This window comes from Streptomyces sp. NPDC054975 (assembly GCF_053609105.1).
Genome location: NZ_JBSGWV010000034.1, coordinates 1 through 56,980, shown reverse-complemented (window position 1 = coordinate 56,980; position 56,980 = coordinate 1). Strand labels below are relative to the sequence as shown.

Sequence of the window (56,980 nt, the reverse complement as noted above, 5' to 3'; positions counted from 1 at the left end):
GGCGACGACGGAGAATCCGTACTTCTCGATCATCTCCCCGCTGCTCTCCCGCTCCCTCCTCCTCACGCTCGAACCGCTCACCGACGACGACCTGCGTGATCTGCTGAAGCGGGCCCTCACCGAGGACCGGGGGCTCGGCGGCGCGGTCACGCTGCCCGAGGACGCCGAGGCCCATCTGCTGCGGATCGCCGGCGGCGACGCGCGGCGGGCGCTCACGGCCCTGGAGGCTGCGGCGGGCGCCGCCATCGCCAAGGGCGAGCCGGAGATCAGCCTCTCGACGGTCGAGGAGACCGTCGACCGCGCGGCGGTGAAGTACGACCGGGACGGCGACCAGCACTACGACGTGGCCAGCGCGCTCATCAAGTCCATCCGCGGCTCGGACGTGGACGCGGCGCTGCACTATCTGGCCCGCATGATCGAGGCGGGGGAGGACCCCCGGTTCATCGCCCGCCGTCTGATGATCTCCGCCAGCGAGGACATCGGCCTGGCCGATCCGACCGCCCTGCCGATCGCCGTCGCGGCCGCCCAGGCCGTCGCGATGATCGGCTTCCCCGAGGCCGCGCTGACCCTGAGCCACGCCACGATCGCCCTGGCCCTGGCCCCCAAGTCGAACGCGGCGACCACCGCGATCTCCGCGGCCCAGGCGGACGTACGCAACGGCCTGGCGGGCCCGGTCCCGGCGCACCTGCGCGACGGCCACTACAAGGGCGCGGCCAAGCTCGGCCACGCCCAGGGGTACGTCTACCCGCACGACGTCCCGGGCGGCATCGCGGCCCAGCAGTACGCCCCCGACGCCGTCCACGGCAGGCGCTACTACGAACCGACGCGCTACGGCGCGGAGGCGCGGTATGCCGACGTGGTGGAGAAGGTACGGGAGCGGCTGCGCGGCGACGGCTGACGACTGGAGCCAGGCGCGTGCACCGGCCCCCGCTCGACCCGGTACACTCATGTGCAGTGCTGCGTCCCGTGTCCGGCTTCGGCCGGCGCCACCAGAACGGGACATGCAGCCGGAGCCCCGCCCCAGGCGGGATCTCCAGGAGCGTCGCGCACCTTCGAAGGTGTCGCGGGCAACCCATCACCTCCCCGGATCCCCGGGACAAGGCGATGGGTCGTTCGCGTGCTGCACGTATGTGCCCAGACCAGGGAGCGGCTGCCCGACAGGTCCTTGACGACCGTTCGGGTTTCCCCGGCTGCGGATGCGACCTCCTCTAACCCTGGTGAAGCCGTATTCGTACAGATAGAGAGGTTGGTTCATGCCGAACCAGTCCCGTCCCAAGGTCAAGAAGTCGCGTGCCCTCGGCATCGCGCTGACCCCGAAGGCCGTCAAGTACTTCGAGGCCCGCCCCTACCCGCCGGGCGAGCACGGCCGTGGCCGCAAGCAGAACTCGGACTACAAGGTCCGTCTGCTCGAGAAGCAGCGTCTGCGCGCGCAGTACGACATCAGCGAGCGCCAGATGGCGCGCGCCTACGACCGCGCCAAGAAGGCCGAAGGCAAGACGGGCGAGGCGCTGGTCGTCGAGCTCGAGCGTCGCCTCGACGCCCTGGTCCTGCGTTCGGGCATCGCCCGCACCATCTACCAGGCCCGCCAGATGGTCGTGCACGGTCACATCCAGGTCAACGGTGGCAAGGTCGACAAGCCGTCGTTCCGTGTCCGTCCCGACGACGTCGTGATGGTCCGCGAGCGCTCCCGCGAGAAGCCGCTGTTCCAGGTGGCCCGTGAGGGTGGCTTCGCCGCCGACGGTGAGACCCCGCGCTACCTGCAGGTCAACCTGAAGGCCCTGGCCTTCCGCCTCGACCGCGACCCGAACCGCAAGGAAATCCCGGTCATCTGCGACGAGCAGCTGGTCGTCGAGTACTACGCCCGCTGATCAAGGCGTCGTAGTACCACCCCCGCGGTGTTCAGCCCGCCGCTTCCCCGCTCTTACCAGTGGGGGAGCCGGCGGGCTTCCGCGTTCTCCGGGGCCTTCGTACGGAACGGGCGCGGCGCCCGGGAGCCCGTCACGCCGGCGGCCGGATCCCGACGCTCGCTGAGCGCCCGGTCCACCGTCGCGTCCAGCGAGAGCGCCTGTCCCTCCTGTACCGACGCCCCGTAACGCTCCGCGCCCAGCAGCTCTCCCGCCTCACTCGCGCAGAGCGACCGCGGCCTGTTGAAGTACCCGGAGCCGAACAACTGCACGCCCACCGTGTCCCACACCGGCAGCGCGGCACCCTGCAGGACGGCCGCCTCCGAGGGATCGCCCTCGCTCGCCGTCACCAGCGCGAGCAGCTCGATCGCCAGGACCAGGCCGACCAGGTCGTGGAAGGTGTGGTTGATCGTCACGCACTCGGTCAGCAGCGCCCGCGCCTCGCCGTGATCGCCCCTGCCCCACGCCGCGTACGCCAGCACGTAGAGCGCGTACGCCTTGGTCCAGCGCTCGCCGCGCTCCTCGCAGATCTCGCGCACGTCCTCGCAGAGCGCGATCGCGCCCTCCAGGTCGCCGAGGAAGACCCGGGCCATCGCCAGCTCGACCTGGGCCATCAGCACGTTGCTGTTCAGCTCGCCGAGCTCCCGGTACGCCTCCAGGGCCCGGCCGATCACCTCCGCCGCGCGCGGCATGTCGTCCGAGAGCAGCGCGAGGCAGCCCATCCGATGCGTCGCGTACGCCTCCGCCAGGGCGTTGCCGGTCGCGCGGGCCCGCTCGCGGCACTCGTGCAGCGCCGCCACCCCCGCCGTGCCGTCGCCCTGCAGGATCGCCACATAACCAAGGACCCACAGCGCCTTCAGCCGGGCGGAGGCATGCTCGCCGCGGTCGGGGTGTTCCGCGTCGCCGGCGAGCGCCCGGTCCAGCCAGTGCCGCCCCTCGGCCAGCCGCCCGCAGCCCACCCAGGCGAACCAGAGCGTCCCCGCCAACTGCTGTGCCAGGTGCGCCTCGTCCGGATCCTCCAGACAGAGTTCGAGTGCCGCCCGCAGATTGGGCAGCGCAGCGTCCAGACCGGCCGCGACCTCGGCCTGCCGGGGGCTGAACCACTCCAGCTCGCACCAGGTGGCCAGGCCCATGTACCAGTCGCGATGGCGGCGGCGCATGCGCTCGGTGTCCCCGAGCGCCGCAAGCCATTCCGCCCCGTACGCGGTGACGGTGTCCAACATCCGAAATCGCGGTCCGGCGGGCGTGAGCTCCCGTACGACCAGCGACTGGGAGAGCAGCCCGCCGAGCACGTCCAGGATCCGCTCCGCCGGAAGCTCCCGCCCCGCGCAGACGTACTCCACCGCCTCCAGGTCGAACGGCCCGGCGAAGACCGAAAGGCGTGCCCAGAGCAGCCGCTCCTCCGGGGTGCACAGCTCATGGCTCCAACCGATCGCCGTCCGCAGCGTCTGGTGCCGGGGGAGCGCGCCCCGCGCGCCGTCGGCGAGCAGCCGGAACCGGTCGTCGAGCCGGTGCAGCACCTGCTCCACGGTGAGCAGCGGCAACCGGGCGGCCGCCAGTTCCAGGGCCAGGGGAATCCCGTCGAGCCGTCGGCACAGCTCACGTACGGCGGCCGCGTCGAAGTCCGACCCGGTCCTGTCCTCGGCGCCGCCCGTCGCGCCGGGCACCCCGGCCGCCGACGCCCTCGCCAGGAACAGCCGCTCCGCGTCCTCCTGGCCCATCGGCGCCAACGTGAAGACCGTCTCCCCGTCCACCCGCAGCGGGCGGCGGCCCACCGCGAGGACGGTGAGGCCGGGGCAGCGCTGCAGGAGCTGCCGCAGCAGCGGGGCGCACTCCTCGACGAGGTGCTCGAACCCGTCCACGACGAGCAGGACCCGGCGCTCCGCGAGATGGTCGATCAGCGTCTCGTCGGGGGTGCGCAGCGTGTGGTCGGTCAGCCCCAGCGCCTCGACCAGCGCGTACGCCACGAGATCGGGGTCGCGCAGCACCGAGAGGTCGGCGAGCCACGTGCCGTCGGCGTAGCGTTTCTCCGCCGCGGACGCGACTCTCAGAGCGAGCCGGGTCTTGCCCACACCGCCCATCCCGACGACCGTGACCAGCCGGGATTCGCCCAGGAGCCGGGCGAGTTCGTCCTGCTCGCCGGACCGTCCGAGGAACCGGTTCAGCTCGGCAGGGAGATTGCTCCTTCGCATGGGACACGGAGCGTACCGACCCGCATGCTCTCCGTACAATCGGTCCAGGCGAATCCCCTGCCAGGAGCCGCCTCGCGACGGCAAATGCGGTACGGGGAAAGAGCCCGGGCGCGATAGGGTCGGAGAACGACTTTTCGCAAGGGCCCAACGACAACAGAGAGCGGTGCGGAGTGACCGGTGGAGAGGTTGCCGGGATTCTGGTGGCCGTGTTCTGGGCGATTCTCGTCTCCTTCCTCGCCGTGGTTCTGGTGAGACTGGCGCAGACGCTCAAGGCGACCACCAAGCTCGTGGCGGACGTGACCGAACAGACCGTCCCGCTGCTCAGCGACGCCTCCGCCACCGTGCGAGCGGCACAGACCCAGCTCGACCGGGTCGACGCCATCGCCTCGGACGTCCAGGAGGTCACCTCCAACGCCTCCGCGCTCTCCACCACCGTCGCCTCGACCTTCGGTGGCCCGCTCGTCAAGGTCGCGGCCTTCGGCTACGGAGTGCGCAAGGCCCTCGGCCGCGGCCGGGACGAGGCGCCGTCGGCGCCCGCGCCCACGCGCCGAACCGTAGTCGGTCGCACCGTGCCGTCCGCGCGGCGCCGGAAGCAGAAGGGCTGAGCCGCCGATGTTCCGCCGTACGTTCTGGTTCACCGCAGGCGCCGCAGCCGGCGTGTGGGCCACCACCAAGGTCAACCGGAAGCTCAAGCAGCTGACCCCGGAGAGCCTCGCCGCGCAGGCGGCGAACAAGGCGATCGAGACCGGCCACCGGCTCAAGGACTTCGCGCTCGACGTCCGGGCCGGCATGGTCCAGCGCGAGGCCGAACTCGGCGAGGCACTCGGCCTGGAGGCCTCCGTGGACGCCCCCGCCGACCGCGAGCTCCCGGCGCCGCGCCACAGGGCCGTGCTCGACCCGACCCACCTGACCACCAAGCCCACGTATTCGTACCGCACGATTTCGTACAACCGGAATGAGGACCACTGATGGAGTCGGCTGAAATCCGCCGCCGCTGGCTGAGCTTCTTCGAGGAGCGCGGGCACACCGTCGTGCCTTCGGCGTCGCTCATCGCGGACGACCCGACTCTGCTTCTGGTCCCCGCCGGCATGGTTCCCTTCAAGCCGTACTTCCTCGGCGAGGTGAAGCCGCCCTTCCCGCGCGCCTCCAGCGTGCAGAAGTGCGTGCGGACGCCCGACATCGAAGAGGTCGGCAAGACCACCCGCCACGGCACGTTCTTCCAGATGTGCGGCAACTTCTCCTTCGGCGACTACTTCAAGGAAGGCGCCATCAAGCTCGCCTGGGAGCTGCTGACCACCTCGGTGGAGCACGGCGGCTACGGGCTCGAGCCGGAGAAGCTCTGGATCACCGTCTACCAGGAGGACGACGAGGCCGAGCAGATCTGGCGCGACGTCGTCGGCGTCCCCGCCGAGCGCATCCAGCGCCTCGGCAAGAAGGACAACTACTGGTCGATGGGCGTCCCCGGCCCCTGCGGCCCGTGCTCCGAGATCAACTACGACCGCGGCCCCGAGTTCGGCGTCGAGGGCGGCCCGGCCGTCAACGACGAGCGGTACGTGGAGATCTGGAACCTGGTCTTCATGCAGTACGAGCGCGGCGAGGGCTCCGGCAAGGAGGACTTCCCGATCCTCGGCGAGCTGCCGTCGAAGAACATCGACACCGGCCTCGGCCTCGAGCGCCTCGCGATGATCCTGCAGGGCGTACAGAACATGTACGAGACCGACACCCTCAAGGTCGTCATCGACAAGGCCACCGAGCTCACCGGTGTCGACTACGGCAAGGCCCACGAGAGCGACGTCTCGCTGCGTGTGGTGGCCGACCACATGCGGACGTCCGTGATGCTCATCGGTGACGGCGTCACCCCGGGCAACGAGGGCCGCGGCTATGTGCTGCGCCGCATCATGCGCCGCGCCATCCGCAACATGCGCCTGCTCGGCGCCACGGGCGTGGTCGTCCAGGACCTCGTCGACGTGGTCATCGACACCATGGGCGAGCAGTACCCGGAGCTGGTCACCGACCGCAAGCGGATCGAGACCGTCGCCCTGGCCGAGGAGGCCCGCTTCCTCAAGACGCTCAACGCCGGCTCGAACGTCCTCGACGGCGCCGTCACCGAGACCAAGGCCGCCGGCTCCACCGTCCTGCCCGGCGACAAGGCGTTCCTGCTCCACGACACCTGGGGCTTCCCGATCGACCTCACCCTGGAGATCGCCGCCGAGCAGGGGCTCTCCGTGGACGAGGCCGGCTTCCGCCGCCTCATGCAGGAGCAGCGGGACAAGGCCAAGGCCGACGCCAAGGCCAAGAAGACCGGCCACGCCGACGTCGCCGCCTACCGCGAGATCGCCGACGGCAGCGGCGCCACCGAGTTCACCGGCTACACCAACACCGAGGGCGAGACCACGGTCGTCGGTCTGCTGGTCAACGGCGTCCCGTCGCCGGCCGCCTCCGAGGGCGACGAGGTCGAGGTCGTCCTGGACCGCACCCCCTTCTACGCCGAGGGCGGCGGCCAGCTCGCCGACCAGGGCCGGATCAAGCTGCACAGCGGCGCCGTCATCGACGTCCGCGACGTCCAGCAGCCGGTCCCCGGCGTCTCCGTGCACAAGGGTTCCGTCCAGGTCGGCGAGGTGACGGTCGGCGCCACCGCCTACGCCGCCATCGACGTCCGCCGCCGCCGGTCCATCGCCCGTGCCCACTCCGCCACGCACCTGACGCACCAGGCCCTGCGTGACGCCCTCGGCCCGACGGCCGCCCAGGCCGGTTCGGAGAACTCGCCCGGCCGCTTCCGCTTCGACTTCGGTTCGCCCAACGCGGTGCCCGGCACGGTCCTCACGGACGTCGAGCAGAAGATCAACGAGGTCCTCGCCCGCGAACTCGACGTGCACGCCGAGGTCATGCCGATCGACGAGGCCAAGCGTCAGGGCGCCATCGCCGAGTTCGGCGAGAAGTACGGCGAGAAGGTCCGTGTCGTCACCATCGGCGACTTCTCCAAGGAGCTGTGCGGCGGTACGCACGTCCACAACACCGCCCAGCTGGGTCTGGTGAAGCTGCTCGGCGAGTCGTCGATCGGCAGTGGCGTGCGCCGGGTCGAGGCCCTCGTCGGTGTCGACGCCTACAACTTCCTCGCCCGGGAGCACACGGTCGTCGCCCAGCTCCAGGAGCTGGTCAAGGGCCGTCCCGAGGAGCTGCCGGAGAAGATCTCCGCCATGCTCGGCAAGCTGAAGGACGCCGAGAAGGAGATCGAGAAGTTCCGCGCCGAGAAGGTGCTGCAGGCCGCCGCCGGTCTGGTCGAGAGCGCCCAGGACATCCGCGGCGTCGCCCTCGTCACCGGCCAGGTGGCCGACGGCACCTCCGCCGACGACCTGCGCAAGCTCGTCCTCGACGTGCGCGGCCGCATCTCCTCGGACCGGCCGGCCGTCGTGGCCCTGTTCACCACGGCCAACGGCCGCCCGCTGACGGTCATCGCCACCAACGAAGCCGCCCGCGAGCGCGGTCTCAAGGCCGGTGACCTCGTCCGTACGGCCGCCAAGGCCCTCGGCGGCGGCGGTGGCGGCAAGCCGGACGTCGCCCAGGGCGGCGGCCAGAACCCCGAGGCCGTCGGCGAGGCCATCGACGCCGTCGAGCGCGTCGTCGTGGAGACCGCGTGACGATGCGCCGCGGTCGTCGCCTCGCGATCGACGTCGGGGACGCCCGGATCGGGGTCGCCTCGTGCGACCCCGACGGGGTCCTCGCCACCCCGGTGGAGACCGTGCCGGGACGTGACGTCCCGGCCGCCCACCGGCGGCTGCGACAGATCGTCGAGGAGTACGAACCGATCGAGGTCGTGGTCGGCCTCCCTCGCTCCCTCTCCGGAGGCGAGGGTCCGGCCGCGGCCAAGGTCCGGCGCTTCGCCGGGGAGCTGGCCAAGGGCATCGCGCCGGTGCCGGTCCGACTGGTCGACGAGCGGATGACGACGGTGACGGCGACGCAGGGGCTGCGGGCCTCGGGGGTGAAGTCCAAGAAGGGGCGGTCCGTCATCGACCAGGCCGCCGCTGTGATCATCCTTCAGGCAGCTCTTGAGTCCGAACGGGTATCGGGTAATCCGCCCGGCGAGGGCGTCGAAGTGGTCATCTGATCGCGATACGGTAACGTTCCGCGCGATGCGGCGTGTTCGAACAGCTGCCGCACTACGTAGAGGCGGACTGTCCGGAAGCCTCGCGGCTGGTTGGGGATCGATGACTGAGTATGGCCGGGGCTCCGGCTCCGAACCGTGGCATCCCACGGACCCGTTGTACGGGGACCAGGGATGGGGAGGTCAGCAGCCGTACGCGCAGCAGGACCAGCAGTACGGCCAGCAGGACCCGTACGGCCAGGACCTCTACGGCCAGGGTCAGTCGCAGGGCTACGACCCCCAGTACCAGCAGCAGGCGCAGTACCAGCAGCACCCGCAGCAGTACGTCGATCCGGCCGCGTACGGCGGGTACCAGCAGGAACAGCAGGCACCGCACCACGGTCAGGGCTACGACACGCCCGGGTATCCCGGACAGCAGTACGACCCCAGCTGGGAGACCGGCCAGGCGGCCATGCCGTACGGCACGACCCCGGCGGATCCCTACGGTGGCCAGGACCCGGACCTCTACGGCACCCCCGAGGCGTACCCGCCGCCGCAGCCCCCGGGCCGGCGGCAGGCTCCGCCGGAGCCCGTCACCGACTGGGAGGCGGAGCCCCGGGAAGAGGAGCGGCACCCCTTCTTCACGGGTGAGGACGACGGCGACGACGCGTACGACGACGAGCCGGCCGACCGGCGCTCGTCGCGTGGCGGCGGCCGCGACCGGCGAGGCGGCAAGGGCAAGAAGAAGAGCAGGAACGGCGTGGCGTGCCTCGTCGTGGCTCTCGTCCTCGCGGGCGGTGTGGGCGGCATCGGCTACTTCGGCTACCAGTTCTGGCAGGGCCAGTTCGGCGCGGCACCCGACTACGCGGGCGAGGGCAGCGGCGAGGTCCAGGTCGAGATCCCGAAGGGCGCCGGCGGCTACGAGATCGCCAACATCCTGAAGAAGGCGGGGGTCATCAAGAGCGTCGACGCCTTCGTCTCGGCACAGGAGAAGAACCCGAAGGGCAATGCCATCCAGGCAGGCGCCTACACGCTGAAGATGAAGATGTCGGCGGAGAGCGCCGTCGACCTGATGCTGAGCCCCGAGAGCCAGTCCGGGCTCGTCATCCCCGAGGGCATGCGGAACGTCTGGGTCTACGAGCAGATCGACAAGAAGCTCGGCCTCGAGAAGGGCAAGACGCAGGGCATCGCGAAGGCGAAGGCGAACGACCTCGGCCTGCCGGACTGGGCGAAGAACCACCAGGGCGTGAAGGACCCGCTGGAGGGCTTCCTCTACCCGGCGAAGTACCCCATGGTCAAGGGGAACAAGCCCGAGGACGTGCTGAAGAAGATGGTCGCGCGTTCGAACGCGGAGTACGCCAAGTACGAGCTGGAGGCCAAGGCGAAGGAGCTCGGCGTCGACAGCCCCTGGCAGCTGATCACGATCGCCAGCCTCGTCCAGGCGGAGGGCACCTCGCACGACGACTTCCGCAAGATGGCCGAGGTCGTCTACAACCGCCTCAAGACCAACAACCCGCAGACCTACGGCAAGCTCGAGTTCGACTCGACGTACAACTACATCAAGAACCAGAGCAAGATCGACCTCACGCTCGAAGAGCTGCGGAAGTACGACAACGTCTACAACACGTACTTCTACAAGGGCCTGCCGCCGGGACCGATCGGCAACCCGGGTGCCGAGGCGCTCAAGGGCGTCACCAACCCGACCAGCGACGGTTGGTACTACTTCATCTCGCTCGACGGCAAGACCTCGCAGTTCACCAAGACGAACGCCGACCACCAGAAGCTGGTCGAGGAGTTCAACAAGTCGAGGAAGAACTGATGCGGACCACTCGCCGGGCGGCGGTTCTCGGCTCGCCCATCGCCCACTCGCTCTCCCCGGTCCTGCACCGGGCGGCCTATGCCGCGCTCGGCCTCGACACCTGGACGTACGACCGGTTCGAGGTCGACGAGGCCGGGCTGCCCGCGTTCGTCGCGGAGCTCGACGCGTCCTGGGCCGGTCTTTCGCTGACCATGCCGCTGAAGCGGGCGATCATTCCGCTGCTCGACGAGATCAGTGACACGGCCGCCTCGGTCGAGGCCGTGAACACGGTCGTGTTCACCGACGACGGCCGCAGGGTCGGCGACAACACCGACATCCCCGGCCTGATCGCCGCCCTGCGGGAGCGGGGTGTCGAGAAGGTCGAGTCGGCCGCGATCCTCGGCGCCGGTGCCACCGCCTCCTCCGCGCTCGCCGCGCTCGCGCGGATCTGCGCGGGTCCGGTCACCGCCTACGTACGGAGCGAGGCGCGGGCCGAGGAGATGCGGGGCTGGGGCGAGCGGCTCGGCGTCGACGTGCGGACCGCCGACTGGGCGCAGGCGAACCGGGCGTTCTCCGCCCCACTCGTCATCGCCACCACCCCGGCCGGCAGCACCGACGCGCTCGCCGCCGAGGTCCCGGACGCCCCCGGCACCCTCTTCGACGTGCTGTACCACCCGTGGCCGACACCCCTCGCCGCGGCCTGGTCCGCGCGCGGCGGCGCCGTGCTCGGCGGCCTCGACCTCCTGGTCCACCAGGCCGTACTCCAGGTCGAGCAGATGACGGGCGTCGCCGAGGCGCCGCTGGCCGCGATGCGTGCGGCGGGCGAGAAGGCCCTCGCTGACGCGTGAGTGGTACGGAGACACTGGCCGCGGGCTTCGGCGGCGAGCTGGTCAGGCTGCTGTGGCACCTGCTGCCCGACTGGCTGAAAATCGCCCTCGCCGCCCTGGGGCTGACCTGCCTCGTGGTGGCGGGCGCGCGTCGGCTGTGGCGCGTCGTCCGCGCCTCCCGACCGGCGAGCTGACCCCTCGGCCGACCCGATCTGACATTGTCCGCGTCCGATACCTGGACCGACGGCCAGGTTCCGCCCCCGGACGTGGGAGGATCGGTAGCGGCGGGCCAGGGCCGCGCACCCGGTCGCGCCGCAAGCAGTTCCAGGCGCGAGCATGAGGAGCATCGTTGAGCAGGTTGCGTTGGCTGACCGCTGGGGAGTCCCACGGACCCGCGCTGGTCGCGACGCTGGAGGGGCTTCCCGCCGGCGTTCCGGTCACCACTGAGCTGGTGGCGGACCATCTTGCGCGGCGGCGCCTCGGCTATGGGCGTGGCGCGCGGATGAAGTTCGAGCAGGACGAGGTGACGTTCCTCGGCGGAGTCCGGCACGGTCTCTCGCTCGGCTCGCCCATCGCCGTGATGGTGGGCAACACGGAGTGGCCGAAGTGGGAGAAGGTCATGTCGGCCGACCCCGTCGACCCCTCCGAGCTCAAGGAGACCGGTCGTAACGCGCCGCTGACCCGGCCGCGTCCCGGTCACGCCGACCTCGCCGGCATGCAGAAGTACGGCTTCGACGAGGCCCGGCCGATCCTGGAGCGCGCCAGCGCCCGTGAGACCGCCGCCAGGGTCGCCCTCGGTGCCGTCGCCCGCTCCTTCCTCAAGGAGGCCGCGGGCATCGAGATCGTCTCGCACGTGATCGAGCTGGCGGCCGCCAAGGCCCCGTACGGCGTCTACCCGACCCCCGCCGACGTCGAGAAGCTCGACGCCGACCCGGTGCGCTGCCTCGACGCGGACGCGTCGAAGGCGATGGTCGCCGAGATCGACCAGGCCCACAAGGACGGCGACACCCTGGGTGGTGTGGTCGAGGTCCTGGCCTACGGCGTCCCGGTCGGGCTCGGTTCGCACGTGCACTGGGACCGGCGTCTCGACGCCCGGCTCGCCGCCGCGCTCATGGGCATCCAGGCGATCAAGGGCGTCGAGGTCGGCGACGGCTTCGAGCTCGCCCGCGTACCGGGTTCGCAGGCCCACGACGAAATCGTGCGGACCGAGGAGGGCATCCGGCGCACCTCCGGCCGCTCCGGCGGTACGGAAGGCGGCCTGACCACCGGCGAGCTGCTGCGTGTCCGCGCCGCGATGAAGCCGATCGCGACCGTGCCGCGCGCGCTCGCCACGGTCGACGTCGCCACCGGCGAGGCCGCCCAGGCCCACCACCAGCGCTCCGACGTCTGCGCCGTCCCGGCCGCCGGCATCGTCGCCGAGGCCATGGTCGCGCTCGTCCTCGCGGACGCCGTCGTCGAGAAGTTCGGCGGCGACAGCGTCCCGGAGACCCGCCGCAACGTCCAGTCGTACCTCGACAACATCCAGATCCGGTGACCGGACCCCTGGTCGTCCTCGTCGGGCCGATGGGCTCCGGCAAGTCCACGGTGGGCGCGCTCCTGGCCGAGCTGGTCGGCGCGCCCTACCGGGACACCGACGCCGACATCGTCGCCGCCGAGGGCCGCGAGATCGCGGACATCTTCATCGAGGACGGCGAAGAGCACTTCCGCGCCCTCGAACGGGAAGCCGTACGGGCCGCGGTCGCCGAGCACGAGGGTGTCCTCGCGCTCGGCGGCGGCGCGATCCTCGACCCGGGCACCCGCGAGCTGCTCGGCGGACTGCCCGTCGTCTATCTCTCGATGGACGTCGAAGAGGCCGTCCGACGCGTCGGCCTCAACACCGCGCGGCCGCTGCTCGCCGTCAACCCGCGCCGCCAGTGGCGCGAGATGATGGAAGCGCGCCGCCACCTCTACACCGAAGTCGCCCGGGTGGTCGTGGCCACCGAGGGCCGCACGCCCGAAGAGGTCGCGGACGCGGTCCTCGACGCTCTGGAGTTGAAGAAGGACGTATGACGGACCAGGAAGTGACCCGAATCCAGGTAGGCGGTTCGGCGGGCACGGATCCGTACGAGGTGCTGGTCGGGCGGCAGTTGCTGGGTGAGCTGCCGGCCCTGATCGGGACCAAGGCCAAGCGCGTCGCCGTGATCCACCCCGAGGCGCTGGCCGAGACGGGCGAGGCCCTGCGGGCCGACCTCGCCGACCAGGGCTTCGAGGCCGTCGCCATCCAGGTGCCGAACGCCGAGGAGGCCAAGACCGCCGAGGTCGCCGCGTACTGCTGGAAGGCGCTGGGACAGACCGGCTTCACCCGCACCGACGTCATCGTCGGGGTGGGCGGTGGCGCGACCACCGACCTGGCCGGTTTCGTGGCGGCGACCTGGCTGCGGGGCGTGCGCTGGATCGCCGTGCCGACGACCGTGCTCGCCATGGTCGACGCGGCCGTCGGCGGCAAGACGGGGATCAACACCGCCGAGGGCAAGAACCTGGTCGGTGCCTTCCACCCGCCGGCCGGGGTGCTGTGCGACCTCGCGGCCCTCGACTCGCTCCCCGTCCACGACTACGTCAGCGGGCTGGCGGAGATCATCAAGGCCGGCTTCATCGTCGACCCGGTGATCCTCGACCTCATCGAGGAGGACCCGCAGGCCGCGCGCACGCCGACCGGCCCGCACACCGCCGAGCTGCTCGTGCGCTCGATCCGGGTCAAGGCCGAGGTCGTCTCCGGTGATCTGAAGGAGTCGGGCCGCAGGGAGATCCTGAACTACGGTCACACCCTGGCCCACGCCATCGAGAAGAACGAGCGGTACAAGTGGCGGCACGGGGCCGCCGTCTCCGTCGGCATGGTGTTCGCGGCCGAACTGGGCCGGCTCGCGGGCCGGCTGGACGACGCGACCGCCGACCGGCACCGCACGGTCCTGGAGTCGGTCGGTCTGCCCCTCACCTACCGGGGCGACCAGTGGCCGAAGCTGCTGGAGACCATGAAGGTCGACAAGAAGTCCCGGGGCGACCTGCTCCGCTTCATCGTCCTGGACGGTCTCGGCAAGCCCACCGTCCTCGAAGGCCCCGACCCCGCCGTTCTCGTCGCCGCCTACGGCGAGGTGTCCGCGTGAGCGATCTGCGCCACGTCCTCGTCCTGAACGGCCCGAACCTCGGCCGCCTGGGCTCCCGCGAGCCCGACATCTACGGCGCCACGTCGTACAAGGGGCTGGTGGAGTCCTGCCGCTCCCTGGGCGAGGAGCTCGGCTTCGACGTCGAGGTCCGGGAGACCAACGACGAGGGCGAGATGATCCGCTGGCTCCACGAGGCCGCGGACGGTTCGGTGCCGGTCGTGATGAACCCAGGGGCCTTCACCCACTACTCGTACGGAATGCGCGACGCGGCCGCCCAGCGGACCGCGCCGCTGATCGAGGTGCACATCTCGAACCCGTACACCCGGGAGGAATTCCGGCACACCTCGGTCGTCGCCGCCGTGGCGACCGGGACCGTCGCCGGTTTCGGCATCGGCTCCTACCGGCTCGCCCTGCGGGCGCTGGCGGAGGAAGTCACCGGCTGACGACATCCGGACACGGCGCCCGGTCAGGGCACCTTCGACCGCCCCCGGCCGTTCCCCCTGCGGGGGCCGGGGGCGGTAACGTACCCGGAAGTATCGGCCGTACGAGACGGAGTGGCACCGGATGCAGCACGCGATGGGGGCTCCGTTGCCGCCGCCCGAACCCTCGGGCTGGACGCCCGCCACCGGCCGACCCCCCGTGCCCCCGGTGCCGCCCACGGCACAGGGCGGCCACCAGGCACCGCACCCGCACCCGCACCCCGTTCCGCCGGGCGCGCCCCCGGCCGCCCCGCCGGCCCCGGGCGCGGCCGCACCGTACTCCTCGCCGCCCGCCCCGGGCTGGGGCGCTCCGGGCATGGCCGGGCACCCGGGACAGCCCGCGTCGCCGTCGCACGACACCACCGGACACGTACCGCTGCCGCCCGTCGCCGTCCCCGCTCCGCCGCACGCCGAGCCCGGCACCGGCGCGGCGACCCTGGCCGTGCTGCTCATCGGCCCCGCAGGCGCGGGCAAGACGACCGTCGCCCGCCACTGGGCCGCGCGCCGCCGCGTGCCCACCGCCCACATCAGCCTCGACGACGTCCGCGAATGGGTCTGCTCCGGCTTCGCCGACCCCCAGTCGGGATGGAACGAGCACTCCGAGGCGCAGTATCGTCTCGCCCGCCGCACCTGCGGCTTCGCCGCCCGCAACTTCCTGGCCAACGGGATCTCCTGCATCCTCGACGACGCCGTCTTCCCCGACCGGCCCGTCGTCGGCCTCGGCGGCTGGAAGAGGCACGTCGGCCCGGGGCTGCTTCCGGTCGTCCTGCTGCCCGGCCTTGAGATCGTCCTGGAGCGCAACGCCGAGCGCAGCGGCAACCGGCGGCTCTCCGACGAGGAGGTCGCGTCCATACACGGCCGGATGGCCGGCTGGTACGGCTCCGGCCTGCCGATCATCGACAACTCGACGTACGACGTCGAGACCACCGCCCGCGTCCTCGACGAGGTGCTGGCCCGTTCGCTGGCGAGCCCGCCCTCCTGGTGACGGCTCGAAGCGGCCGCCGGTGGCCCGGTCGGCCGCGCTGAGCGGGCCGGGACGCCCGGCCCCTCGTAGGCTCGGAACATGTCACAGGTGTTTGCGGACCGCCGGGTACGGCTGCGCGACCGGTGCGCGGCGGCCGGCAGCCAGGCGGCCCTGGTCTCCCGCCCTGCCAACGTCCGCTATCTCGCGGGCGGTTCGCCGACCGGCGCCGTCCTCCTGCTCGGCCCGGACGAGGACGTGCTGCTCTGCCCCACCGCGCCCGGCACCGATCCGGCCGACGGGCGGCTCGACGAGCAGCTCCGCCAGGCGGTGCTGCCCGTGGCCGGCGGGGATCCCGCGGTCGCGGCCGTCGACTTCGCCCGCAAGGCCGGCGCGGAGGCCCTTGCCGTGGAGGAGCACCATCTGACCGTGGCCCGCCACCGTGCGATGGGCTCCGTCGCCCCGCAGCTCCAGCTCGCCGATCTCGGCGGAGCCGTCGAGCAGCTGAGGATCGTCAAGGACGAGGACGAGATCGCCTGTCTGCGGATCGCCGCCGAGATCGCCGACCAGGCGCTCGGGGAGCTCCTCGAATCCATCCTGGTGGGCCGGACCGAGCGGCACCTCGCGCTGGAGCTGGAGCGGCGGCTCGTCGACCACGGCGCGGACGGCGCCGCGTTCCCGACCTCCGTCGCCACCGGCCCGAACTCCGGCCGCGGGGGCCACAAACCCTCGGATCGCCGCGTCGAGGAGGGAGATTTCCTCTCCGTCTGCCTCGGCGCCACCTACCGCGGCTACCGTTGCGAGATCGGCCGTACCTTCGTCATCGGCACGACCCCCGCGGACTGGCAGATCGAGCTGTACGACGTCGTCTTCGCCGCTCAGCGGGCCGGCCGGGAGTCCCTCGTCCCCGGCGCCGCGTACCGCGACGTGGACCGCGCGGCCCGCCAGATCCTGGACGCCGCGGGCCACGGCGAGGCCGTTCCGTCGGTCATCGGGCACGGTGTCGGCCTCGAAATCGACGAGGACCCGCAGCTCGCACCCGCGGCCATGGGTAAACTGGACGCTTGTGTGCCGGTCACCGTCGAACCGGGGGTCCACCTCCCGGGCCGGGGCGGGGTCCGGATCGATGACACGCTCGTCGTGCGCCAGGAGGCGGACGGCGGACCCGAGCTACTCACCATTACGACCAAGGAGCTGCTCGCGCTGTAAGGCGCGTACGCCTCTCTGGTCCCACGTCAGTCCAGGAGATTCCGCAACCGTGGCTTCCACGAACGACCTCAAGAACGGCATGGTGCTCAAGCTCGACGGGGACCAGCTCTGGTCCGTCGTCGAGTTCCAGCACGTCAAGCCCGGCAAGGGCCCGGCCTTCGTGCGCACCAAGCTCAAGAACGTCATGTCCGGCAAGGTCGTCGACAAGACCTTCAACGCGGGCGTGAAGGTCGAGACGGCCACCATCGACCGCCGCGACATGCAGTTCTCGTACATGGACGGCGACTACTTCGGCTTCATGGACATGCAGACGTACGACCAGCTGCACGTCGACCGCAAGGCCGTCGGCGACGCCGCCAACTTCCTGATCGAGGGCTTCACCGCCTCGGTCGCGCAGCACGAGGGCGCGGTGCTCTACGTCGAGCTTCCGGCCGCCGTCGAGCTGACCATCCAGCACACCGACCCCGGCGTCCAGGGCGACCGCTCCACCGGCGGCACCAAGCCGGCGACGCTGGAGACCGGTCACGAGATCCAGGTCCCGCTCTTCATCACCACCGGTGAGAAGATCAAGGTCGACACCCGCACGAGCGACTACCTCGGCCGGGTGAACAGCTAACCGTGGCTGCCCGCAGCAACGCCCGTAAGCGCGCCTTCCAGATCCTCTTCGAGGCCGACCAGCGCGGCGCGTCCGTGCAGCAGGTCCTCGCTGACTGGGTCCGGCACGCCCGGTCCGACGACCGCCAGCCGGCGGTCAGCGAGTTCACGATGCAGCTGGTCGAGGGGTACGCGGACCACGCGAACCGGATCGACGAGCTCATCGCCACCTACGCGGTGGACTGGGACCTGGACCGGATGCCGGTCGCCGACCGGAACATCGTGCGCCTCGGCGCGTACGAACTGATCTGGCTGGACGAGACGCCGGACGCCGTGGCGATCGACGAGGCCGTGCAGCTCGCCAAGGAGTTCTCCACGGACGAGTCGCCGACCTTCGTCAACGGCCTGCTGGCCCGCTTCAAGGACCTGAAGCCGCGCCTGCGCCGGGACGCCTGAGCGGCCCGCAGACACGCCGAAGGGGCCCGCAGCACTCTCCTGTGCCGCGGGCCCCTTCGGCGTCTCTGGCGGGCCTGTGGAGCACGAGAAACCGCCGGGGCGGGGAGGTCCGAAGACCGTCCCCGCCCCGGCGGCAACGTTTCTGCTCAGCTCTGCTCAGCTGTCCTCGTGGGCGACCGCACGCCGCGCGTCCGCGTCGAGAACACCCCAGCTGATGAGCTGCTCGGTCAGGACCGAGGGCGACTGGTCGTAGATGACGGCGAGCGTGCGCAGGTCGTCCTGGCGGATCGACAGCACCTTGCCGTTGTAGTCGCCGCGCTGCGACTGGATCGTCGCCGCGTAGCGCTGGAGCGGGCCGGCCTTCTCCTGCGGGACGTGGGCCAGGCGCTCCAGGTCGAGGACGAGCTTCGGCGGCGGCTCGGCGGCCCCGCCCGGGGTCGTCCCCGGCAGGAGCTCCTGCACCGGGACGCCGTAGAAGTCCGCGAGCTCGGCGAGGCGCTGCACCGTCACGGCGCGGTCACCACGCTCGTACGAGCCGACCACGACGGCCTTCCAGCGGCCCTGGGACTTCTCTTCCACACCGTGGAGGGAAAGGCCCTGCTGGGTGCGGATGGCACGGAGCTTGGCCCCGAGCTGCTTTGCGTATTCGCTGGACATATAGCTCCCCGGACGCTGGACGCTGTGGACAACGTGCGGCTCCGCCGCGTGGCTGGTAACTCACTGTGAGGTTACGCAGCGTTACTCTTTCCCGTCAAGCCGAATGGTCCATACCGGCCCCTCCCGGGGGACGGCGCCCGGAGTGGCGCCGGGGTGGTGAGCGGCGGAGTCACCCGCCCCTGGTAGAGTCGATGGCGCAATTCCGACGTCCTTTAAGAACCGTCCTGTGAGGCGGAGAAGGAGGTCCGTTTCATATGGACACACAGCAGCACTCCGATGCGGCACGCCCGGTTCTCGAGGGCCCCGACATCGCGCGGGTCCTGACCCGCATCGCCCACGAGATCGTCGAGCGCGCCAAGGGCGCCGACGACGTGGTTCTCCTCGGCATCCCGACGCGCGGCGTCTTCCTCGCCCGCCGACTGGCCGACAAGCTCGCCGAGATCACCGGCCGCAAGATCCCGGTCGGCTCCCTCGACATCACCATGTACCGCGACGACCTGCGGATGAAGCCCGCCCGCGCCCTCGGCCGCACCGAGATCCCCGGTGACGGCGTCGACGACCGCCTGGTCGTCCTGGTCGACGACGTGCTCTTCTCCGGCCGCACCATCCGCGCCGCGCTCGACGCGCTCGGCGACATCGGCCGCCCCCGCGCCGTCCAGCTCGCGGTCCTCGTCGACCGCGGCCACCGCGAGCTGCCGATCCGCGCCGACTACGTCGGCAAGAACCTGCCCACGTCGCTGCGCGAGACGGTCAAGGTCCAGCTCGCCGAGGAGGACGGTCGCGACACCGTGCTGCTCGGCAGCAAGACCACCGCCTAGCCGGTCCGGCAACCCGACGGGTCCAGGGCACACCCCTGCGTGCCCGCACCCCGACGGGCCCCTCGGGGCACCCCCAGGCCTCACACCTCCCGACCACGGAGCACACCCCGATGATGCGTCACCTCATCTCGGCCGCCGACCTCACCCGCGACGACGCCGTCCTCATCCTCGACACCGCCGAGGAGATGGCCCGGGTGGCCGACCGGCCGATCAAGAAGCTGCCCACCCTGCGCGGCCGGACCATCTGCAACCTCTTCTTCGAGGACTCCACCCGGACCCGGATCTCCTTCGAGGCCGCCGAGAAGCGCCTCTCCGCCGACGTGATCAACTTCGCGGCCAAGGGCTCCAGCGTCTCCAAGGGCGAGTCGCTCAAGGACACCGCCCAGACCCTGGAGGCGATGGGCGTCGACGCCGTCGTCATCCGCCACGGCGCCTCCGGCGCCCCGTACCGGCTCGCCACCTCCGGCTGGATCGACGCCCCCGTCATCAACGCGGGCGACGGCACCCACCAGCACCCGACCCAGGCTTTGCTCGACGCCTTCACCATGCGCCGCCGGCTCGTCGGCCGTGACGCGGGCCTCGGCCAGGACCTCGCGGGCAAGCGCATCACGCTCGTCGGCGACGTCCTGCACAGCCGGGTCGCCCGCTCCAACGTCGACCTGCTGCACACCCTCGGCGCCGAGGTCACCCTGGTGGCCCCGCCGACCCTGGTCCCCGTCGGCGTCGAGACCTGGCCCTGCGACATCAGCTACGACCTGGACAGCGTGCTGCCGAAGTCCGACGCGGTCATGATGCTGCGTGTGCAGCGCGAGCGGATGAACGCGGCCTTCTTCCCGACCGAGCGCGAGTACTCGCGGCGGTACGGGCTCGACGGCGAGCGGATGGCGAGGATGCCCGAGCACGCCATCGTGATGCACCCCGGCCCGATGGTCCGCGGCATGGAGATCACCGCCGAGGTCGCCGACTCCGACCGCTGCACGGTCGTCGAGCAGGTCGCCAACGGCGTCTCCGTCCGGATGGCCGTCCTGTACCTGCTTCTGGGCGGCAACGAGCCCGCCGTCACCCACGCCCGTACCGAGGAGACCAAGTAACCATGAGCAAGATCCTTATCCGCGGTGCCAAGGTGCTGGGCGGCGAGGCCCACGACGTCCTGATCGACGGCGAGACCATCGCCCAGGTCGGTACGGGACTGTCCGCCGAGGGCGCGACCGTGATCGAGGCCGAGGGGCAGATCCTCCTCCCCGGCCTGGTCGACCTCCACACCCATCTGCGCGAGCCCGGCCGTGAGGACTCCGAGACCGTCCTCACCGGCACCCGCGCCGCCGCCTCCGGCGGCTACACCGCCGTCTTCGCCATGGCCAACACCTTCCCGGTCGCCGACACCGCCGGTGTCGTCGAGCAGGTCTACCGGCTCGGCAAGGAGTCCGGCTACTGCGACGTGCAGCCCATCGGCGCCGTCACCGTCGGCCTGGAGGGCAAGAAGCTCGCCGAGCTCGGCGCCATGCACGACTCCGCCGCCGGCGTCACCGTCTTCTCCGACGACGGCAAGTGCGTCGACGACGCCGTGATGATGCGCCGCGCCCTGGAGTACGTGAAGGCCTTCGGCGGCGTCGTCGCCCAGCACGCCCAGGAGCCCCGCCTCACCGAGGGCGCCCAGATGAACGAGGGTGTGGTCTCCGCCGAGCTGGGCCTCGGGGGCTGGCCCGCCGTGGCCGAGGAGTCGATCATCGCCCGCGACGTGCTGCTCGCCGAGCACGTCGGCTCCCGCGTCCACATCTGCCACCTCTCCACCGCCGGCTCGGTCGAGATCGTCCGCTGGGCCAAGTCCCGCGGCATCGACGTCACCGCCGAGGTCACGCCGCACCACCTGCTCCTGACCGACGAGATGGTGCGCTCGTACAACCCCGTCTACAAGGTCAACCCGCCGCTCCGAACCGAGCGTGACGTGATGGCGCTCCGCGAGGCCCTGGCCGACGGAACCATCGACATCGTCGCCACCGACCACGCCCCGCACCCGCACGAGGACAAGGACTGCGAGTGGGCCGCGGCCGCCATGGGCATGGTCGGCCTGGAGACCGCGCTCTCCGTCGTCCAGCAGACGATGGTCGAGACCGGACTGCTCGACTGGGCCGGCGTCGCCGACCGGATGAGCGTCAAGCCCGCGCGGATCGGGCAGGCCACCGGCCACGGACGCCCCGTCTCGGCTGGTGAGCCCGCCAACCTGACCCTGGTCGATCCGGCATACCGTGGTCTCGTGGACCCCGCGGGCTTCGCCTCCCGCAGCCGCAACACCCCCTACGAGGGCCGCGAACTGCCGGGACGCATCACCCACACCTTCCTGCGGGGCCGGGCGACGCTCGTGGACGGGAAGCTGGCGTGACACCTGCACTCATCAATCTGGCGGCCGAGGCCGGCCTGGCCGCCGAGAAGAAGTCGGCGGAGGTGACCGACTGGGCCGGAAGGCTCGGCTGGGTCGCCGGACTGCTGCTCTTCGTCGCCTTCGTCTACTGGCTGATGCGCCAGGGATGGAAGTGGCGCGGCAGCCTCCAGTCCGACCTGCCCGAGCTGCCGGGAATGCCCGAGCGGGCCGGTGCGGCGACACTGACCCTGAGCGGGCGGTACCACGGCTCGACCACGGCCGGACAGTGGCTCGACCGGATCGTCGCCCACGGCCTCGGCGCCCGCAGCCGCGTCGAGCTCACCCTCACGGACGCGGGGATCGAGGTCGTACGCCCCGGGGCGAACGACTTCCTGATCCCGACCGAGGCCCTCCGTGAGGCCCGGCTCGACAAGGGCATCGCGGGCAAGGTCCTCGCCGAGGGCGGGCTGCTGATCGTCACGTGGGCGCACGGCGAGAAGCTCCTCGACTCCGGCTTCCGGTCCGACCGGGCGGCGGAGCACACCACCTGGGTCGAGACCCTGAACAGCAAGATCAAGACGACGGAAGGCACCGCACGATGACGACCTCCACCAGGGGAACGAAGGTTCCCGCCGTACTCGTCCTGGAGGACGGCCGCATCTTCCGCGGTCGCGCCTACGGGGCCGTGGGGGAGACCTTCGGCGAGGCCGTGTTCTCCACCGGCATGACCGGCTACCAGGAGACCCTCACCGACCCGTCGTACCACCGCCAGGTCGTCGTGATGACCGCCCCGCACGTGGGCAACACCGGCGTCAACGACGAGGACCCCGAGTCCTCCCGTATCTGGGTCTCCGGCTACGTCGTCCGCGACCCCGCCCGCGTCTCCTCCAACTGGCGCGCCAAGCGCTCGCTGGACGAGGAGCTCGCCGCCCAGGGCGTCGTCGGCATCTCCGGCATCGACACCCGCGCCCTCACCCGCCACCTGCGCGAGAGCGGCGCCATGCGCGTCGGCATCTTCTCCGGCGACGCCTGGACGGGCGTACGGGACGAGGCGCTGCTCGCCAAGGTGCAGGCCGCCCCGCAGATGAAGGGCGCGAACCTCTCCGCCGAGGTCGCCACCAAGGAGACGTACGTCGTCCCCGCGATCGGCACGAAGAAGTTCACCGTCGCCGCCGTCGACCTGGGCATCAAGGGCATGACCCCGCACCGCATGGCCGAGCGCGGCATCGAGGTCCACGTCCTGCCCGCCACCGCCACCGCCGACGACGTGTACGCGGTGAACCCGGACGGCGTGTTCTTCTCCAACGGCCCGGGCGACCCGGCCACCGCCGACCACCCGGTCTCCGTCATGCAGGCCGTCCTGGAGCGCAGGACGCCGCTCTTCGGCATCTGCTTCGGCAACCAGATCCTCGGCCGCGCCCTCGGCTTCGGCACGTACAAGCTGAAGTACGGCCACCGCGGCATCAACCAGCCCGTGCAGGACCGTACGACCGGCAAGGTCGAGGTCACCGCGCACAACCACGGCTTCGCCGTGGACGCGCCCCTCGACAAGGTCTCCGAGACCCCCTACGGCCGCGCCGAGGTCTCGCACGTCTGCCTGAACGACAACGTCGTGGAAGGCCTCCAGCTGCTCGACCAGCCGGCCTTCTCCGTCCAGTACCACCCCGAGGCGGCCGCGGGCCCGCACGACGCCGCGTACCTCTTCGACCGCTTCGTATCCCTGATGGAGGCCGAGCGTGCCTAAGCGCACCGATATCCAGTCCGTCCTGGTCATCGGCTCCGGCCCGATCGTCATCGGCCAGGCCGCCGAGTTCGACTACTCCGGGACCCAGGCCTGCCGCATCCTCAAGGCCGAGGGCCTGCGGGTCATCCTGGTCAACTCCAACCCGGCCACGATCATGACCGACCCGGAGATCGCCGACGCCACGTACGTCGAGCCGATCACCCCCGAGTTCGTCGAGAAGATCATCGCCAAGGAGCGCCCCGACGCCCTCCTGCCCACCCTCGGTGGCCAGACCGCGCTCAACACCGCGATCTCCATGCACGAGCAGGGCGTCCTGGAGAAGTACGGCGTCGAGCTCATCGGCGCCAACGTGGAGGCCATCCACAAGGGCGAGGACCGCGACCTCTTCAAGGGCGTCGTCGAGGCCGTCAAGGGCAAGATCGGCTACGGCGAGTCCGCCCGCTCGGTCATCTGCCACTCGATGGACGACGTGCTCAAGGGCGTCGAGACCCTCGGCGGCTACCCCGTCGTCGTCCGCCCCTCCTTCACGATGGGCGGCGCCGGCTCCGGCTTCGCCCACGACGAGGACGAGCTGCGCCGCATCGCCGGCCAGGGCCTCACGCTCTCCCCGACCACCGAGGTGCTCCTGGAGGAGTCCATCCTCGGCTGGAAGGAGTACGAGCTGGAGCTGATGCGCGACAAGGCCGACAACGTCGTGGTCGTCTGCTCCATCGAGAACTTCGACCCGATGGGCGTCCACACCGGTGACTCGATCACCGTCGCCCCGGCGATGACGCTGACCGACCGCGAGTACCAGCGGCTGCGCGACATCGGCATCGCGATCATCCGCGAGGTCGGCGTCGACACCGGCGGCTGCAACATCCAGTTCGCCATCAACCCGGACGACGGCCGGGTCATCGTCATCGAGATGAACCCGCGCGTCTCCCGCTCGTCCGCCCTCGCCTCCAAGGCGACCGGCTTCCCGATCGCGAAGATCGCGGCCCGTCTCGCCGTCGGCTACACGCTGGACGAGATCCCGAACGACATCACGGAGAAGACCCCGGCGTCCTTCGAGCCCACGCTCGACTACGTCGTGGTCAAGGCCCCGCGCTTCGCCTTCGAGAAGTTCCCGCAGGCCGACTCCACCCTCACCACCACGATGAAGTCGGTCGGCGAGGCCATGGCCATCGGCCGTAACTTCACCGAGGCGCTCCAGAAGGCCCTGCGCTCCCTGGAGAAGAAGGGCTCGCAGTTCGCCTTCACCGGCGAGCCCGGCGACAAGGCCGAGCTGCTGCGCGAGGCGGTCCGCCCGACCGACGGCCGCATCAACACGGTCATGCAGGCCATCCGCGCCGGAGCCACCCCCGAGGAGGTCTTCGAGGCGACCAAGATCGACCCCTGGTTCGTCGACCAGCTCTTCCTCATCAAGGAGATCGCCGACGACCTGGCCGCCGCCGAGAAGCTCGACCCCGAGCTGCTCGCCGACGCCAAGCGCCACGGCTTCTCCGACGCCCAGATCGCCGAGATCCGCGGTCTGCGCGAGGACGTCGTCCGCGAGGTCCGGCACGCCCTCGGTGTCCGCCCGGTCTACAAGACGGTCGACACCTGCGCCGCCGAGTTCGCCGCCAAGACCCCGTACTTCTACTCCTCGTACGACGAGGAGAGCGAGGTCGCCCCGCGCGAGAAGCCCGCCGTGATCATCCTGGGCTCCGGCCCGAACCGCATCGGCCAGGGCATCGAGTTCGACTACTCCTGCGTCCACGCCTCCTTCGCGCTCAGCGACGCCGGCTACGAGACCGTGATGGTCAACTGCAACCCCGAGACGGTCTCCACGGACTACGACACCTCCGACCGCCTCTACTTCGAGCCGCTCACGCTCGAGGACGTGCTGGAGATCGTCCACGCCGAGACGCTGGCCGGACCCGTCGCCGGTGTCGTCGTCCAGCTCGGCGGCCAGACCCCGCTCGGCCTCGCCCAGGCCCTCAAGGACAACGGCGTACCGGTCGTCGGCACCTCCCCGGAGGCCATCCACGCCGCCGAGGACCGCGGCGCCTTCGGTCAGGTCCTCGCCGAGGCCGGCCTGCCCGCGCCCAAGCACGGCACCGCGACCACCTTCGCCGGGGCCAAGGCCATCGCCGACGAGATCGGCTACCCCGTCCTCGTACGCCCCTCGTACGTGCTCGGCGGCCGCGGCATGGAGATCGTCTACGACGAGACCCGCCTGGAGTCGTACATCGCCGAATCCACCGAGATCAGCCCCACCCGGCCGGTCCTGGTCGACCGCTTCCTCGACGACGCCATCGAGATCGACGTCGACGCCCTCTACGACGGCGAGGAGCTCTACCTCGGCGGCGTCATGGAGCACATCGAGGAGGCCGGTATCCACTCCGGCGACTCGGCCTGCGCCCTGCCCCCGATCACCCTCGGCGGCTTCGACATCAAGCGCCTGCGCACCTCCACGGAGGCCATCGCCAAGGGCGTCGGCGTGCGCGGACTGATCAACATCCAGTTCGCCATGGCCGGTGACATCCTCTACGTCCTGGAGGCCAACCCGCGCGCCTCCCGGACCGTCCCCTTCACCTCGAAGGCGACCGCCGTCCCGCTCGCGAAGGCCGCCGCCCGCATCTCGCTGGGCGCCACCATCGCGGAGCTGCGCGCCGAAGGCCTGCTGCCGAAGAACGGCGACGGCGGCACCCTGCCGCTCGACGCGCCGATCTCCGTCAAGGAGGCCGTGATGCCGTGGACCCGCTTCCGCGACATCCACGGCCGCGGCGTGGACACCGTCCTCGGCCCGGAGATGCGCTCCACCGGCGAGGTCATGGGCATCGACTCCGTCTTCGGCACGGCCTACGCCAAGTCGCAGGCCGGCGCCTACGGCCCGCTGCCCACCAAGGGCCGCGCGTTCGTCTCGGTGGCCAACCGCGACAAGCGCTCGATGATCTTCCCGGCGCGCGAGCTGGTCGCCCACGGCTTCGAGCTGCTCGCCACCTCCGGCACCGCCGAGGTCCTCAGGCGCAACGGCATCAGCGCCACCGTCGTGCGCAAGCTCAGCGAGGGCGAGGGCCCCGGCGGCGAGAAGACGATCGTCCAGCTGATCCACGACGGCCAGGTCGACCTCATCGTCAACACCCCGTACGGCACCGGTGGCCGCCTCGACGGCTACGAGATCCGTACGGCCGCCGTCTCGCGCGGCGTCCCGTGCCTCACCACGGTCCAGGCGCTCGCCGCCGCCGTCCAGGGCATCGAGGCGCTCGGCCACGGCGACGTGGGCGTCCGCTCGCTCCAGGAACACGCGGAACACCTGATCGCGGCCCGCGACTAGCCACCCACGAGGGGGACACCGGAAACGGTGTCCCCCTCTTGCTGAGGACACTCCACATGTACACGTTCTTCTTCACCGTCGTCTTCAAGCGGATGGACCCCGAGCGGGCCCACTACCTGGCCTTCCGCTGGATCCGCCTGGCCGCCCGCGTCCCGGTGCTCCGCACCTTCGTCGCCGCCGTCCTCGCGCCCCGGTACAAGGAGCTGCGCACCGAGGCGCTCGGCCTGCGGATGCACGGCCCCTTCGGCCTCGCGGCCGGCTTCGACAAGAACGCCGTCGCCATCGACGGCATGTCGATGCTCGGCTTCGACCATGTCGAGATCGGCACGGTCACCGGCGAGGCGCAGCCCGGCAACCCCAAGAAGCGCCTCTTCCGGCTGGTCCCGGACCGCGCCCTGATCAACCGCATGGGCTTCAACAACGAGGGCTCCGCCGCCGTCGCCGAGCGGCTCCACGCGCGCGTGCCGGTCTTCAAGACCGTCGTCGGCGTCAACATCGGCAAGACCAAGGTCGTCCCGGAGGCCGAGGCCGCCGCCGACTACGTGAAGTCCACCGAGCGCCTCGCCCGGCATGCCGACTACCTCGTCGTCAACGTCTCCTCGCCGAACACCCCGGGCCTGCGGAACCTCCAGGCCACCGAGTCCCTGCGCCCGCTGCTCACGGCGGTACGCGAGGCGGCCGACCGGTCCGTCACGGGCCGCCGCGTCCCGCTCCTGGTCAAGATCGCCCCCGACCTCGCCGACGAGGACGTCGACGCCGTCGCCGACCTGGCCCTGGAGCTCGGCCTCGACGGCATCATCGCCACCAACACCACGATCGCCCGCGAGGGCCTCGGCCTGAAGTCCGACCCGGCCCTGGTCAAGGAGACCGGCGGTCTCTCCGGCGCCCCCGTCAAGGAGCGCTCCCTCGCCGTGCTGAGGCGCCTGCACGCGCGCGTGGGCGACCGGCTCGTCCTCGTGGGCGTCGGCGGCATCGAGAACGCCGAGGACGCCTGGCAGCGCATCCTGGCCGGCGCCACGCTCATCCAGGGCTACAGCGCCTTCATCTACGAGGGCCCGTTCTACGCCCGCGCGATCCACAAGGGCCTCGCGGCGCGCCTCGCCGCCTCCCCCTACGCCACCCTCGCCGAGGCCGTCGGCGCCGACAACCGAAAGGCCGCAGCCAAGTGACTCTCTCCTTCGGAACCCGTCTGCGCTCGGCCATGGACGAGCGCGGCCCGCTCTGCGTCGGCATCGACCCGCACGCCGCCCTCCTCGACTCCTGGGGCCTCGGCGACGACATCGCGGGCCTGGAGCGCTTCACGTTCACGGTCGTCGAGGCGCTCGCGGAGACCGTCGCCGTCTTCAAGCCGCAGGCCGCGTTCTTCGAGCGCTTCGGCTCCCGCGGCATCGCCGTCCTGGAGCGCGCCGTCGCCGATCTGCGCGCCGCGGGCGGGCTGGTGGTGATGGACGCCAAGCGCGGCGACATCGGCTCCACCATGGCCGCGTACGCCGAGGCCTTCCTCCGCAAGGACTCCCCGCTCTTCTCGGATGCGCTGACGGTCTCGCCGTACCTCGGCTACGGCTCCCTGAAGCCGGCCGTCGACCTGGCCCGGGAGAGCGGCGCCGGCCTCTTCGTCCTCGCCCTGACCTCCAACCCGGAGGGCGCGGAGGTCCAGCGGGCGGTCCGCGAGGACGGCCGGACCATCGGCGCGACCATGCTGGCCCACCTGGCCGAGGAGAACGCGGGGGAGACGCCCATGGGCTCCTTCGGCGCGGTCGTCGGCGCCACGCTGGGCGACCTGTCCTCCTTCGACCTGGACATCAACGGGCCCCTCCTGGCCCCCGGCCTCGGTGCCCAGGGCGCGAGCCCGGCCGACCTTCCCGCGGTCTTCGGCGCGGCGGTCCGCAACGTGGTCCCGAACGTCAGCCGGGGCGTCCTGAAGCACGGTCCGGACGCCGCCGCCCTGCGCGCCTCGGCGGAGCGCTACGCGACCGAAATCCGGGAGGCCGTCACCGGTTGACGGGTCTGCAGACCCCCGCCGGACCAATCCGCAGGTGAGGGCCGTCTCACTCCTTGACAAGATCCTTACGCAAATCCCGGTCGTTATGACCGAAAAGTCCTGGTCGGTCGATGCTGACCAGGACTTTTCGCTTGTTCTCGCTGACTGGAGAGACATTGGCCGCTAGTCTCCGGGGCAGAGTCAGCGTTCAACGTTCCCTGCGTTGTTCGTTGCTCCATGGTGTGGGGCGACCAGGTTCCTCACCGGTCCGTATCCGACAGTTCGACATCCGAGGTGACGTAGGCGTGGCTCTTCCGCCCCTTACCCCTGAACAGCGCGCAGCCGCGCTCGAAAAGGCCGCCGCGGCTCGCCGGGAGCGGGCCGAGGTCAAGAATCGACTCAAGCACTCCGGCGCCTCCCTCCACGAGGTCATCAAGCAGGGCCAGGAGAACGACGTCATCGGCAAGATGAAGGTCTCCGCGCTGCTGGAGTCCCTGCCCGGCGTGGGCAAGGTCCGCGCCAAGCAGATCATGGAGCGACTCGGCATCTCCGAGAGCCGGCGCGTGCGCGGGCTCGGTTCCAACCAGATCGCCTCCCTGGAGCGCGAGTTCGGCTCCACCGGCGCCTGAGACGGGTCTGCCGTCCCAGGCACCCCCGTAAAGCTGGAATAATCGCTGCATGGCAGCAGAGGTACGTCCGCGGCTGACCGTGCTCTCCGGCCCCTCCGGGGTGGGTAAGAGCACGGTCGTCGCTCATATGCGCAAGGTCCACCCCGAGGTCTGGCTCTCGGTGTCGGCCACGACACGAAAGCCGCGCCCCGGCGAGAAGCACGGTGTCCAGTACTTCTTCGTCACGGACGACGAATTCGACAAGCTGGTCGCCAACGGGGAACTCCTCGAATGGGCCGAGTTCGCGGGCAACCGCTACGGCACGCCGCGTCAGGCCGTCCTGGAGCGGCTGGAGGCCGGCGAGCCGGTCCTCCTGGAGATCGACCTCCAGGGCGCCCGGCAGGTCAAGGACTCCATGAAGGAATCCCAGCTGGTCTTCCTGGCCCCGCCGAGCTGGGACGAACTGGTCCGCCGGCTCACCGGCCGCGGCACCGAGTCGCCCGAGGTCATCGAGCGCCGGCTGGAGGCCGCCAAGATCGAACTGGCCGCCGAGACGGAGTTCGACACCACCCTGGTCAACACCTCCGTCGAGGACGTGGCCCGTGAGCTGCTAGCCTTGATGAACGTTGTTTGATCATTTTCTGATCGCCTGGATCTGATCACCCGGATCAGCCCACCCAGAAGTTTCTTCGGAAGGCAAGAGAGTGTCCTCTTCCATCACCGCGCCCGAGGGCATCATCAACCCCCCGATCGACGAGCTGCTCGAGGCCACCGACTCGAAGTACAGCCTCGTGATCTACGCGGCCAAGCGCGCGCGCCAGATCAACGCGTACTACTCGCAGCTCGGCGAGGGCCTGCTCGAGTACGTCGGTCCGCTCGTCGACACCCACGTCCACGAGAAGCCGCTCTCGATCGCCCTGCGCGAGATCAACGCGGGTCTGCTGACCTCCGAGGCCATCGAGGGCCCGGCTCAGTAAGCGCGACATTTCTCACCACAGGCCCGGCGGAACATCCGCCGGGCCTGTGGTGTCTGATGGAGGCGTACGCATCCGAGTACGCATCGACATGCGGGGAGTGGCAGTGGTGACCAAGCCGAAGGTCGTTCTGGGCGTCAGCGGCGGCATCGCCGCGTACAAGGCCTGTGAGCTGCTCCGGCGGCTGACGGAGTCCGGCCACGACGTACGGGTCGTTCCGACCGCCTCCGCGCTGAACTTCGTCGGCGCCGCGACCTGGTCCGCCCTCTCCGGCAACCCCGCCTCCACCGAGGTGTGGGAGTCCGTCCACGAGGTCCCCCACGTCCGCATCGGGCAGGGCGCCGACCTCGTCGTCGTGGCCCCCGCCACCGCGGACATGCTCGCCAAGGCCGCTCACGGGCTCGCCGACGACCTCCTGACGAACACCCTGCTCACGGCCCGCTGTCCGGTCGTCTTCGCCCCGGCGATGCACACCGAGATGTGGGAGCACCCCGCCACCCAGGAGAACGTCGCCACCCTGCGCCGCCGCGGCGCGGTCGTCATCGAACCCGCCGTCGGCCGGCTGACCGGCGTCGACACCGGCAAGGGCCGGCTGCCCGACCCGGGCGAGATCTTCGAGGTCTGCCGACGGATCCTCGCCCGGGGCACGGCCGCCCCCGACCTCGTCGGCCGCCACGTCGTCGTCAGCGCGGGCGGCACCCGCGAGCCCCTCGACCCGGTCCGCTACCTGGGCAACCGTTCCTCCGGCAAGCAGGGCTACGCCCTCGCCAGGGCCGCCGCCGCCCGGGGCGCCCGGGTCACGCTCGTCGAGGCCAACACCGGCATCCCCGACCCGGCCGGGGTCGACGTCGTCCACGTCGGCACCGCCGTCCAGCTGCGCGAGGCCGTCCTCAAGGCCGCGGCCGACGCCGACGCCGTCGTGATGGCCGCCGCCGTGGCCGACTTCCGCCCCGCCGTGTACGCGACCGGCAAGATCAAGAAGCGGGACGACGTCGAGGCGCCCGTCGTGGAGCTGGTCCGCAACCCCGACATCCTCGCCGAGATCTCCGCCGACCGTGCCCTGCCCGGCCAGGTCGTCGTGGGCTTCGCCGCCGAGACCGACGACGTGCTCGCCAACGGTCGCGAGAAGCTCCGCCGCAAGGGCTGTGACCTGCTCGTGGTCAACGAGGTGGGCGAGCGCAAGACCTTCGGCTCCGAGGAGAACGAGGCCGTCGTCCTCGCGGCCGACGGCTCCGACACGCCCGTACCGTACGGGCCGAAGGAAGCCCTCGCCGAAACGGTCTGGGACCTCGTCGCACCACGTCTGCGGACCCTTCCCGCGGAGAATTCGGGGAAATCTCACTCCCGGCCGGATTTCACCGTCCCGGCCGAGTGAATCCGCCGGGATTCCCGTCCTTCCGGGCCAGGAGAATGGGTGTGCGTGAGGCGGGTGGGGCCGGATTCGGCGATCTCAGGGCTCCCACCTTGCGAGACACCTGGCCCAATGCCTGATGACGCCCGATAGACTGTTCTCGGTACGACGCGGGGCGCAGCCCCCTGCCGTCCGACATTGTTCAGCCAGCAGCCGCTGCAACCCCAGGGAGCATTGTGTCCCGTCGTCTGTTCACTTCGGAGTCCGTGACCGAAGGTCACCCCGACAAGATCGCTGACCAGATCAGCGACACCATTCTCGACGCGCTGCTGCGCGAGGACCCCACGTCCCGCGTCGCCGTCGAGACCCTGATCACCACCGGCCTCGTGCACGTCGCCGGTGAGGTCACCACGAAGGCGTGGGCCGACATCCCCACCCTCGTACGGAACAAGATCCTCGAGATCGGGTACGACTCCTCGAAGAAGGGCTTCGACGGCGCGTCCTGCGGCGTCTCGGTCTCCATCGGGTCGCAGTCCCCGGACATCGCGCAGGGCGTCGACACGGCGTACGAGAAGCGCGTCGAGGGCGACGAGGACGAGCTGGACAAGCAGGGCGCCGGCGACCAGGGCCTGATGTTCGGCTACGCGTCGGACGAGACCCCCGAGCTCATGCCGCTCCCGATCTACCTCGCGCACCGGCTCTCCCGCCGGCTGACCGAGGTCCGCAAGAACGGGACCATCCCGTACCTGCGCCCCGACGGCAAGACCCAGGTCACCATCGAGTACGACGGCGACAAGGCCGTCCGCCTCGACACGGTCGTGGTCTCCTCGCAGCACGCCTCGGACATCGACCTGGAGTCGCTGCTCGCGCCCGACATCCGCGAGTTCGTCGTCGAGCACGTCCTGAAGCAGCTCGTCGAGGACGGCATCAAGCTCGACACCGACGGCTACCGCCTGCTGGTCAACCCGACCGGCCGCTTCGAGATCGGCGGCCCGATGGGCGACGCCGGCCTCACCGGCCGCAAGATCATCATCGACACCTACGGCGGCATGGCCCGCCACGGCGGCGGCGCCTTCTCCGGCAAGGACCCGTCCAAGGTCGACCGCTCGGCCGCCTACGCCATGCGCTGGGTCGCCAAGAACGTCGTGGCCGCGGGCCTCGCCTCGCGCTGCGAGGTCCAGGTCGCGTACGCGATCGGCAAGGCCGAGCCCGTCGGCCTGTTCGTCGAGACCTTCGGCACGAACACGGTCGAGAACGAGAAGATCGAGAACGCCATCGGCGAGGTCTTCGACCTCCGCCCGGCCGCGATCATCCGCGACCTCGACCTGCTCCGCCCGATCTACGCCCAGACGGCGGCGTACGGCCACTTCGGCCGCGAGCTGCCCGACTTCACCTGGGAGCGGACGGACCGCGTGGACGCGCTGAAGAAGGCCGCGGGCCTGTAGGCCGCGCCTGCTTCGCCTGATCGGAAGCCCGGCACCCTTCGGGGGAGCCGGGCTTCCGCATGTCCGGGATGCCGGGGATCCGGCCGGGGACGGCTTGTCAGTACGGTCTGATAGGTATGGGGCTGTGAGCAGCGAGAACGAGACGCCCGAGGGTGCGGCCGGTGAGCCGCACGAGCAGCTCGCGCTCATTCGGGAGACCGTGCGGAAGGCCCAGGTGCCCAGGGCCAAGCCGCGGACGTGGCGGGGGGCCGCGCTGGCCAAGGAGCTGCCCGTGGCGCGGGTCGTGGTCAACAAGGGCGTGCTGCACCTGGACCAGTTCTTCGACTACGCCGTGCCCGAGGAGCTGGACGCCGTCGCGCAGCCGGGGGTGCGGGTGCGCGTGCGGTTCGGGGCGGGGGCGCACCAGGTGAGGGACGGGCGGCGCGAGGGCGGACGGCTGATCGACGGGTTCCTCGTCGAGCGGCGCGCCGAGTCGGACTACAAGGGCGCCCTGGCCGCGCTCGCGGACGTCGTCTCGCCCGAGCCCGTGCTCAGCGCGGAGCTCCTCGGGCTCGCGCGGGCGGTGGCCGACCGGTACGCGGGAAGCCTCGCGGACGTTCTGCAGCTGGCGATCCCGCCGCGTAACGCGCGCGCCGAGGGCAAGGCCTCCCCGGACCCGCTGCCGCCGCCCGCCGCGCCCGAGCCGGGCACCTGGACGCGGTACGAACGCGGGCCGGGGTTCCTGGCCGCCCTGGCCCGCGGTGCGGCCCCACGAGCGGTCTGGAACGCCCTGCCGGGCCCCCACTGGGCCGAGGAGCTGGCCCGCGCGGTGGGCGCCACGCTCGCCTCCGGGCGGGGCGCGCTGGTCGTCGTACCCGACGGTCGTGCGGCGTCGCGGGTCGACGCGGCGCTCACGGCGCTCCTGGGACCCGGGCGGCACGCCCTGCTCACCGCCGAGGCCGGGCCGGAGAAGCGGTACGCCCAGTGGCTCGCGGTACGGCGGGGCTCGGTGCGCGCGGTCGTCGGCACCCGGGCCGCGATGTTCGCGCCGGTCCGGGACCTCGGGCTCGTCGCCATCTGGGACGACGGCGACGGCAGCCACAGCGAGCTGCACGCCCCGCAGCCCCACGCGCGCGACGTCCTGCTGCTGCGCGCCGCCCACGACCGCTGCGCCTTCCTGCTCGGCTCGACCAGCTGCACGGTCGAGGCCGCGCAGCTCGTGGAGTCAGGCTGGGCCGCGCCGCTGGCCGCCGGACGCGACCAGGTACGGCTCGCCGCGCCGCTCGTACGGACCGTGGGGGACGGCGAGCTGGCCCGCGACGAGGCCGCCCGGGCCGCACGGCTGCCCTCGCTGGCATGGCAGGCCGTCCGGGAGGGCCTGAAGACCGGCCCGGTGCTCGTGCAGGTGCCGCGCCGGGGTTACGTGCCGAGGCTGGCGTGCGAGCGCTGCCGGACACCTGCCCGTTGCCGGCACTGCGCGGGCCCGCTGGAGGCGCCCGAGCAGCAGGAGCTGCGGTGCGGCTGGTGCGGGCGGGGCGCGCCGGACTGGTCGTGCGTGGAATGCGGCTCGGTCCGGCTGCGGGCCCAGATCGTGGGCGCACGGCGGACGGCGGAGGAGCTGGGCCGGGCGTTCCCGGCGGTGCCGGTACGGACGTCGGGCCGGGACCACGTCCTGGACACCGTGCCCGGGCGGCCCGCGCTCGTCGTGTCCACCCCTGGCGCCGAACCGGTCGCCGAGGGCGGGTACGCCGCGGCGCTGCTCCTCGACGGCTGGGCCATGCTCGGCCGCCCCGACCTGCGCGCGGGCGAGGAGGCGCTCCGGCGGTGGATCGACGCGGCGTCGCTGGTGCGGGGGCAGGGGGAGGGCGGCACCGTCGTGGTCGTCGCCGAGCCGACGTTGCGGCCGGTGCAGGCGCTGGTGCGATGGGATCCGGTCGGCCACGCCCAGCGGGAGCTGTCGGAGCGGGCGGAACTCGGCTTTCCTCCGGTGTCCCGCATGGCCGCGGTCTCGGGACCGCCGGCCGCGGTCGAGTCGTTCATCGGCGCCGCCGAACTGCCGGGCGACGCGGAGGTGTTGGGCCCGGTGCCGCTCCCGGTCGTCCGCCCCGGCGGACCGCGCCGACCGGGCGACGCGCCGCCGGGGGAGCAGTGGGAACGGGCCCTGATCCGGGTGCCTCCGGGCAACGGCGCGGCGCTGGCCGCCGCCCTCAAGAAGGCCCAGGCGGCCCGTCTGTCCCGGGGCAACGACGCGCCGGTCCGCATCCGAGTGGACCCCCCGGACATCGGCTGACCCACGCGCCGCGGCCCAGGCTCCCGGTGCCCGCGGTCACCCCGGGTGCGGCGCCGTCGTGGGTGGTGCCCACCCGCTCCGCCACGCGGAACGCCTGCCCACAACCCGGGGGCGGCGCGGCCCGCAAGGGCGGTGTCAGCCGTTGCGGGGGCCTGGGAAGGCCGGGGGGCGGGGGTCCTCGTGGAGGGACTGGCTCGCGTGGGCCGGCTGCGGCGGCATCGGGCGGGCCGGGGGGACCACTGGGAGGGTGCGGGTCGTGCTCGGCTCCGGTGCGCGCTCCTGCTCCACCACGACACCCGGCTGCGGCGACCGGCGCGCGCCGTAGCGGCGGTGGACGGCCTGCTTCGTGACCCCGAGCGCCGAGCCCACCGCGTCCCACGAGAACCCGAGCGAGCGGTCGAAGTCGACCGCCGCCGTCACCAGGGTCTCGACACTGTCCCGCAGCTCCTGGGCGAGCCGGACGGTCGGGGCGGGTGCCCGTCCGTAGACGACGAAACCCGTCGACGGGCCGGAGCGGCGCGGGCGGTAGACGTTGCCCAACTGGGCCGTGAGCGTGCGCAGTGCGTCGACCTGCCGCCGGACCCGCTCGATGTCCCGCACCAACAGATGCAGGCTTGCCCGGGCTTGGGCGTCGTGGGTTGCGTGGTCGGCCATGTGAAAGCCTCTCGAACCGGCGTGGAAAAGGGGTCGGGCCACGACGAGGGCGGGCCCGTTTCGGTCAATCTGTCTTGACCAACGCGCCACCCGTCGATTGGGTCACGCTGCGGGGGCGTACACGCATATGCGCGGGGCGCTCGCCGTCACGTACGCCCCCTCGCGCCTCGGCCCCTAGACTGGTGCGCTGCCCTCCTCCACGCTCTCGGCACCGCTCGAGCAGGGAGGTACCCACCGCCCCGAGACGCGAGGTTTTTCCGAGTGAAGCTGGTCTTCGCAGGCACCCCCGAGGTCGCCGTGCCCGCCCTGGACGCCCTGCTCGCCTCCGGCCGGCACGAGGTGGCCGCCGTCGTCACCCGCCCCGACGCCCCCGCGGGCCGTGGCCGGCGCCTGGTGGCCAGCCCCGTCGCCGAGCGGGCGGAGGAGGCCGGGATCGAGATCCTCAAGCCGGCGAGGCCGCGCGACGAGGCGTTCCTCGCGCGGCTGCGCGAGATCGCCCCGGACTGCTGCCCGGTCGTGGCCTACGGCGCTCTGCTCCCCAAGGCCGCCCTCGACATCCCCACCCACGGCTGGGTCAACCTGCACTTCTCGCTGCTGCCCGCGTGGCGTGGCGCCGCGCCGGTGCAGCACGCCGTGATGGCGGGCGACGAGGTCACGGGCGCGTCGACGTTCCAGATCGAGGAGGGGCTCGACTCCGGCCCGGTCTACGGCGTGATCACGGAGGACGTCCGCCCCACCGACACCAGCGGCGACCTGCTCACCCGGCTCGCCTTCGCGGGCGCCGGGCTGCTCGCCGCGACCATGGACGGCATCGAGGACGGCACGCTCAAGGCCGTACCGCAGCCGCCCGAGGGCATCACGCTCGCCCCCAAGATCCAGGTCGAGGACGCGCAGGTGGACTGGAAGGCCCCGGCGCTCCGCGTGGACCGCGTCGTCCGCGGCTGCACGCCCGCCCCCGGTGCCTGGACCGTCTTCCGCGGCGAGCGCCTCAAGCTGATCCAGACGGCGCTGGTCCCCGACCGCACGGACCTCGCACCGGGCGAGCTCGCGGCGGGCAAGAACAACGTGTACGTCGGCACCGGCTCGCACGCCGTCGAACTCCTCTGGGTCCAGCCCCAGGGCAAGAAGCCGATGAAGGCCGCCGACTGGGCCCGCGGCGTCCGCATCGCCCCCGGCGAGCGGGTGGGCGCGTAGCGGCGCGGGGCGCGACGTCGTCACGGGGCGTTTTCCGCGGGCCTGAGCGGCGGACGTAGACACCTCACCTTGCTAAGCCGTCAAGTCGCGCACCGCTGGCCTGTTAGCGTGACCTGCCTATTCGAACGGGTGGCGTGGAACGATGGTCGATGTTGTGCGGGTGATGGAGGCGCTGGCCGAGCAGGGCGTCACGGTGCTCTTCAAGGCGGATGCGGAACGCATGCGTGATGGAGTCAGGCCGTGGACCTTCGTCGCGAACGGGGCGCCCTTCCATGAGGAACTGCTCGTGCGCGCTGATGCGGCCTCGGTGGAGGCCTGCCTGAAGGTCTGTCTGCCTCAGCTGCGTGACCGCGGGCTAGTCATCCCTGAGTGAGGGGCGGCTCCGTCGACCGATCTATGCAGCAGCAGCTTCTGTCGCTTCGGGTGAAGCCGGAAAAGCCAGACTCTCGTCGAAGCGTCGACGGTGCTGGAGGCAGTGGTAGAGCTGTCCGATCATGCGGTTGAAGAGGTTGCGCTGGGCGGCGGCGTGCCAGTCGCCTTGTTCGCGTCGGCGTCGGTAGTGGGCATTGGCGCCGGTGGATGCCCGGAGTGAGGCGAAGGCCCAGAGGTAGCCGGCGTGGTTGAGCCGGTCGTTCTTCACCCAGCGTCTGGTGATGGCGGACTTCTTGCCCGAGGCGCGGGTGATGGGTGAGGAGCCGGCGTAGGCCTTCAGGCCGCGGGCGTCGGCGAATCGGGTGCGGTCGTCGCCGATCTCGGCCAGCACGCGGGCAGCGAGCTGCATACCGAGCCCGGGGAAGCTCAGCAGGATCTCGGCGTCCGGGTGCTGCGGGAAGGCCTCTTCCACTGCTTCGGCGAGCTCGTCGGCGGCGGTGCAGGCGGCATCCAGCTGGATGAGGAGAGCGAGCATCTGCTTGCCGAGCGCGTCCTCGACCAGTGGCGGCTGGTGGGCCCACTCCGCGCGGAGCACCTCGCGGAGGCGGTCGGCCTCGGCTTCGATGCCGCGCTTGCGGCCGGCTCGCTTGAGTGCGGCCTGGATCTGGGTGCGGGTCAGGCGTGCCGCCCGGGTTGGGGTCGGGGCGGTCTTGAGGAGTTCGCGGGCCTCGGGACGACACAGGCCGTTGGTCCAGGTGGCGAAGGCAGCCAGGGCGGCAGGGTAGTACTCGCGTAGCAGGGACCGGAGCTGGTTGGCGAGCTGCTGACGGTTCCACAAAGAGTCCTGCTGGGCCCGGGCCAGGACGGCGATCGCGCGGCCTAGGTCGGAGTCGTCAGGGAGAGGCCGGTGGGCGTGCATGTCGGTGCGGAGAATGTTGGCCAGGACCAGGGCATCGCCGGGGTCGGACTTCTTGCGGGAGACGCTGTGCCGGTCGCGGTAGCGGGCGGCGGCCATCGGGTTGATCGCGAACACCTTGCGCTTGCCGGTCCGCAGGACCGCCACCAGCAGGCCGCGGGAGGTTTCGATCGCGACCGGGATCGGGTTCTCGGCGGTGTCGCCGTACTCGGCGAGCAGTTCCAGCAGGATCTTGTAGCCGGCTGCGTCGTCCGTGATGTGCCGCTTGGCCAGCAGCTGGCCGGTGTCGTCGACCAGGGCGACGTCGTGGGTTCGTTCCGCCCAGTCGATTCCGCAGTAGATCAAGATTCCCCTCCCCAGGGTCGGCGTTTGCGCTGGTTACGAGCGCATGCGGGCCACGCAGCGACCTAATCCCAGGCCTCGACCGCATCGCGGTCGGGCCGCCACCTCACTAGCCGTTCGTGGCACCAGCGCACCCCACGGGCCTCGGTCTATGCGGGAGCTCGGGGGCTCGGGCGGATCGAGAGGTCACCGTGCGATGGGCTCGCACCACCAACCCCAACGCGTGATCAAGTCGATAGGTGTTGACACACGACGGTGCTGGACGCCGCCGATCTCTTAATAGGCATCGCTGCCTGGTGAGTCATAGGCGTGCTTCCAGCACCGACGGGCGCCAACACCGCTCGTGGTGGCGGCCACGGAGACGCCGAACGTCACCGCTCTAAGCAGAGGCGTCGAGCCGCCTGGCAACGTCTAGGCGTCTGTTCGGCGCCTACAGGACCGCCACCACTCGGAGCACCGAGTCCAGCGCGTCGATCTACGTCGAGACATCAGATGCCAGGCTGAGAGAAGACGTCGCGGGCTCGGTGCTCGAACAAGGTCCTGAGCGCTGTCGCGGCCCAGGGCCTGTGTTCAGTAGGGATTAGGCTGAGAGGGTTCGACCTCGTCATTTCTCACGCGGAGCACCTTTTGAGCGAGCAGGCACGTCGCCGTCCCCCCAAGCCGTACCGGCGTCCCAAGAAGGATCCCGTGCGGATCCTGGCCTTCGAGGCGCTGCGGGCGGTGGACGAGCGGGACGCGTACGCGAACCTGGTGCTGCCGCCGCTGTTGAAGAAGGCCCGGGAGAGCGGTGACTTCGACGGGCGGGACGCGGCGCTCGCGACCGAGCTGGTCTACGGGACGCTGCGGCGGCAGGGGACGTACGACGCCATCGTGTCGGCGTGCATCGACCGGCCGCTGCGCGAGGTCGACCCGCCCGTCCTCGACGTGCTGTCGCTCGGCGCGCACCAGCTGCTCGGCACACGCATCCCGACGCACGCGGCCGTCTCGGCCAGTGTGGAGCTGGCGCGCGTGGTGCTCGGCGACGGCCGGGCCAAGTTCGTGAACGCCGTGCTGCGGAAGATCTCGCAGCAGGACCTCGACAGCTGGGTGGAGCAGGTCGCCCCGCCCTACGAGGACGACGCCGAGGACCACCTCGCGGTCGTCCACTCCCACCCCCGCTGGGTCGTCTCGGCGCTCTGGGACGCCCTCGGCGGCGGCCGGGCCGGCATCGAGGACCTCCTGGAGGCCGACAACGAGCGGCCCGAGGTCACGCTCGTGGCCCGGCCGGGGCGGGCCACCACCGACGAGCTGACCGGCGAGGACACGCTGCCCGGCCGCTGGTCGCCGTACGCGGTACGGATGGCCGAGGGCGGCGAGCCCGGCGCCATCGAGGCCGTGAAGGAAGGACGGGCCGGCGTCCAGGACGAGGGCAGCCAGCTGGTCGCCATCGCCCTCGCCAACGCGCCCCTGGAGGGCCGCGACGAGCGCTGGCTCGACGGCTGCGCAGGACCCGGCGGCAAGGCCGCCCTCCTCGGCGCCCTGGCCGCCGAACGCGGCGCCGCCCTGCTCGCCTCCGAGAAGCAGCCCCACCGCGCCCGGCTCGTCGAGCGCGCGCTGGCCGGCAACCCCGGCCCGTACCAGGTCATCGCCGCCGACGGCACCCGCCCGCCGTGGCGGCCCGGCTCCTTCGACCGGGTCCTCATGGACGTGCCCTGCTCCGGCCTCGGCGCCCTGCGCCGCCGCCCCGAGGCCCGCTGGCGCCGCCGCCCGGAGGACCTCGACGGCTTCGCCCCCCTCCAGCGCGGTCTGCTGCGCGAGGCGCTGTCGGCGGTCCGCGTCGGCGGCATCGTCGGGTACGCGACCTGCTCGCCGCACCTGGCCGAGACCCGGATCGTCGTCGAGGACGTCCTCAAGGGGCGCGGCGGCCCGGCCGTCGAGGCGGAGTGGATCGACGTCCGCCCGCTGATGCCCGGCGTCCCCGCGCTCGGCGACGGCCCGGACGTCCAGCTCTGGCCGCACCTGCACGGCACGGACGCGATGTACCTGGCGCTGCTTCGCCGTACCGCCTGAGGGGCGAAGGGTCGGAAAGGCCGGTTACGTCTGGCCTTTCCGGCCCGGATTCGGGTCCGAAACCCCACGGATCCGGGTCCGAAACCGCCTCGCGGCAAAGAAGTGCCCAAGAGCATGGCAGGCTTGGCACATGGCGCAGATCAACCCCAGCATCCTGTCCGCAGACTTCGCCCGCCTCGCCGAGGAGGCGAAGGCCGTCGACGGAGCCGACTGGCTGCACGTCGATGTCATGGACAACCACTTCGTCCCCAACCTGACCCTCGGCGTGCCGATCGTCGAGTCGCTCGCCCGGGCCACGGACACCCCGCTGGACTGCCACCTCATGATCGAGGACCCCGACCGCTGGGCCCCGCAGTACGTGGAGGCCGGCGCCGGGTCCGTCACCTTCCACGTCGAGGCGGCCGCCGCCCCCGTGCGGCTCGCACGCGAGATCCGGGCGAAGGGCGCGCGGGCCTCGATGGCACTGAAGCCGGCCACGCCCATCGAGCCGTACGAGGACCTGCTCCCCGAGCTCGACATGCTGCTGATCATGACCGTCGAGCCCGGCTTCGGCGGGCAGGCCTTCCTCGACATCATGCTGCCCAAGATCCGCCGTACCCGTGAGCTGATCTCCAAGCACGGCCTGGAGCTGTGGCTCCAGGTCGACGGTGGCGTGGCGGAGTCGACCATCGAGCGGTGCGCCGAGGCCGGCGCGGACGTCTTCGTCGCCGGCTCGGCGGTCTACGGCGCCCAGGACCCGGCCGAGGCCGTCCGCTCCCTCCGCGCCAAGGCGGACGCCGCGACCGCCACGGCGGCGTGGGCGTGTGGCCACTGAGCCTCCGGCAGATGAACGGGGTCCGTCGGAGCGCGGACAGGACCGATCGGGACCCGCCGGATCTGACAGGATGAACGGCGAGTCCAGAGTGTGAACGAAGCAGCACGGCAGCAGTACACAGCGGCACGGCAGCAGTACGAAGCACCACGGCAGCAGCACGACAGCAGTACGAAGCAACACGACCAGCACCACGACGCGGCACGTGAGCAGCGGTACGTGAAACAGAGCTAAGGAGATCGCGGTGGCGGGAATCTCGGCGGGACGGTCAGCCCTGCGGATGGGACCCGCGGAGCTGGTGCAGGCGGCGGCCATGGCGCGTCGCTTCTACCTCGAGGGCAAGTCCAAGATCCAGATCGCCGAGGAGTTCGGCGTGAGCCGCTTCAAGGTGGCCCGGGTCCTGGAGACCGCGCTCGAACGCGACCTCGTACGGATCGAGATCCGCGTCCCGGCCGAACTGGACGCCGAGCGCTCGGACGCGCTCCGCGCCCGCTACGGGCTCCGCCACGCCGTCGTCGTCGAGTCCCCGGCGGAGGGCGAGGACGAGTCGCCGGACCCGGAGAACCTGGGCGAGGTCGCCGCCGACCTGCTCGGCGAACTGGTCAACGAGGGCGACGTCCTCGGCCTGGCCTGGGGCCGCTCGACCATCCACATGGCCGCCGCCCTCGACCGGCTGCCCCCGTGCACGGTCGTCCAGCTCACCGGCGTGTACGACGCCGGGACCGCCGAGCGCGGCTCCGTCGAGGCCGTCCGGCGGGCCGCCCAGGTCTCCGGCGGCGAGGCGCACCCCATCTACGCGCCGATGCTGCTGCCCGACCCCGCCACGGCGGCCGCGCTGCGCAACCAGACGGGCATCGCGCGGGCCTTCGAGTACTTCGACAAGGTCACCGTCGCCTGTGTCTCCATCGGCTCCTGGGAGCCGGGCATCTCGACCGTGCACGACATGCTCACCGACGAGGAGCGCGCCCACTACGCCTCCCTCGGCGTCGCCGCCGAGATGTCCGCGCACCTCTTCGACTCCGAAGGGCGGCGGGTCGGCCGCGACCTGGGCGAGCGCTGCATCACCGTCGAGGCGGACCGGCTGCGCCGGATCCCCGAGGTCGTCGCGATCGCGGGCGGCCAGCGCAAGGCGGCGGCGATCGGGGCGGTCCTCCGCTCCGGGCTCGTCACCAGCCTCGTGACCGACCGGGCCGCGGCCGACTACCTCCTCACCGAGTCCGCCCCTGGCCCGCGCCCCGCCCTGGAGCGGAAGGACCCGGACGGCGTCTGACGGGTCGGACCGGCGCGCGGGCAGCCCCGACCCGGACGGCCTCCGACGGGCCGGACCGGCGCGCGGGGCCGGCGGCCCCGGCATAGCGTCGGAGCATGTCGTTCCGCCCCCTGCGCGCCCTCCTCGCGCTGTTCCTGTGCGTCGGTGTCCTCGCCGGCGCACTCGTCGGCTGTTCCACCGCCGAGAGCGGCAGCGGCCCCGCCCCCACCGGATCCTCCGGCCTGGAGACCGTCCGCGTCGCCGACCTGCCGGACGAGGCGCGGGCGACCCTCCGGCTCATCGAGCGCGGCGGGCCCTTCCCGTACGAGAAGGACGGCGCGACCTTCTCCAACTTCGAGCGGATCCTGCCCCGGCACGAGCGCGGCTACTACCGCGAGTACACCGTCCGCACCCCCGGCGAACCAGACCGGGGTGCCCGGCGTCTCGTCACCGGGAGGGGCGGCGAGGTCTACTACACGGACGACCACTACGAGACCTTCCGGGAGGTCCTGCCCGATGAAGCTCGCTGAGGCGCTGCGCGACCCCGTCGTCCTCGATCTGCGCGGGGTCGTGGACAAGGCCGCCTTCATGGACCGCTGCGCCACCGCCCTCGCGCTTCCGCGCTGGTTCGGGCGGAACTGGGACGCCCTCGCCGACTGCCTGACCGATCTGCCCCGACCGGTGGCCCTCGTCGTCACCGGCTGGCAGGCTTATGCCACGGCCCGGCCGAGCGACTGGGAGACCGCCCAGGACGTCTTCGCCACGGCCGCCGAGACCAGCACCACGGGCCTCACCGTCCTGCTCGCCCTGGGGACCCCCAAGGGGGCCTCCTTCGGAGGATCGGACGAAGAGGGTCCGGCAAGCCTCGGATGAATCGCCCGGGTCGGGATGGTGTACCGGCGTGGGACAATGAACTACGTGCTTTTTCCCCTGGCTGAAATGCCTAGGGGCCGATCCGAACGACTGGGATGTCAGCACGTGCGTTTCCTCAATGACGTCAAGCCGCCCTACGACCTGACGTACGACGATGTCTTCATGGTGCCGAGCCGCTCGGCCGTGGGTTCCCGCCAGGCCGTGGACCTCACCTCGCCGGACGGGACCGGTACGACGATCCCGCTCGTCGTCGCCAACATGACCGCGATCGCCGGCCGCCGCATGGCCGAGACCGTCGCCCGCCGCGGCGGACTCGTCGTCATTCCCCAGGACATCCCGATCGAGGTCGTCACCGACGTCATCGGGTGGGTCAAGAGCCGCCACCACGTCCTGGACACCCCCATCGTCCTGGAGCCCCACCAGACCGTCGCCGACGCGCTCTCGCTGCTGCCCAAGCGCGCGCACGACGCCGGTGTCGTCGTGGACGGGGACCGCCGTCCCGTCGGTGTCGTCACCGACGCGGACCTGTCCGGCGTGGACCGCTTCACGCAGCTGTCCGAGGTCATGTCGAAGGACCTGCTCCTCCTCGACGCCGACATCGAGCCCGGCGACGCGTTCAACACGCTCGACCACGCCAACCGCCGCTACGCCCCGGCCGTGGACAAGGACGGCCGTCTCGTCGGCATCCTGACCCGCAAGGGCGCCCTGCGCGCGACCCTGTACACCCCGGCCACCGACGCCGACGGCAAGCTGCGCATCGCCGCCGCCGTCGGCATCAACGGCGACTTCGTGGGCAAGGCCAAGCAGCTCCTCGACGCGGGCGTCGACACGCTCGTGATCGACACGGCCCACGGCCACCAGGAGTCGATGATCGCCGCGATCAAGGCCGTCCGCGCCCTCGACCCGCAGGTCCCCATCGTCGCCGGCAACATCGTCGCCGCCGAGGGCGTCAAGGACCTCATCGAGGCCGGCGCCGACATCATCAAGGTCGGTGTGGGCCCCGGCGCCATGTGCACCACGCGCATGATGACCGGTGTCGGCCGCCCGCAGTTCTCCGCCGTCCTGGAGTGCGCCGCCGAGGCGAAGAAGTACGGCAAGCACGTCTGGGCCGACGGCGGTGTCCGTCACCCCCGTGACGTCGCCATGGCGCTCGCCGCCGGTGCGTCCAACGTGATGATCGGCTCGTGGTTCGCCGGCACGTACGAGTCCCCGGGCGACCTCCAGCACACCGCCGACGGCCGTCCGTACAAGGAGTCGTTCGGCATGGCCTCCGCGCGTGCCGTGCAGAACCGCACCAGCGAGGAGTCCGCGTACGACCGGGCCCGCAAGGGTCTCTTCGAGGAGGGCATCTCCACCTCCCGCATGTTCCTCGACCCGGCCCGCCCGGGCGTCGAGGACCTGATCGACTCGATCATCGCCGGTGTCCGCTCCTCCTGCACCTACGCGGGCGCGGCCTCGCTGGCCGAGTTCGAGGAGAAGGCCGTGGTCGGCATCCAGAGCGCCGCCGGTTACGCCGAGGGCAAGCCGCTGCACGCCAGCTGGAACTAGTACCGGGCCCCGGCACGGTACGCCGTACGAAGGCCCCCGGGGGCCCCGGCTCGTGGGGGCCTTCGGCGTACTCCTGCGCGTACGTCCTCCCCCCTCACACGTACTCACCACGTAGGTCCTCACCCGCGTACGTACGGAGCCAGCGTCTCCACGACCGCCGCCGCCATCCGGGCGTGGCCGCGGTCGTTGGGGTGCAGGCCGTCCGCCAGGTCCTCCGGGTCGAGCAGGGGGCGCCCGGAGAGCACCAGGAGCCGCTCGTCGCCCTCCGCCGCCAGGTCCCGGCCCGCGGCCTCCATGGCCGTGCGCAGCTCCGCCAGCGTGGCACCCAGGGCGTTCGGGGTGGTCTCCGCCTCGGGTCGCAGCACGGGGGAGAGGATCAGCAGCGGAGCGTCCGGGTGGCCCCGGCGCACCAGACCCACGTAGGCCCGTACCGTCTCGTAGAGCCACCCGGCGGAACTGGGCGCTCTGGACCAGCAGTTGGTGCCGAAGGCGAGGGTGACCAGCTCGCCCGGGAGGCTCGCGAGCTGCTCGGCCAGGGGCAGCTCGCCGCGCGCCCCGCCCGCGAAGCCGAGATTGACCGTGTCCAGTCCGAGCGCCCGCCCCGCCGTGGCCGGCCAGGAGTGCGCGGGCCGGGTCGACCACCAGCCCTCGGTGATCGAGTCCCCGTGCACCAGCCAGCGCGGCCGCCTCGGGGCGGGGGAGACGGCGCCGTCGCACCCCCGCAGGCCCAGGACCACCGGCGCCTGGCTCTCCGGCAGGTGGACCGCGAACGTCCCCCCGCCAGGAGGCAGGTCGAGCGTGATCGTCGCCTCCTCCGCGGGAGCCGTGAAGCTCTCGCCCACGCACCGCCCGTCCTGCCAGAGCGCGAAGCAGTGCCGCAGGGCCCGCATCGCGTCCCCGCTGCCGGGAACGGCCGCGCGATAGCGCAGCTCGACCGCGCGCGTGCCGGGAGCGGCCGTGAACTCCACCCGTACCCCGATCGGCAGCGCCGCCCGCTCGGCGGTGTCCCAGGGCAGCCGGGCCAGGTCGTCGGGGTCGGCGCGGACCGCCCGGCCGCCGTCGAGCCAGGCCGTGCCGCGCAGGAAGGGTGTGGGTTCCAGCCAGCCCACCGAAGCCTCCGATCGAGGGGACGCAGGGGGCTCGCAGAGTCGTTCATCGTGCACGAGGAGTCAATGCGCACGCGGGGGCACCTTCACACCCCGTTCGGGCCCCCATGTGCCGATTCATGCGGTGGGGCGCAATGTTTCCCCGTCTGCGCCCCGAGAGCGCAATGATCATATGCGAGTGCGCAACAACCCTGCATTACGAGCGCGAAGCATCGGGGCTTAGGCTCATGCCTCGTACCAGGAGTGGCGGCGACCGCCTGCTCGGCGGTTCCCCTTCCCTCGCGGGCCTCTTCCCCCATGCCCGCGTACCGCCGTGGTCGTCGCATTTCGACAGGCAGCGATCAAGGAGCCTCCGCAGTGCTGGATCAAGGCACGGCCTCACCGGCCGTCGAGCCGTCCGTCCCCAAGACCTCCGGGCTCTCCGCCCTGACCCGGCGCAAGCCGGTAGAACGCCTGGTCGCCGAGGGTGGCCAGGGTGAGGGCGGCTCGCTCCGCCGCTCGCTGTCGATGTGGCAGCTCACGATGATCAGCATCGGCGCCACGCTCGGCACCGGCATTTTCGTGGTCCTCGGCGACGCCGTTCCGAAGGCCGGCCCCGCTGTCACGATCGCCTTCGTCATCGCCGGTCTCACGGCCCTCTTCTCGGCCCTCTCGTACGCCGAGCTGGCGGGCTCCATACCGGTCGCCGGTTCCTCCTACTCGTATGCGTACGCAACGATGGGTGAACTCGTCGCGTGGGTCTGCGGCTGGTGTCTGGTCCTGGAGTACGGCGTCTCGGTCGCCGCCGTGGCCGTCGGCTGGGGCGAGTACCTCAACGAGCTGCTCGACGGCACGATCGGCGTCACCATCCCCGACGTACTCTCCTCGGCCCCCGGCGAGGGCGGGATCATCAACCTGCCGGGTCTGATCGTCGTCCTGCTCGCGATGATCTTCCTGCTCGGCGGCGCCCGCGAGTCCGCGCTCGTCAACACCGTCATGGTGTTCGTGAAGATCGCCGCGCTGGTGCTGTTCTGCGCCATCGGCTTCATGGGCTTCAAGTCCGGCAACTACGCCGACTTCATGCCGCTCGGCATGGCCGGCGTCAGCGCCGCCGGCGCGAGCCTCTTCTTCTCGTACATCGGCTTCGACGCCGCCTCCACCGCCGGTGAGGAGGCGAAGGACCCGAAGCGCGACCTGCCCCGCGCGATCATGCTGTCGCTCCTCATCGTCACGGTCCTCTACGTCCTCGTCGCCGCCGTCGCCGTCGGCGCGTGGAACTGGAAGGACTTCGAGGGCTCCGAGGCCTCGCTCGCCGCGATCATGAACGACGTCAGCGGCCAGGCCTTCTGGGGCACCCTGCTCGCGGCCGGCGCCGTCATCTCGATCGCCTCCGTCGTCCTGACCGTCCTCTACGGCCAGACCCGCGTGCTCTTCGCGATGTCCCGCGACGGCCTCGTGCCGAAGGTCTTCGCCAAGGTCAGCGGCAAGACCGGCACCCCGCGCGTGAACACCGTCATCGTCTCGGTGTTCTGCGGCGCCCTCGCCTCCGTCATCCCGCTGGGCAAGCTCGTCGACGCCACAAGCATCGGCACCCTGTTCGCCTTCGCCCTGGTCAACGTCGCGGTGATCGTCCTGCGCCGCACCCGTCCGACCCTGGACCGCACCTTCCGCGTGCCGCTCGGCTGGACCTTCCCGATCCTCGGCTTCGCGTTCTGCGTCTACAACATGTTCAGCCTGGACGCGGTCACCTGGGTGGTCTTCGGTTGCTGGATGGCCGCGGGCCTCGTGTTCTACTTCCTGTACGGCATGCGCCGCTCCCGCCTGGCCGCCGAGCCCCTCGTGGCCACCGACGCAGAGAAGTGATCCACCCGTAGTGCGACTCAACGACCTCGACGAACGCATCGTCCACGCCCTCGCGGAGGACGCCCGCCGCTCGTACGCCGACATCGGCTCGCTCGTCGGCCTGTCCGCGCCCGCCGTCAAGCGGCGCGTGGACCGGCTGCGGGCCGAGGGCGCCATCACCGGATTCACCGTACGGGTGGACCCGGCGGCGCTCGGCTGGGAGACCGAGGGGTTCGTCGAGATCTACTGTCGCCACAACACCTCGCCCAACGACATCCGGCGAGGTCTGGAGCGGTACCCCGAGGTGGTGTCCGCGTCGACCGTCACCGGCGACGCGGACGCCGTCGTACAGGTCTTCGCCTCCGACATGCGCCACTTCGAGCGCGTCCTGGAGCGCATCGCGGGCGAGCCGTTCGTGGAGCGCACCAAGTCCGTCCTGGTGCTCTCGCCGCTGCTGCGGCGCTTCTCCTCCGGCTCGCCCGCGTAGCCTGCTGAGCCCTTGAGGGCCGGGCGGTCCGGGCGGCGCGGGCCGTGGTTCCCGCACCGCCCCTCGCCCGCCCACCCCCGTGGGGCGGTCTACTGGGTGGGGTACTCCAGCTGCCAGGGCAGCACCTTGAAGTCGCCCGTGCCGGCCTTCGTCCTCTCGAAGGGCGCCGGGCTGTGGCACGGAGGCACGTCGGCCTCCGGGCTCTGGGTCAGCCAGCTGTAGCCCAGCCGGTCGTGCCTGCCGAGGTCGTGCACGGAGACGCCGATGCGCCGGCCCTCGAATGCCTTGGTGTCGGTCTCGATCACCCGGCCCGTCACCGTGGCCACCTTGCCGCCCGTGGCCAGGCAGTCGACCTTCACCACGGCGTAGCCGCCCTTGCCCGCCTTGTAGTGGCTGAACCGGAACGTGCCGGTCGCCGCCTGCGGATCCTTGTTGTCCTTCGCCGCCAGGTGAGCGTCGAAGGAGAACGTGATGTCGTCAGGGGCCACCCGGTAGATCTTCGCGGTCCCGGTCAGCGCCGCCGCCTCGCGGCTGCCGCCCGCACCGTCCCCCGAGGCGACCGCGGAGCCCGTGGCCCCGCCCGTGACCAGCAGTGCGGCGGCCAGTGCGGCGATCTTCGTACGGTGGTTCATGGCGGTCCTTTCGGCAGGTCAAGCGGACGACCACCACTCTTCCGTCCGGGCCGCCGCAGGACGTCGGGCCAGGGGACGGTCCCGATCTCCGCCGCGCGGCGGGGGAGCCGTACGACCCGCGTCGGAGGCCCGTGCAACGAATCGCCGTCGCGGCCATGGATCGCGCAACGGTTCGACGGTCGGTCCGCAACGGTCTCGCCTTGTCCCGGCCGAGTGCGAAACCGTACCGTTTTTGACGTCTTCCCCCTGTACTCCGATCCCCCGAGGATGGCCCATGCCCGCGCTGCGCACCGCCCTGCTCCAGAGCTCCGGCGAGCTCGGCGACGTGGCCGCCAACCTCAAGATCCTCGACGAGGCAGCCGCCCGCGCGGCCGCCGCCGGCGCCGGGGTGCTGCTCGCCCCCGAGCTCTTCCTCACCGGGTACGCGATCGGCGCCGACATGGCGCGCCTGGCCGAACCGGCCGACGGCCCCTCCGCCCGCGCCGTCGCGGCCCTCGCCGCCCGTCACGGCCTCGCCATCGGCTACGGCTACCCGGAGCGGGACACCGAGCAGCACGGCGTCCTGTACAACGCCGCCCAGCTCATCGGCGCCGACGGCGAGACCCTCGCGCGCTACCGGAAGACCCACCTCTTCGGCGACTTCGAGCGCCACTGGTTCACGCCCGGCGAGGACGCCGTCGTCCAGGCCCAGCTCGGCGGCCTCACGGTCGGCCTGATGATCTGCTACGACGTCGAGTTCCCCGAGAACGTACGGGCGCAGGCCCTGGCAGGTACGGACCTCCTCCTCGTACCGACCGCGCTCATGCACCCCGCCGAGGTCGTCCCCGAGTCCGTCGTCCCCGTGCGCGCCTTCGAGAACCAGATCTACATCGCGTACGCCAACCGGACCGGCCCCGAGGGCGACTTCGAGTTCGTCGGCCTGTCCGTGCTCGCCGCGCCCGACGGCACCGCCCGGGCCCGCGCCGGCCGCGGCGAGGACCTCGTCCTCGGCGACGTGGACCCCGCCCTGCTCGCGGCCTCCCGCAAGGACAACCCCTACCTCCGCGACCGGCGCCCCGGCCTCTACGGCTCCCTCGTCTGAGCCGCCCGCCTCCTCCCGAACCTCCCCGCTTTTTCCCCGCAAGGAGTCCGTACCCCATGACGTCCACGGTGCCCACGACCGCCGTCCCGCACAGCGACGGCCAGCCGCCGATCACCATGTTCGGTCCGGACTTCCCGTACGCCTACGACGACTTCCTGGCCCACCCGGCCGGGCTCGGTCAGATACCCGCGACCGAGCACGGCACCGAGGTCGCCGTCATCGGCGGCGGGCTCTCGGGCATCATCGCCGCGTACGAGCTGATGAAGATGGGCCTCAAGCCCGTCGTCTACGAGGCCGACCAGATCGGCGGCCGGCTGCGCACCGTCGGCTTCGAGGGCACCGGCACCGACGGTCTGACGGCCGAGATGGGCGCCATGCGCTTCCCGCCGTCCTCCACGGCGCTCCAGCACTACATCGACCTCGTCGGCCTGACGACCTCGCCGTTCCCGAACCCGCTCGCCGAGTCCACCCCCTCGACGGTCGTCGACCTCAAGGGCGAGTCGCACTACGCGCAGACCGTGGACGACCTGCCGCAGGTCTACCGCGACGTGATGAACGCGTGGAACGCCTGCCTGGACGAGGGCGCCGACTTCTCCGACATGAACCAGGCCATGCGCGAGCGGGACGTCCCGCGCATCCGCGAGATCTGGTCGAAGCTCGTCGAGAAGCTCGACAACCAGACCTTCTACGGCTTCCTCTGCGACTCCGAGGCGTTCAAGTCCTTCCGGCACCGCGAGATCTTCGGCCAGGTCGGCTTCGGCACCGGCGGCTGGGACACCGACTTCCCCAACTCCATCCTGGAGATCCTCCGGGTCGTCTACACCGAGGCCGACGACCACCACCGTGGCATCGTGGGCGGCTCGCAGCAGCTGCCGCTGCGCCTGTGGGAGCGCGAGCCGGAGAAGATCGTCCACTGGGCGCAGGGCACCTCCCTGAAGTCCCTGCACGAGGGCGACCCGAAGCCGGCCGTCACCCGGCTGAACCGCACCGCCGGCAACCGGATCACCGTCACGGACGCCTCCGGTGACATCCGTACGTACCAGGCGGCGATCTTCACCGCCCAGTCCTGGATGCTGCTGTCCAAGATCGCCTGCGACGACTCGCTCTTCCCGATCGACCACTGGACGGCGATCGAGCGCACGCACTACATGGAGAGCTCGAAGCTGTTCGTCCCCGTCGACCGGCCGTTCTGGCTGGACAAGGACGAGGAGACCGGCCGGGACGTCATGTCGATGACCCTGACCGACCGGATGACGCGTGGCACGTACCTCCTGGACGACGGCCCGGACAAGCCGGCCGTCATCTGCCTCTCGTACACCTGGTGCGACGACAGCCTCAAGTGGCTGCCGCTGTCCGCGAACGAGCGGATGGAGGTCATGCTGAAGTCGCTCGGCGAGATCTACCCGAAGGTCGACATCCGGAAGCACATCATCGGCAACCCGGTGACCGTCTCCTGGGAGAACGAGCCCTACTTCATGGGCGCCTTCAAGGCGAACCTGCCGGGCCACTACCGCTACCAGCGCCGCCTGTTCACGCACTTCATGCAGGACCGGCTGCCGGAGGACAAGCGGGGCATCTTCCTCGCGGGTGACGACATCTCCTGGACGGCCGGCTGGGCCGAGGGCGCCGTGCAGACCGCGCTCAACGCGGTGTGGGGCGTGATGCACCACTTCGGCGGCTCCACCGACGCCACCAACCCGGGCCCGGGCGACGTCTACGACGAGATCGCCCCGGTCGAGCTGCCGGAGGACTGACCGGCTCCGCCATGCGGTCGATCGCGCGGCTCAGCCGCGCGGTCGGCCGTACCCTCGCTCGCGCCGTCAGGCGGGCGGGGCGAGCGGGGTGAGCAGCATCCGCCCCACCAGGCCGACCGACCGGTCGAGGCGTTCCGTGAACTCCGCGGCCAGGTCGGGCAGTTCGCGCAGCTGCCAGAGCGAGCGGGCGGCGAGCCAGGCCCCGTCGCGGGCCCGGTCCAGGCTCCAGCAGCCCAGCAGATGCGTCAGCGGGTCCGTGATCTCCAGCAGATCCGGGCCCGGCATCACTTCCTCGCGGATGCGCTCTTCGAGCAGGACGAGGATGTCGCCGACCCGGTCGAACTCGTCCTCGAGGTCACCGGGCGCGCACTCCAGGGCCCGGCAGGTGTCGACCACCGCGAGGGCCAGGTCGTGCCCGATGTGCGCGTTGATCCCGGCCAGCGCGAACTGCAACGGCCGTACGCCGGGATGACGCCGGTAGTGGAAGAGCGGCCGCCAGCAGGCCGGGGCCGGGCCGCCGGTGGCGACGGCGTCGACGACCGCGAGATAGCGCTCCGCGAAGCGGACGCCGAGGGTCACGGCGGCCTGCCGGTCGCCGAAGGTGCCGGCCTCGATGGCGTGGCCGATCTCCTCCGTGACCGTCAGGTAGACGCGGTTGAAGACGGCGACACCGTCGGCCGGATGCCAGGCCGAGCGGATGGTACGCATCCGCTCGACCACCGGGTCGACGGCGGTGAACTGCCCGATCTGCGTGGTCTGCCCCATGGGAGGCAGCGTTCCAGCAGCCGGGCCCGGGAGGGAACTCCCTCGGCCCGGCTTCCCCAGAACGGGCGAATGTGCCTACGACCGGGTGGTGGGCTCGTCGTCCTTGGTGTCCGCCCCCGCCAGGTCGTCGCCGGTGCCGCTCTCGTACGAGCTGGTACCGGAGTCGAGCAGCGGCTCCTGCTGCTTCATGTGCGCCGGCGCGAAGGCCCGCAGCACGTGGTAGCCGGTGATCACGACGAGCGTGCCGAGCGCGATGCCGCCCAGCTCGAAGGTGTCGGTGAAGGTGAGCTTCACCCCGCCGACACCGATGATGATGCCCGCCGCGGCCGGCACCAGGTTGAGCGGGTTACGGAGGTCCACCTTGGCGTTGATCCAGATCTGGGCGCCGAGCAGGCCGATCATGCCGTAGAGGATCACGGTGATGCCGCCGAGCACACCGCCCGGGATCGCGGCCACGACCGCGCCGAACTTGGGGCAGAGGCCGAAGAGCAGCGCGAAGCCGGCCGCGGCCCAGTAGGCGGCGGTGGAGTAGACGCGGGTGGCCGCCATGACGCCGATGTTCTCGGAGTACGTGGTGTTCGGCGGGCCGCCCACGGCGGTGGAGAGCATCGAGGCGGCGCCGTCGGCCGCGATGGCGGTGCCGAGCTTGTCGTCGAGCGGGTCGCCGGTCATCTCGCCGACGGCCTTGACGTGACCGGCGTTCTCCGCGATCAGGGCGATGACGACGGGCAGCGCGACGAGGATCGCCGACCACTCGAAGCTGGGGCCGTGGAAGGACGGCAGGCCGATCCAGTCGGCCTGCGAGACGCCGGAGAGGTCGAGCCGCCAGTGGTCGGTGACCTGACCGCTCGGGGACATCGAGTGGATCTTGCCGAAGACCAGGTCGAAGACCCAGGAGATGCCGTAGCCGAAGATCAGGCCGAGGAAGATGGCGATCCGCGACCAGAAGCCGCGCAGACAGACCACGGCAAGGCCGGTGAAGAGCATGACGAGGAGCGCGGTCCACTGGTCCTGCGGCCAGTAGGTGGCGGCGGTGACCGGCGCGAGGTTGAAGCCGATCAGCATCACGACCGCGCCCGTGACGATCGGGGGCATGGCCGCGTGGATGATCCGCGCGCCGAACTTCCGTACCGCCAGACCCGCCAGGAAGAGCGCCGCGCCGACGACCAGGACCGCGCCGGTGACGGTCGCACTGGTGCCGCCGGAGGCCCGGATGGCCGCGGCGACACCGACGAAGGAGAGCGAGCAGCCCAGGTAGCTCGGGACCGTGCCGCGCGTCGCGAGCAGGAAGATCACCGTCGCGACACCGGACATCATGATGGCGAGGTTCGGGTCGAGCCCCATGAGGACGGGCGCGACGAAGGACGCGCCGAACATCGCGACGACGTGCTGGGCGCCGAGGCCGGCCGTACGGGGCCAGGAGAGCCGCTCGTCCGGTCGGACGACGGCTCCTGGAGCGGGTGTTCGTCCGTCGCCGTGCAGGGTCCAGCGCACGCCGAGGTTCATGTGGTCGCTCCAGTTCTCCGGTGACGGCGGCCGGTTCGCCGCGCGAGACTCAGCCGAAAAAGATCAGACACATGGTAAGGCGCCGCTGGTCACCGGGGCCCCGACGTGTGGTCGGCGGGACCCGCCGCGGAGGGCTTACAGGCTCTTGCCCGAACTCTTCACCGGGCTGTCGCTCGTCGCCGCGGCGGTCGTCGCGCGTGACCCCGGGCGGAGCACCCCGGCGCCGAGCACCAGGCCGAAGGCGAGCAGCGTGACCAGGCCGAAGGAGAACGTCAGCGAGGTCGCGTCGGCGATACCGCCGATGGCCGAGGGGGCGATGAGGCCCGAGGTGTACGTGATGGTGGCGACGCCCGCGATGGCCTGGCTGGGGTTCGGGCCGCTCCTTCCGGCCGCCGCGAAGGCCAGCGGGACGACGACGGCGACCCCGAGGCCGATGAGTCCGAAACCGGCCATCGCCACGGCGGCGTGCGGGGCGAGGACCACGAGCAGGCCGCCGGCGGTCGCGGCGACGCCGCCGACCCGTACCGTCCGCACCGCGCCGAACCGGTCCACCACCCGGTCGCCGACCAGCCGCGCGATGGCCATGGTCAGCGCGAAGGCAGTGGTGGAGGCCGCCGCGACACCGGCCGAGGAGCCGAGCTCGTCCCGCAGGTAGACCGCCGACCAGTCCAGGCTGGCGCCCTCGGCGAACACCCCGCAGAAGCCGATCGCGCCGATGATCAGCGCGGACTTCGGCGGGAGCGAGAAGCGCGGCGGCGCCTCTTCGTCGGGGGCGCTCTGCAGGTCGAGGACGCCCTGGCAGAAGACCAGGCCGAGCGCGGTCAGGGCGAGGGCCGCGAACAGGTGGTGGAGCCGGGCGTCCCCGCCGAAGTGGGCGGCGACGGTGCCGGCGGCCGAGCCGATGAGCGCGCCGACGCTCCACATGCCGTGCAGGCTCGACATGATCGACTTGCCGAGGCGGCTCTCGGTCTCGACGCCGAGGGCGTTCATCGCGACGTCGGACATGCCCGCTGTGGCGCCGAAGACGAGGAGCGCCGCGCAGAGCCCGTAGATGTTCGGGGCGAGGGACGGCAGGGTGAGGGAGAGCGTCCACAGCACGAGCAGTCCGCGCAGCGCCGTACGGGCCCCGAAGCGGTGGCTGATCGCGCCGGCCAGCGGCATCGCGAGCGAGGCGCCGATCGCGGGGAACGCGAGGGCGAGGCCGAGCTGGCCCGCGCTGACGCCCGTGTGGTCCTGGATCCAGGGGATACGGGTGGCGAAGCTGCCGGTGACCGCTCCGTGGACGCAGAAGACGGCGGCGACGGCGAACCGCGCCCGTCGCAGTCGCTCGGTGGTGAAGACGGTCTCGCCCGCCATGTGCCCTCCTTCGGTCGGTGGGCGGTAAACTATCAGGAACCCTGCCTGATAAATAGTGGGGCGGCGGAAACCGTCGGCACGCGTCTGAGAGGATCCCGCCATGGCCGCATCCCCGAGCACCGCCCGGGCCATCAACGACCGGCTCGCCCTGCGACTGCTCCAGGACGAGGGGCCGTTGACGGCGACTCAGCTGAAGACGCTTACCGGACTCTCCCGCCCCACCGTCGCCGACCTCGTCGAACGGCTCCAGAGCTCCGGACTCGTCCGCGTCGTGGGGGAGTCCGGCGCGGAGCGGCGCGGCCCCAACGCCAAGCTGTACGGGATCGTCGCCGACCGCGCCCACCTCGCCGCCCTCGACGTCCGCACCGACTCCGTGGCGCTCACCGTCGCCGACCTGCTCGGCACCACGCTCGCCGAGGCCTCGGCCCCGATCGGCGGGGAGGACGGAACAGGACCCGCCGTCGAGAAGGCCGTCTCTCTCCTGGAGCGGACCGCGAAGTCGGCCGGGGTCGAGAATCTGCACAGCGTCGCCGTCGGCGCGCCCGGACTGATCGACCCGGCCACGGGGGAGCTGCGGGACACCACCGGGCTCCCCGAATGGCACCGGCGGCTGATCGCCACGCTCCAGGAACGCCTGCCCGCGACCGTGCTGGTCGAGAACGAGACCAACCTCGCGGCCGTCGCGGAACAGCGGGTCGGCGCCGCCCGCGACCGCGACACGTTCGTGCTGCTCTGGCTCGGTCAGGGCGTGGGCGCGGCCGTCGTCCTCGACGGCCGGCTGCGCCGAGGAGCCTCCGGCGGGGCGGGCGAACTCGGCTTCCTGCCGGTGCCCGGCACCTCCGGACTGCCCTCGGCCACCGGCTGCGAGGGCGGCTTCCACGAGCTGGCCTGCGCGGCGGCGGTGGAGGCCCTCGCCAGGGAGCACGGCCTCGACCCGGCCGCCGCGCTCGGCTCCGGGCACGGACCCTTCCTGGACACCCTGGCCCGCCGCCTCGCGGTCGGCGCGGCGGCCGTCGCCTCGGTCCTCGACCCGGGCTGTCTGGTCCTCGGCGGCGAGACGGGCCACCTCGGCGGCCCGACGCTCGCCGCGCGCGTGGAGACCGAACTCGCCGCGCTCTCCCCCCTGCGTACGGAGGTCCGCGCCACCGCCCTCGGCGACACGGCCGTACTGCGCGGCGCCCTGCTGGCCGCCCGCGACGCGGCCCAGGACGCCCTCTTCCCCTAGGGCCTCTCGTTTGGATCAGGCCGGGCTCGCGGAGTCTGGCACCGCGCCTCGCCGCGTTGTCGTCGGTTGCCATGGCTCCGCCATGGCGCCC

At 71.5% G+C, this 56,980-nt stretch carries 53 protein-coding genes (1 of these 53 cut by a window edge); 44 read left to right on the top strand and 9 right to left on the bottom strand.

Annotated features, from left to right (window positions below; translation table 11 throughout):
• Both ACWF79_RS25365 and rpsD read left to right on the top strand, forming a co-directional pair.
• Window positions 1-898, top strand: the 3' portion of a protein-coding gene (locus tag ACWF79_RS25365) for a replication-associated recombination protein A (protein ID WP_453730431.1). Its footprint begins 455 nt before the window's first position; the window shows 898 of its 1,353 coding nt (coding positions 456-1,353); its start codon lies off the left edge, out of view; it ends in the stop codon at window positions 896-898.
• Window positions 899-1,253: 355 nt separating this feature from the next.
• Complete coding sequence (gene rpsD, locus ACWF79_RS25360; protein ID WP_158985446.1) at window positions 1,254-1,868, top strand: 30S ribosomal protein S4; 615 nt, start codon at window positions 1,254-1,256, stop codon at window positions 1,866-1,868.
• 53 nt (window positions 1,869-1,921) lie between these two features.
• Here rpsD and ACWF79_RS25355 read toward each other — a convergent pair whose 3' ends face one another.
• Window positions 1,922-4,096, bottom strand: a complete 2,175-nt coding sequence (locus ACWF79_RS25355) for an ATP-binding protein (RefSeq protein WP_453730430.1) — start codon at window positions 4,094-4,096, stop codon at window positions 1,922-1,924.
• Between the two features lie 170 nt (window positions 4,097-4,266).
• Between ACWF79_RS25355 and ACWF79_RS25350 the strand changes: the two genes are divergently transcribed.
• The 15 genes from ACWF79_RS25350 (at window position 4,267) to nusB (ending at window position 17,641) form a co-directional block, all read left to right on the top strand.
• Window positions 4,267-4,701 carry a DUF948 domain-containing protein gene (locus tag ACWF79_RS25350; protein WP_453730429.1) on the top strand — a complete coding sequence of 145 codons (435 nt, stop codon included), beginning with the start codon at window positions 4,267-4,269 and terminating at the stop codon, window positions 4,699-4,701.
• Window positions 4,702-4,708: 7 nt separating this feature from the next.
• Window positions 4,709-5,065 carry a DUF6167 family protein gene (locus tag ACWF79_RS25345; protein WP_453730428.1) on the top strand — a complete coding sequence of 119 codons (357 nt, stop codon included), beginning with the start codon at window positions 4,709-4,711 and terminating at the stop codon, window positions 5,063-5,065.
• A complete protein-coding gene (gene alaS / locus ACWF79_RS25340) occupies window positions 5,065-7,734 on the top strand; it encodes an alanine--tRNA ligase (protein ID WP_453730427.1) in 2,670 nt (889 codons plus the stop codon). Before ACWF79_RS25345 ends, alaS begins: the two co-directional genes overlap by 1 nt.
• A 2-nt stretch (window positions 7,735-7,736) precedes the next feature.
• Window positions 7,737-8,201: a Holliday junction resolvase RuvX gene (gene ruvX / locus ACWF79_RS25335; protein WP_453730443.1), complete on the top strand. Its 465-nt coding sequence runs from the start codon at window positions 7,737-7,739 to the stop codon at window positions 8,199-8,201.
• A gap of 100 nt (window positions 8,202-8,301) precedes the next feature.
• Complete coding sequence (mltG, locus tag ACWF79_RS25330; protein ID WP_453730426.1) at window positions 8,302-9,996, top strand: endolytic transglycosylase MltG; 1,695 nt, start codon at window positions 8,302-8,304, stop codon at window positions 9,994-9,996.
• Window positions 9,996-10,823: a shikimate dehydrogenase gene (locus ACWF79_RS25325; protein ID WP_453730425.1), complete on the top strand. Its 828-nt coding sequence runs from the start codon at window positions 9,996-9,998 to the stop codon at window positions 10,821-10,823. The genes mltG and ACWF79_RS25325 overlap by 1 nt, the downstream gene beginning before the upstream one ends.
• Window positions 10,820-10,996 (top strand): hypothetical protein, encoded by a 177-nt coding sequence (locus tag ACWF79_RS25320; RefSeq protein ID WP_453730424.1) that lies wholly within the window; start codon window positions 10,820-10,822, stop codon window positions 10,994-10,996. Before ACWF79_RS25325 ends, ACWF79_RS25320 begins: the two co-directional genes overlap by 4 nt.
• Before the next feature lie 155 nt (window positions 10,997-11,151).
• Complete coding sequence (gene aroC / locus ACWF79_RS25315; protein ID WP_453730423.1) at window positions 11,152-12,336, top strand: chorismate synthase; 1,185 nt, start codon at window positions 11,152-11,154, stop codon at window positions 12,334-12,336.
• 29 nt (window positions 12,337-12,365) lie between these two features.
• On the top strand, window positions 12,366-12,851 hold the full coding sequence (locus ACWF79_RS25310) for a shikimate kinase (protein WP_453730442.1): 486 nt from the start codon (window positions 12,366-12,368) through the stop codon (window positions 12,849-12,851).
• Window positions 12,848-13,942 carry a 3-dehydroquinate synthase gene (gene aroB / locus ACWF79_RS25305; protein WP_453730422.1) on the top strand — a complete coding sequence of 365 codons (1,095 nt, stop codon included), beginning with the start codon at window positions 12,848-12,850 and terminating at the stop codon, window positions 13,940-13,942. Before ACWF79_RS25310 ends, aroB begins: the two co-directional genes overlap by 4 nt.
• A 5-nt stretch (window positions 13,943-13,947) precedes the next feature.
• Window positions 13,948-14,385, top strand: coding sequence for a type II 3-dehydroquinate dehydratase (aroQ, locus tag ACWF79_RS25300; RefSeq protein WP_453730441.1), 438 nt, complete (start codon window positions 13,948-13,950; stop codon window positions 14,383-14,385).
• 121 nt (window positions 14,386-14,506) lie between these two features.
• Window positions 14,507-15,406 carry an AAA family ATPase gene (locus ACWF79_RS25295; RefSeq protein ID WP_453730421.1) on the top strand — a complete coding sequence of 300 codons (900 nt, stop codon included), beginning with the start codon at window positions 14,507-14,509 and terminating at the stop codon, window positions 15,404-15,406.
• 78 nt (window positions 15,407-15,484) lie between these two features.
• Window positions 15,485-16,591 carry an aminopeptidase P family protein gene (locus ACWF79_RS25290; RefSeq protein ID WP_453730420.1) on the top strand — a complete coding sequence of 369 codons (1,107 nt, stop codon included), beginning with the start codon at window positions 15,485-15,487 and terminating at the stop codon, window positions 16,589-16,591.
• A gap of 49 nt (window positions 16,592-16,640) precedes the next feature.
• Entirely contained in the window at window positions 16,641-17,207 is a 567-nt protein-coding gene (gene efp, locus ACWF79_RS25285; RefSeq protein ID WP_453730419.1) for an elongation factor P, read from the top strand.
• A gap of 2 nt (window positions 17,208-17,209) precedes the next feature.
• On the top strand, window positions 17,210-17,641 hold the full coding sequence (gene nusB / locus ACWF79_RS25280) for a transcription antitermination factor NusB (protein WP_361966709.1): 432 nt from the start codon (window positions 17,210-17,212) through the stop codon (window positions 17,639-17,641).
• A gap of 156 nt (window positions 17,642-17,797) precedes the next feature.
• Here nusB and bldD read toward each other — a convergent pair whose 3' ends face one another.
• Window positions 17,798-18,298 carry a transcriptional regulator BldD gene (bldD, locus tag ACWF79_RS25275; protein ID WP_030214967.1) on the bottom strand — a complete coding sequence of 167 codons (501 nt, stop codon included), beginning with the start codon at window positions 18,296-18,298 and terminating at the stop codon, window positions 17,798-17,800.
• 254 nt (window positions 18,299-18,552) lie between these two features.
• Between bldD and pyrR the strand changes: the two genes are divergently transcribed.
• The 14 genes from pyrR (at window position 18,553) to ACWF79_RS25205 (ending at window position 35,148) form a co-directional block, all read left to right on the top strand.
• Window positions 18,553-19,116, top strand: a complete 564-nt coding sequence (pyrR, locus tag ACWF79_RS25270; protein WP_453730418.1) for a bifunctional pyr operon transcriptional regulator/uracil phosphoribosyltransferase PyrR — start codon at window positions 18,553-18,555, stop codon at window positions 19,114-19,116.
• Window positions 19,117-19,226: 110 nt separating this feature from the next.
• Window positions 19,227-20,207 (top strand): aspartate carbamoyltransferase catalytic subunit, encoded by a 981-nt coding sequence (locus ACWF79_RS25265; protein ID WP_453730417.1) that lies wholly within the window; start codon window positions 19,227-19,229, stop codon window positions 20,205-20,207.
• A gap of 2 nt (window positions 20,208-20,209) precedes the next feature.
• Window positions 20,210-21,496: a dihydroorotase gene (locus ACWF79_RS25260; RefSeq protein ID WP_453730416.1), complete on the top strand. Its 1,287-nt coding sequence runs from the start codon at window positions 20,210-20,212 to the stop codon at window positions 21,494-21,496.
• On the top strand, window positions 21,493-22,077 hold the full coding sequence (locus tag ACWF79_RS25255) for a PH-like domain-containing protein (protein ID WP_453730415.1): 585 nt from the start codon (window positions 21,493-21,495) through the stop codon (window positions 22,075-22,077). The genes ACWF79_RS25260 and ACWF79_RS25255 overlap by 4 nt, the downstream gene beginning before the upstream one ends.
• Window positions 22,074-23,219, top strand: coding sequence for a glutamine-hydrolyzing carbamoyl-phosphate synthase small subunit (gene carA, locus ACWF79_RS25250; RefSeq protein WP_453730414.1), 1,146 nt, complete (start codon window positions 22,074-22,076; stop codon window positions 23,217-23,219). Before ACWF79_RS25255 ends, carA begins: the two co-directional genes overlap by 4 nt.
• Window positions 23,212-26,520, top strand: a complete 3,309-nt coding sequence (gene carB / locus ACWF79_RS25245) for a carbamoyl-phosphate synthase large subunit (RefSeq protein ID WP_453730413.1) — start codon at window positions 23,212-23,214, stop codon at window positions 26,518-26,520. The genes carA and carB overlap by 8 nt, the downstream gene beginning before the upstream one ends.
• Before the next feature lie 56 nt (window positions 26,521-26,576).
• Window positions 26,577-27,689 carry a quinone-dependent dihydroorotate dehydrogenase gene (locus ACWF79_RS25240; protein ID WP_453730412.1) on the top strand — a complete coding sequence of 371 codons (1,113 nt, stop codon included), beginning with the start codon at window positions 26,577-26,579 and terminating at the stop codon, window positions 27,687-27,689.
• A complete protein-coding gene (pyrF, locus tag ACWF79_RS25235) occupies window positions 27,686-28,522 on the top strand; it encodes an orotidine-5'-phosphate decarboxylase (protein ID WP_453730411.1) in 837 nt (278 codons plus the stop codon). The genes ACWF79_RS25240 and pyrF overlap by 4 nt, the downstream gene beginning before the upstream one ends.
• A gap of 284 nt (window positions 28,523-28,806) precedes the next feature.
• Window positions 28,807-29,130, top strand: a complete 324-nt coding sequence (locus tag ACWF79_RS25230) for an integration host factor (RefSeq protein ID WP_026246651.1) — start codon at window positions 28,807-28,809, stop codon at window positions 29,128-29,130.
• 49 nt (window positions 29,131-29,179) lie between these two features.
• Window positions 29,180-29,743 (top strand): guanylate kinase, encoded by a 564-nt coding sequence (gene gmk, locus ACWF79_RS25225; RefSeq protein WP_453730410.1) that lies wholly within the window; start codon window positions 29,180-29,182, stop codon window positions 29,741-29,743.
• 70 nt (window positions 29,744-29,813) lie between these two features.
• Window positions 29,814-30,086, top strand: coding sequence for a DNA-directed RNA polymerase subunit omega (gene rpoZ, locus ACWF79_RS25220; protein WP_005319902.1), 273 nt, complete (start codon window positions 29,814-29,816; stop codon window positions 30,084-30,086).
• A gap of 88 nt (window positions 30,087-30,174) precedes the next feature.
• The gene (coaBC, locus tag ACWF79_RS25215; protein ID WP_453730409.1) at window positions 30,175-31,458 is read left to right on the top strand and encodes a bifunctional phosphopantothenoylcysteine decarboxylase/phosphopantothenate--cysteine ligase CoaBC; all 1,284 of its coding nucleotides are present in this window, start codon (window positions 30,175-30,177) and stop codon (window positions 31,456-31,458) included.
• A gap of 212 nt (window positions 31,459-31,670) precedes the next feature.
• Window positions 31,671-32,879 (top strand): methionine adenosyltransferase, encoded by a 1,209-nt coding sequence (metK, locus tag ACWF79_RS25210; protein ID WP_361968607.1) that lies wholly within the window; start codon window positions 31,671-31,673, stop codon window positions 32,877-32,879.
• Window positions 32,880-33,003: 124 nt separating this feature from the next.
• Window positions 33,004-35,148: a primosomal protein N' gene (locus ACWF79_RS25205; protein WP_453730408.1), complete on the top strand. Its 2,145-nt coding sequence runs from the start codon at window positions 33,004-33,006 to the stop codon at window positions 35,146-35,148.
• Window positions 35,149-35,283: 135 nt separating this feature from the next.
• On the opposite strand, the gene ACWF79_RS25200 is transcribed toward ACWF79_RS25205, so the two are convergent.
• Entirely contained in the window at window positions 35,284-35,802 is a 519-nt protein-coding gene (locus tag ACWF79_RS25200; protein WP_453730407.1) for a hypothetical protein, read from the bottom strand.
• A gap of 261 nt (window positions 35,803-36,063) precedes the next feature.
• On the opposite strand from ACWF79_RS25200, the gene fmt reads away from it, so the two are divergent.
• A complete protein-coding gene (gene fmt, locus ACWF79_RS25195; protein WP_453730406.1) occupies window positions 36,064-36,996 on the top strand; it encodes a methionyl-tRNA formyltransferase in 933 nt (310 codons plus the stop codon).
• Between the two features lie 142 nt (window positions 36,997-37,138).
• On the top strand, window positions 37,139-37,369 hold the full coding sequence (locus tag ACWF79_RS25190; protein WP_453730405.1) for a hypothetical protein: 231 nt from the start codon (window positions 37,139-37,141) through the stop codon (window positions 37,367-37,369).
• A 21-nt stretch (window positions 37,370-37,390) separates the two neighbouring features.
• Here the strand turns inward: ACWF79_RS25190 and ACWF79_RS25185 are convergent, their stop codons facing one another.
• Window positions 37,391-38,629, bottom strand: a complete 1,239-nt coding sequence (locus tag ACWF79_RS25185) for an IS110 family transposase (protein ID WP_453730404.1) — start codon at window positions 38,627-38,629, stop codon at window positions 37,391-37,393.
• 624 nt (window positions 38,630-39,253) lie between these two features.
• On the opposite strand from ACWF79_RS25185, the gene ACWF79_RS25180 reads away from it, so the two are divergent.
• The 6 genes from ACWF79_RS25180 to ACWF79_RS25155 all read left to right on the top strand — a co-directional run bounded on the left by ACWF79_RS25180 (window position 39,254) and on the right by ACWF79_RS25155 (window position 45,156).
• Window positions 39,254-40,675: an RsmB/NOP family class I SAM-dependent RNA methyltransferase gene (locus ACWF79_RS25180; protein ID WP_453730403.1), complete on the top strand. Its 1,422-nt coding sequence runs from the start codon at window positions 39,254-39,256 to the stop codon at window positions 40,673-40,675.
• 130 nt (window positions 40,676-40,805) lie between these two features.
• The gene (gene rpe / locus ACWF79_RS25175; protein ID WP_361968619.1) at window positions 40,806-41,489 is read left to right on the top strand and encodes a ribulose-phosphate 3-epimerase; all 684 of its coding nucleotides are present in this window, start codon (window positions 40,806-40,808) and stop codon (window positions 41,487-41,489) included.
• A 241-nt stretch (window positions 41,490-41,730) separates the two neighbouring features.
• Window positions 41,731-42,756 carry a sugar-binding transcriptional regulator gene (locus tag ACWF79_RS25170; protein WP_453730402.1) on the top strand — a complete coding sequence of 342 codons (1,026 nt, stop codon included), beginning with the start codon at window positions 41,731-41,733 and terminating at the stop codon, window positions 42,754-42,756.
• A gap of 95 nt (window positions 42,757-42,851) precedes the next feature.
• Window positions 42,852-43,265 (top strand): ribonuclease domain-containing protein, encoded by a 414-nt coding sequence (locus tag ACWF79_RS25165; protein ID WP_453730401.1) that lies wholly within the window; start codon window positions 42,852-42,854, stop codon window positions 43,263-43,265.
• Window positions 43,252-43,608 (top strand): barstar family protein, encoded by a 357-nt coding sequence (locus ACWF79_RS25160; protein WP_453730400.1) that lies wholly within the window; start codon window positions 43,252-43,254, stop codon window positions 43,606-43,608. Before ACWF79_RS25165 ends, ACWF79_RS25160 begins: the two co-directional genes overlap by 14 nt.
• A gap of 105 nt (window positions 43,609-43,713) precedes the next feature.
• A complete protein-coding gene (locus ACWF79_RS25155; protein ID WP_453730399.1) occupies window positions 43,714-45,156 on the top strand; it encodes a GuaB1 family IMP dehydrogenase-related protein in 1,443 nt (480 codons plus the stop codon).
• A 119-nt stretch (window positions 45,157-45,275) separates the two neighbouring features.
• On the opposite strand, the gene ACWF79_RS25150 is transcribed toward ACWF79_RS25155, so the two are convergent.
• On the bottom strand, window positions 45,276-46,265 hold the full coding sequence (locus ACWF79_RS25150) for a GDSL-type esterase/lipase family protein (RefSeq protein WP_453730398.1): 990 nt from the start codon (window positions 46,263-46,265) through the stop codon (window positions 45,276-45,278).
• Between the two features lie 354 nt (window positions 46,266-46,619).
• Between ACWF79_RS25150 and ACWF79_RS25145 the strand changes: the two genes are divergently transcribed.
• Both ACWF79_RS25145 and ACWF79_RS25140 read left to right on the top strand, forming a co-directional pair.
• Window positions 46,620-48,104, top strand: a complete 1,485-nt coding sequence (locus ACWF79_RS25145; protein WP_453730397.1) for an amino acid permease — start codon at window positions 46,620-46,622, stop codon at window positions 48,102-48,104.
• A 10-nt stretch (window positions 48,105-48,114) separates the two neighbouring features.
• A complete protein-coding gene (locus ACWF79_RS25140) occupies window positions 48,115-48,570 on the top strand; it encodes an Lrp/AsnC family transcriptional regulator (RefSeq protein WP_030204433.1) in 456 nt (151 codons plus the stop codon).
• Between the two features lie 89 nt (window positions 48,571-48,659).
• Here ACWF79_RS25140 and ACWF79_RS25135 read toward each other — a convergent pair whose 3' ends face one another.
• Window positions 48,660-49,202, bottom strand: coding sequence for a Repetin (locus ACWF79_RS25135; protein WP_453730396.1), 543 nt, complete (start codon window positions 49,200-49,202; stop codon window positions 48,660-48,662).
• 274 nt (window positions 49,203-49,476) lie between these two features.
• On the opposite strand from ACWF79_RS25135, the gene ACWF79_RS25130 reads away from it, so the two are divergent.
• Window positions 49,477-50,283: a carbon-nitrogen hydrolase family protein gene (locus ACWF79_RS25130; RefSeq protein WP_453730395.1), complete on the top strand. Its 807-nt coding sequence runs from the start codon at window positions 49,477-49,479 to the stop codon at window positions 50,281-50,283.
• 56 nt (window positions 50,284-50,339) lie between these two features.
• Entirely contained in the window at window positions 50,340-52,037 is a 1,698-nt protein-coding gene (locus ACWF79_RS25125; protein WP_453730394.1) for a flavin monoamine oxidase family protein, read from the top strand.
• A gap of 66 nt (window positions 52,038-52,103) precedes the next feature.
• On the opposite strand, the gene ACWF79_RS25120 is transcribed toward ACWF79_RS25125, so the two are convergent.
• The 3 genes from ACWF79_RS25120 to ACWF79_RS25110 form a co-directional block, all read right to left on the bottom strand.
• Window positions 52,104-52,802 carry a DUF5995 family protein gene (locus ACWF79_RS25120; RefSeq protein ID WP_453730393.1) on the bottom strand — a complete coding sequence of 233 codons (699 nt, stop codon included), beginning with the start codon at window positions 52,800-52,802 and terminating at the stop codon, window positions 52,104-52,106.
• A gap of 75 nt (window positions 52,803-52,877) precedes the next feature.
• Complete coding sequence (locus tag ACWF79_RS25115) at window positions 52,878-54,308, bottom strand: uracil-xanthine permease family protein (protein ID WP_453730392.1); 1,431 nt, start codon at window positions 54,306-54,308, stop codon at window positions 52,878-52,880.
• Window positions 54,309-54,443: 135 nt separating this feature from the next.
• A complete protein-coding gene (locus ACWF79_RS25110; protein ID WP_453730391.1) occupies window positions 54,444-55,664 on the bottom strand; it encodes an MFS transporter in 1,221 nt (406 codons plus the stop codon).
• 100 nt (window positions 55,665-55,764) lie between these two features.
• Between ACWF79_RS25110 and ACWF79_RS25105 the strand changes: the two genes are divergently transcribed.
• Window positions 55,765-56,889 carry an ROK family transcriptional regulator gene (locus ACWF79_RS25105; RefSeq protein WP_453730390.1) on the top strand — a complete coding sequence of 375 codons (1,125 nt, stop codon included), beginning with the start codon at window positions 55,765-55,767 and terminating at the stop codon, window positions 56,887-56,889.
• The last annotated feature ends 91 nt before the right edge of the window (window positions 56,890-56,980 follow it).

What these genes read in the sequence shown, in the direction of transcription:
- rpsD (WP_158985446.1), top strand. Translation starts at nt 1,254, where the DNA reads ATGCCGAACCAGTCCCGTCCCAAGGTCAAGAAGTCGCGTGCCCTCGGC.
- ACWF79_RS25355 (WP_453730430.1), bottom strand. Translation starts at nt 4,096, where the DNA reads ATGCGAAGGAGCAATCTCCCTGCCGAGCTGAACCGGTTCCTCGGACGG.
- ACWF79_RS25345 (WP_453730428.1), top strand. Translation starts at nt 4,709, where the DNA reads ATGTTCCGCCGTACGTTCTGGTTCACCGCAGGCGCCGCAGCCGGCGTG.
- alaS (WP_453730427.1), top strand. Translation starts at nt 5,065, where the DNA reads ATGGAGTCGGCTGAAATCCGCCGCCGCTGGCTGAGCTTCTTCGAGGAG.
- ruvX (WP_453730443.1), top strand. Translation starts at nt 7,737, where the DNA reads ATGCGCCGCGGTCGTCGCCTCGCGATCGACGTCGGGGACGCCCGGATC.
- mltG (WP_453730426.1), top strand. Translation starts at nt 8,302, where the DNA reads ATGACTGAGTATGGCCGGGGCTCCGGCTCCGAACCGTGGCATCCCACG.
- ACWF79_RS25325 (WP_453730425.1), top strand. Translation starts at nt 9,996, where the DNA reads ATGCGGACCACTCGCCGGGCGGCGGTTCTCGGCTCGCCCATCGCCCAC.
- ACWF79_RS25310 (WP_453730442.1), top strand. Translation starts at nt 12,366, where the DNA reads ATGGGCTCCGGCAAGTCCACGGTGGGCGCGCTCCTGGCCGAGCTGGTC.
- aroB (WP_453730422.1), top strand. Translation starts at nt 12,848, where the DNA reads ATGACGGACCAGGAAGTGACCCGAATCCAGGTAGGCGGTTCGGCGGGC.
- ACWF79_RS25295 (WP_453730421.1), top strand. Translation starts at nt 14,507, where the DNA reads ATGCAGCACGCGATGGGGGCTCCGTTGCCGCCGCCCGAACCCTCGGGC.
- ACWF79_RS25290 (WP_453730420.1), top strand. Translation starts at nt 15,485, where the DNA reads ATGTCACAGGTGTTTGCGGACCGCCGGGTACGGCTGCGCGACCGGTGC.
- bldD (WP_030214967.1), bottom strand. Translation starts at nt 18,298, where the DNA reads ATGTCCAGCGAATACGCAAAGCAGCTCGGGGCCAAGCTCCGTGCCATC.
- pyrR (WP_453730418.1), top strand. Translation starts at nt 18,553, where the DNA reads ATGGACACACAGCAGCACTCCGATGCGGCACGCCCGGTTCTCGAGGGC.
- ACWF79_RS25265 (WP_453730417.1), top strand. Translation starts at nt 19,227, where the DNA reads ATGATGCGTCACCTCATCTCGGCCGCCGACCTCACCCGCGACGACGCC.
- ACWF79_RS25260 (WP_453730416.1), top strand. Translation starts at nt 20,210, where the DNA reads ATGAGCAAGATCCTTATCCGCGGTGCCAAGGTGCTGGGCGGCGAGGCC.
- carA (WP_453730414.1), top strand. Translation starts at nt 22,074, where the DNA reads ATGACGACCTCCACCAGGGGAACGAAGGTTCCCGCCGTACTCGTCCTG.
- ACWF79_RS25240 (WP_453730412.1), top strand. Translation starts at nt 26,577, where the DNA reads ATGTACACGTTCTTCTTCACCGTCGTCTTCAAGCGGATGGACCCCGAG.
- gmk (WP_453730410.1), top strand. Translation starts at nt 29,180, where the DNA reads ATGGCAGCAGAGGTACGTCCGCGGCTGACCGTGCTCTCCGGCCCCTCC.
- coaBC (WP_453730409.1), top strand. Translation starts at nt 30,175, where the DNA reads ATGCGGGGAGTGGCAGTGGTGACCAAGCCGAAGGTCGTTCTGGGCGTC.
- ACWF79_RS25200 (WP_453730407.1), bottom strand. Translation starts at nt 35,802, where the DNA reads ATGGCCGACCACGCAACCCACGACGCCCAAGCCCGGGCAAGCCTGCAT.
- ACWF79_RS25190 (WP_453730405.1), top strand. Translation starts at nt 37,139, where the DNA reads ATGGTCGATGTTGTGCGGGTGATGGAGGCGCTGGCCGAGCAGGGCGTC.
- rpe (WP_361968619.1), top strand. Translation starts at nt 40,806, where the DNA reads ATGGCGCAGATCAACCCCAGCATCCTGTCCGCAGACTTCGCCCGCCTC.
- ACWF79_RS25165 (WP_453730401.1), top strand. Translation starts at nt 42,852, where the DNA reads ATGTCGTTCCGCCCCCTGCGCGCCCTCCTCGCGCTGTTCCTGTGCGTC.
- ACWF79_RS25160 (WP_453730400.1), top strand. Translation starts at nt 43,252, where the DNA reads ATGAAGCTCGCTGAGGCGCTGCGCGACCCCGTCGTCCTCGATCTGCGC.
- ACWF79_RS25135 (WP_453730396.1), bottom strand. Translation starts at nt 49,202, where the DNA reads ATGAACCACCGTACGAAGATCGCCGCACTGGCCGCCGCACTGCTGGTC.
- ACWF79_RS25130 (WP_453730395.1), top strand. Translation starts at nt 49,477, where the DNA reads ATGCCCGCGCTGCGCACCGCCCTGCTCCAGAGCTCCGGCGAGCTCGGC.
- ACWF79_RS25125 (WP_453730394.1), top strand. Translation starts at nt 50,340, where the DNA reads ATGACGTCCACGGTGCCCACGACCGCCGTCCCGCACAGCGACGGCCAG.
- ACWF79_RS25120 (WP_453730393.1), bottom strand. Translation starts at nt 52,802, where the DNA reads ATGGGGCAGACCACGCAGATCGGGCAGTTCACCGCCGTCGACCCGGTG.
- ACWF79_RS25115 (WP_453730392.1), bottom strand. Translation starts at nt 54,308, where the DNA reads ATGAACCTCGGCGTGCGCTGGACCCTGCACGGCGACGGACGAACACCC.
- ACWF79_RS25110 (WP_453730391.1), bottom strand. Translation starts at nt 55,664, where the DNA reads ATGGCGGGCGAGACCGTCTTCACCACCGAGCGACTGCGACGGGCGCGG.
- ACWF79_RS25105 (WP_453730390.1), top strand. Translation starts at nt 55,765, where the DNA reads ATGGCCGCATCCCCGAGCACCGCCCGGGCCATCAACGACCGGCTCGCC.